The 53,404-nt window shown below is 65.4% G+C and carries 56 protein-coding genes and 4 tRNA genes; 46 read left to right on the top strand and 14 right to left on the bottom strand.

Translation table 11 applies throughout. The annotated features are described in order from the left end of the window. Positions 1-367: 367 nt before the first annotated feature. The 27 genes from tpiA (at position 368) to EKL94_RS12640 (ending at position 28,264) form a co-directional block, all read left to right on the top strand. The gene (tpiA, locus tag EKL94_RS12770) at positions 368-1,123 is read left to right on the top strand and encodes a triose-phosphate isomerase (RefSeq protein ID WP_088026649.1); all 756 of its coding nucleotides are present in this window, start codon (positions 368-370) and stop codon (positions 1,121-1,123) included. Between the two features lie 31 nt (positions 1,124-1,154). Then, positions 1,155-1,592 (top strand): preprotein translocase subunit SecG, encoded by a 438-nt coding sequence (gene secG, locus EKL94_RS12765; protein ID WP_126929378.1) that lies wholly within the window; start codon positions 1,155-1,157, stop codon positions 1,590-1,592. A 51-nt stretch (positions 1,593-1,643) separates the two neighbouring features. After that, positions 1,644-1,728, top strand: a tRNA-Leu gene (locus EKL94_RS12760). Between the two features lie 111 nt (positions 1,729-1,839). Then, a complete protein-coding gene (locus EKL94_RS12755) occupies positions 1,840-2,196 on the top strand; it encodes an NADH-quinone oxidoreductase subunit A (RefSeq protein WP_008265012.1) in 357 nt (118 codons plus the stop codon). Next, positions 2,187-2,741, top strand: coding sequence for a NuoB/complex I 20 kDa subunit family protein (locus EKL94_RS12750; RefSeq protein WP_005410463.1), 555 nt, complete (start codon positions 2,187-2,189; stop codon positions 2,739-2,741). The genes EKL94_RS12755 and EKL94_RS12750 overlap by 10 nt, the downstream gene beginning before the upstream one ends. Positions 2,742-2,774: 33 nt before the next feature. Continuing rightward, positions 2,775-3,524, top strand: coding sequence for an NADH-quinone oxidoreductase subunit C (locus EKL94_RS12745; RefSeq protein ID WP_126929377.1), 750 nt, complete (start codon positions 2,775-2,777; stop codon positions 3,522-3,524). Then, a complete protein-coding gene (locus EKL94_RS12740) occupies positions 3,521-4,828 on the top strand; it encodes an NADH-quinone oxidoreductase subunit D (RefSeq protein WP_126929376.1) in 1,308 nt (435 codons plus the stop codon). Before EKL94_RS12745 ends, EKL94_RS12740 begins: the two co-directional genes overlap by 4 nt. A gap of 97 nt (positions 4,829-4,925) precedes the next feature. After that, positions 4,926-5,453, top strand: coding sequence for an NADH-quinone oxidoreductase subunit NuoE (gene nuoE / locus EKL94_RS12735; protein WP_006381132.1), 528 nt, complete (start codon positions 4,926-4,928; stop codon positions 5,451-5,453). Positions 5,454-5,457: 4 nt separating this feature from the next. Next, positions 5,458-6,798, top strand: a complete 1,341-nt coding sequence (gene nuoF, locus EKL94_RS12730; protein WP_005410459.1) for an NADH-quinone oxidoreductase subunit NuoF — start codon at positions 5,458-5,460, stop codon at positions 6,796-6,798. Continuing rightward, a complete protein-coding gene (nuoG, locus tag EKL94_RS12725) occupies positions 6,795-9,029 on the top strand; it encodes an NADH-quinone oxidoreductase subunit NuoG (RefSeq protein ID WP_126929375.1) in 2,235 nt (744 codons plus the stop codon). Before nuoF ends, nuoG begins: the two co-directional genes overlap by 4 nt. Beyond that, positions 9,026-10,120 (top strand): NADH-quinone oxidoreductase subunit NuoH, encoded by a 1,095-nt coding sequence (nuoH, locus tag EKL94_RS12720; protein ID WP_046983974.1) that lies wholly within the window; start codon positions 9,026-9,028, stop codon positions 10,118-10,120. Before nuoG ends, nuoH begins: the two co-directional genes overlap by 4 nt. Before the next feature lie 3 nt (positions 10,121-10,123). Beyond that, complete coding sequence (gene nuoI, locus EKL94_RS12715) at positions 10,124-10,612, top strand: NADH-quinone oxidoreductase subunit NuoI (RefSeq protein WP_006381128.1); 489 nt, start codon at positions 10,124-10,126, stop codon at positions 10,610-10,612. Positions 10,613-10,621: 9 nt separating this feature from the next. Continuing rightward, a complete protein-coding gene (locus tag EKL94_RS12710) occupies positions 10,622-11,278 on the top strand; it encodes an NADH-quinone oxidoreductase subunit J (protein WP_032128645.1) in 657 nt (218 codons plus the stop codon). Beyond that, positions 11,275-11,580, top strand: a complete 306-nt coding sequence (gene nuoK / locus EKL94_RS12705) for an NADH-quinone oxidoreductase subunit NuoK (protein WP_005417921.1) — start codon at positions 11,275-11,277, stop codon at positions 11,578-11,580. Before EKL94_RS12710 ends, nuoK begins: the two co-directional genes overlap by 4 nt. Positions 11,581-11,587: 7 nt before the next feature. After that, positions 11,588-13,762, top strand: a complete 2,175-nt coding sequence (nuoL, locus tag EKL94_RS12700; protein ID WP_126929374.1) for an NADH-quinone oxidoreductase subunit L — start codon at positions 11,588-11,590, stop codon at positions 13,760-13,762. A gap of 23 nt (positions 13,763-13,785) precedes the next feature. Continuing rightward, positions 13,786-15,294: an NADH-quinone oxidoreductase subunit M gene (locus EKL94_RS12695; RefSeq protein ID WP_032128647.1), complete on the top strand. Its 1,509-nt coding sequence runs from the start codon at positions 13,786-13,788 to the stop codon at positions 15,292-15,294. A 15-nt stretch (positions 15,295-15,309) separates the two neighbouring features. Then, complete coding sequence (gene nuoN / locus EKL94_RS12690; RefSeq protein WP_126929373.1) at positions 15,310-16,770, top strand: NADH-quinone oxidoreductase subunit NuoN; 1,461 nt, start codon at positions 15,310-15,312, stop codon at positions 16,768-16,770. A 127-nt stretch (positions 16,771-16,897) separates the two neighbouring features. Continuing rightward, positions 16,898-16,974 (top strand) — tRNA-Met (locus EKL94_RS12685). A gap of 84 nt (positions 16,975-17,058) precedes the next feature. Next, positions 17,059-17,135 (top strand) — tRNA-Met (locus EKL94_RS12680). A 366-nt stretch (positions 17,136-17,501) separates the two neighbouring features. Further along, on the top strand, positions 17,502-18,092 hold the full coding sequence (gene rimP / locus EKL94_RS12675; RefSeq protein WP_126929372.1) for a ribosome maturation factor RimP: 591 nt from the start codon (positions 17,502-17,504) through the stop codon (positions 18,090-18,092). Between the two features lie 4 nt (positions 18,093-18,096). Then, complete coding sequence (gene nusA / locus EKL94_RS12670; RefSeq protein ID WP_005410449.1) at positions 18,097-19,608, top strand: transcription termination factor NusA; 1,512 nt, start codon at positions 18,097-18,099, stop codon at positions 19,606-19,608. A gap of 92 nt (positions 19,609-19,700) precedes the next feature. After that, a complete protein-coding gene (infB, locus tag EKL94_RS12665; protein ID WP_126929371.1) occupies positions 19,701-22,349 on the top strand; it encodes a translation initiation factor IF-2 in 2,649 nt (882 codons plus the stop codon). 125 nt (positions 22,350-22,474) lie between these two features. Continuing rightward, positions 22,475-22,858 carry a 30S ribosome-binding factor RbfA gene (gene rbfA / locus EKL94_RS12660; protein ID WP_005410447.1) on the top strand — a complete coding sequence of 128 codons (384 nt, stop codon included), beginning with the start codon at positions 22,475-22,477 and terminating at the stop codon, positions 22,856-22,858. 107 nt (positions 22,859-22,965) lie between these two features. Then, a complete protein-coding gene (gene truB / locus EKL94_RS12655) occupies positions 22,966-23,874 on the top strand; it encodes a tRNA pseudouridine(55) synthase TruB (RefSeq protein WP_126929370.1) in 909 nt (302 codons plus the stop codon). 173 nt (positions 23,875-24,047) lie between these two features. Further along, positions 24,048-24,308, top strand: coding sequence for a 30S ribosomal protein S15 (rpsO, locus tag EKL94_RS12650; protein WP_005410445.1), 261 nt, complete (start codon positions 24,048-24,050; stop codon positions 24,306-24,308). Positions 24,309-24,459: 151 nt separating this feature from the next. Next, the gene (gene pnp, locus EKL94_RS12645; RefSeq protein WP_126929369.1) at positions 24,460-26,568 is read left to right on the top strand and encodes a polyribonucleotide nucleotidyltransferase; all 2,109 of its coding nucleotides are present in this window, start codon (positions 24,460-24,462) and stop codon (positions 26,566-26,568) included. Positions 26,569-26,695: 127 nt separating this feature from the next. Beyond that, positions 26,696-28,264, top strand: coding sequence for a winged helix-turn-helix domain-containing protein (locus tag EKL94_RS12640; RefSeq protein WP_126929368.1), 1,569 nt, complete (start codon positions 26,696-26,698; stop codon positions 28,262-28,264). Here EKL94_RS12640 and EKL94_RS12635 read toward each other — a convergent pair. After that, positions 28,233-29,297, bottom strand: a complete 1,065-nt coding sequence (locus EKL94_RS12635; RefSeq protein WP_126929367.1) for a serine hydrolase domain-containing protein — start codon at positions 29,295-29,297, stop codon at positions 28,233-28,235. The genes EKL94_RS12640 and EKL94_RS12635 overlap by 32 nt on opposite strands. A gap of 111 nt (positions 29,298-29,408) precedes the next feature. Continuing rightward, on the bottom strand, positions 29,409-30,395 hold the full coding sequence (locus EKL94_RS12630; RefSeq protein WP_260473424.1) for a tetratricopeptide repeat protein: 987 nt from the start codon (positions 30,393-30,395) through the stop codon (positions 29,409-29,411). A gap of 216 nt (positions 30,396-30,611) precedes the next feature. Between EKL94_RS12630 and EKL94_RS12625 the strand changes: the two genes are divergently transcribed. Both EKL94_RS12625 and EKL94_RS12620 read left to right on the top strand, forming a co-directional pair. Next, positions 30,612-31,802, top strand: a complete 1,191-nt coding sequence (locus EKL94_RS12625) for a glycoside hydrolase family 18 protein (protein WP_126929365.1) — start codon at positions 30,612-30,614, stop codon at positions 31,800-31,802. A gap of 90 nt (positions 31,803-31,892) precedes the next feature. Beyond that, entirely contained in the window at positions 31,893-32,285 is a 393-nt protein-coding gene (locus EKL94_RS12620; RefSeq protein WP_126929364.1) for a VOC family protein, read from the top strand. A 172-nt stretch (positions 32,286-32,457) separates the two neighbouring features. Here the strand turns inward: EKL94_RS12620 and EKL94_RS12615 are convergent, their stop codons facing one another. Genes EKL94_RS12615 through EKL94_RS12605 form a run of 3 tightly spaced genes read right to left on the bottom strand, consistent with a single transcriptional unit; the run spans position 32,458 to position 34,587 of the window. After that, a complete protein-coding gene (locus EKL94_RS12615; RefSeq protein ID WP_126929363.1) occupies positions 32,458-34,017 on the bottom strand; it encodes a PepSY-associated TM helix domain-containing protein in 1,560 nt (519 codons plus the stop codon). Positions 34,018-34,027: 10 nt separating this feature from the next. Then, on the bottom strand, positions 34,028-34,291 hold the full coding sequence (locus EKL94_RS12610; RefSeq protein WP_126929362.1) for a hypothetical protein: 264 nt from the start codon (positions 34,289-34,291) through the stop codon (positions 34,028-34,030). Further along, positions 34,291-34,587: a hypothetical protein gene (locus tag EKL94_RS12605; protein ID WP_005410439.1), complete on the bottom strand. Its 297-nt coding sequence runs from the start codon at positions 34,585-34,587 to the stop codon at positions 34,291-34,293. Before EKL94_RS12605 ends, EKL94_RS12610 begins: the two co-directional genes overlap by 1 nt. A gap of 429 nt (positions 34,588-35,016) precedes the next feature. Here EKL94_RS12605 and thrS point away from each other — a divergent pair, with 429 nt between their 5' ends. The 11 genes from thrS (at position 35,017) to EKL94_RS12555 (ending at position 43,479) form a co-directional block, all read left to right on the top strand. Beyond that, the gene (gene thrS, locus EKL94_RS12600; protein ID WP_126929361.1) at positions 35,017-36,918 is read left to right on the top strand and encodes a threonine--tRNA ligase; all 1,902 of its coding nucleotides are present in this window, start codon (positions 35,017-35,019) and stop codon (positions 36,916-36,918) included. 48 nt (positions 36,919-36,966) lie between these two features. Next, on the top strand, positions 36,967-37,509 hold the full coding sequence (infC, locus tag EKL94_RS12595; protein ID WP_079222586.1) for a translation initiation factor IF-3: 543 nt from the start codon (positions 36,967-36,969) through the stop codon (positions 37,507-37,509). Between the two features lie 266 nt (positions 37,510-37,775). Continuing rightward, positions 37,776-37,973, top strand: coding sequence for a 50S ribosomal protein L35 (gene rpmI, locus EKL94_RS12590; protein WP_005410436.1), 198 nt, complete (start codon positions 37,776-37,778; stop codon positions 37,971-37,973). Positions 37,974-37,984: 11 nt separating this feature from the next. Next, positions 37,985-38,344 (top strand): 50S ribosomal protein L20, encoded by a 360-nt coding sequence (gene rplT, locus EKL94_RS12585; protein WP_006380762.1) that lies wholly within the window; start codon positions 37,985-37,987, stop codon positions 38,342-38,344. Positions 38,345-38,536: 192 nt separating this feature from the next. Next, positions 38,537-39,532, top strand: coding sequence for a phenylalanine--tRNA ligase subunit alpha (locus EKL94_RS12580; protein WP_126929360.1), 996 nt, complete (start codon positions 38,537-38,539; stop codon positions 39,530-39,532). A gap of 85 nt (positions 39,533-39,617) precedes the next feature. After that, positions 39,618-42,014, top strand: coding sequence for a phenylalanine--tRNA ligase subunit beta (gene pheT, locus EKL94_RS12575; RefSeq protein ID WP_126929359.1), 2,397 nt, complete (start codon positions 39,618-39,620; stop codon positions 42,012-42,014). Positions 42,015-42,041: 27 nt separating this feature from the next. Continuing rightward, the gene (locus tag EKL94_RS12570) at positions 42,042-42,341 is read left to right on the top strand and encodes an integration host factor subunit alpha (RefSeq protein ID WP_005410432.1); all 300 of its coding nucleotides are present in this window, start codon (positions 42,042-42,044) and stop codon (positions 42,339-42,341) included. Continuing rightward, positions 42,322-42,678 (top strand): MerR family transcriptional regulator, encoded by a 357-nt coding sequence (locus EKL94_RS12565; protein WP_005410431.1) that lies wholly within the window; start codon positions 42,322-42,324, stop codon positions 42,676-42,678. Before EKL94_RS12570 ends, EKL94_RS12565 begins: the two co-directional genes overlap by 20 nt. Before the next feature lie 68 nt (positions 42,679-42,746). Continuing rightward, a tRNA-Pro gene (locus EKL94_RS12560) sits at positions 42,747-42,823 on the top strand. Between the two features lie 117 nt (positions 42,824-42,940). Then, positions 42,941-43,141, top strand: a complete 201-nt coding sequence (locus EKL94_RS22420) for a hypothetical protein (RefSeq protein ID WP_185830025.1) — start codon at positions 42,941-42,943, stop codon at positions 43,139-43,141. After that, complete coding sequence (locus EKL94_RS12555) at positions 43,138-43,479, top strand: low molecular weight protein tyrosine phosphatase family protein (RefSeq protein WP_185830024.1); 342 nt, start codon at positions 43,138-43,140, stop codon at positions 43,477-43,479. Before EKL94_RS22420 ends, EKL94_RS12555 begins: the two co-directional genes overlap by 4 nt. Here EKL94_RS12555 and EKL94_RS12550 read toward each other — a convergent pair. Then, positions 43,458-43,895, bottom strand: coding sequence for a GNAT family N-acetyltransferase (locus tag EKL94_RS12550; RefSeq protein ID WP_126929358.1), 438 nt, complete (start codon positions 43,893-43,895; stop codon positions 43,458-43,460). The genes EKL94_RS12555 and EKL94_RS12550 overlap by 22 nt on opposite strands. A gap of 85 nt (positions 43,896-43,980) precedes the next feature. Continuing rightward, positions 43,981-44,496 carry a DUF3011 domain-containing protein gene (locus EKL94_RS12545; RefSeq protein ID WP_126929357.1) on the bottom strand — a complete coding sequence of 172 codons (516 nt, stop codon included), beginning with the start codon at positions 44,494-44,496 and terminating at the stop codon, positions 43,981-43,983. Positions 44,497-44,736: 240 nt separating this feature from the next. Between EKL94_RS12545 and EKL94_RS12540 the strand changes: the two genes are divergently transcribed. Beyond that, on the top strand, positions 44,737-45,132 hold the full coding sequence (locus EKL94_RS12540) for a hypothetical protein (RefSeq protein WP_012511691.1): 396 nt from the start codon (positions 44,737-44,739) through the stop codon (positions 45,130-45,132). Positions 45,133-45,156: 24 nt separating this feature from the next. Here EKL94_RS12540 and EKL94_RS12535 read toward each other — a convergent pair whose 3' ends face one another. Next, positions 45,157-45,849 carry an aspartate/glutamate racemase family protein gene (locus EKL94_RS12535; RefSeq protein WP_126929356.1) on the bottom strand — a complete coding sequence of 231 codons (693 nt, stop codon included), beginning with the start codon at positions 45,847-45,849 and terminating at the stop codon, positions 45,157-45,159. 156 nt (positions 45,850-46,005) lie between these two features. On the opposite strand from EKL94_RS12535, the gene EKL94_RS12530 reads away from it, so the two are divergent. Then, positions 46,006-46,647, top strand: coding sequence for a LysE family translocator (locus tag EKL94_RS12530; RefSeq protein WP_126929355.1), 642 nt, complete (start codon positions 46,006-46,008; stop codon positions 46,645-46,647). A 94-nt stretch (positions 46,648-46,741) separates the two neighbouring features. Beyond that, positions 46,742-46,915, top strand: a complete 174-nt coding sequence (locus tag EKL94_RS12525; protein WP_005410424.1) for a DUF1328 domain-containing protein — start codon at positions 46,742-46,744, stop codon at positions 46,913-46,915. 22 nt (positions 46,916-46,937) lie between these two features. Here the strand turns inward: EKL94_RS12525 and EKL94_RS12520 are convergent, their stop codons facing one another. The 4 genes from EKL94_RS12520 to EKL94_RS12505 form a co-directional block, all read right to left on the bottom strand. After that, on the bottom strand, positions 46,938-47,270 hold the full coding sequence (locus EKL94_RS12520) for an SMR family transporter (RefSeq protein ID WP_005410423.1): 333 nt from the start codon (positions 47,268-47,270) through the stop codon (positions 46,938-46,940). Between the two features lie 13 nt (positions 47,271-47,283). Continuing rightward, complete coding sequence (locus tag EKL94_RS12515) at positions 47,284-47,856, bottom strand: TetR/AcrR family transcriptional regulator (protein ID WP_126929354.1); 573 nt, start codon at positions 47,854-47,856, stop codon at positions 47,284-47,286. A gap of 88 nt (positions 47,857-47,944) precedes the next feature. Beyond that, positions 47,945-48,178: a DUF1653 domain-containing protein gene (locus EKL94_RS12510; RefSeq protein ID WP_019660549.1), complete on the bottom strand. Its 234-nt coding sequence runs from the start codon at positions 48,176-48,178 to the stop codon at positions 47,945-47,947. A gap of 12 nt (positions 48,179-48,190) precedes the next feature. Continuing rightward, on the bottom strand, positions 48,191-48,475 hold the full coding sequence (locus tag EKL94_RS12505; RefSeq protein WP_049445791.1) for a hypothetical protein: 285 nt from the start codon (positions 48,473-48,475) through the stop codon (positions 48,191-48,193). Between the two features lie 402 nt (positions 48,476-48,877). Between EKL94_RS12505 and EKL94_RS12500 the strand changes: the two genes are divergently transcribed. The 3 genes from EKL94_RS12500 (at position 48,878) to EKL94_RS12490 (ending at position 50,152) form a co-directional block, all read left to right on the top strand. Further along, the gene (locus EKL94_RS12500) at positions 48,878-49,084 is read left to right on the top strand and encodes a hypothetical protein (protein WP_126929353.1); all 207 of its coding nucleotides are present in this window, start codon (positions 48,878-48,880) and stop codon (positions 49,082-49,084) included. A gap of 133 nt (positions 49,085-49,217) precedes the next feature. After that, positions 49,218-49,781: a DUF3011 domain-containing protein gene (locus tag EKL94_RS12495; RefSeq protein ID WP_010486507.1), complete on the top strand. Its 564-nt coding sequence runs from the start codon at positions 49,218-49,220 to the stop codon at positions 49,779-49,781. Positions 49,782-49,948: 167 nt separating this feature from the next. Then, positions 49,949-50,152 carry a hypothetical protein gene (locus tag EKL94_RS12490; protein ID WP_005417823.1) on the top strand — a complete coding sequence of 68 codons (204 nt, stop codon included), beginning with the start codon at positions 49,949-49,951 and terminating at the stop codon, positions 50,150-50,152. A 152-nt stretch (positions 50,153-50,304) separates the two neighbouring features. Here EKL94_RS12490 and dxs read toward each other — a convergent pair whose 3' ends face one another. Further along, positions 50,305-52,212, bottom strand: a complete 1,908-nt coding sequence (gene dxs / locus EKL94_RS12485; protein ID WP_126929379.1) for a 1-deoxy-D-xylulose-5-phosphate synthase — start codon at positions 52,210-52,212, stop codon at positions 50,305-50,307. A gap of 105 nt (positions 52,213-52,317) precedes the next feature. After that, a complete protein-coding gene (locus tag EKL94_RS12480) occupies positions 52,318-52,983 on the bottom strand; it encodes an HNH endonuclease (protein ID WP_019336875.1) in 666 nt (221 codons plus the stop codon). Positions 52,984-53,404 lie beyond the last annotated feature (421 nt).

Here is a 53,404-nt window from a genome sequence, read left to right as displayed (position 1 = left end):
TTCATTCAAACTTTGAAAAATTTTCAGCCATTTGTTGTTTTTATTAGGGTCATAAAAACATTATAATTTTTACTTAAATTTTGAACAAGATATTTCATTTGTATTATAGTACAACTGCAGCTCTTTTTTTTCAAGTTTATGTACATGGAACACACAAAGATCTACACGCGTAAGATCCTCGGCAGCGTCAGATGGGTATAAGGCACAGCCCCAGATCTAGCCGGGCTCTCCGCGACCAACCCAACCCAACCCCCGCCACGAGGGGCTGTGCCGTTGGCTGAAAATCCATGTAACCGCTTACAAGGAAACGGATTTTTGCCGCAGCGGGTATCATGACCGGCTGACTTCACACAGGAGCCACCCGCTCATGCGCCGCAAGATCGTCGCCGGAAACTGGAAGCTGCATGGCAGCCGTCAATTCGCCAATGAACTGCTGGGGCAGGTCGCCGCCGGGCTGCCGCTGGAGGGGGTGGACGTGGTGATCCTGCCGCCGCTGCCCTACCTGGGTGAGCTGGTCGAGGACTTCGGCGAGACCGGCCTGGCCTTTGGCGCGCAGGACGTAAGCAGCAACGAGAAGGGCGCCTACACCGGCGAGGTCTGCGCGGCCATGCTGGTCGAGGTCGGGGCCCGCTATGGCCTGGTCGGCCATTCCGAGCGCCGCCAGTACCACCACGAAAGCAGCGAGCTGGTCGCGCGCAAGTTCGCCGCCGCCCAGCATGCCGGCCTGGTGCCGGTGCTGTGCGTGGGCGAGACCCTGGAGCAGCGCGAGGCCGGGCAGACCGAAGCGGTCATCGCCAGCCAGCTGGCGCCGGTGCTGGAGCTGGTTGGTGCGGCCGGTTTCGCCAAGGCCGTGGTTGCCTACGAGCCGGTCTGGGCCATCGGTACCGGCCGTACTGCCACCAAGGAGCAGGCGCAGCAGGTGCACGCGTTCATCCGTGGCGAAGTCGCGCGTATCGATGCTAGAATCGCTGATTCACTGCCCATTGTTTACGGCGGTAGCGTGAAGCCCGACAATGCCGGGGAACTGTTCGCGCAGCCGGATGTCGATGGTGGGCTGGTCGGCGGCGCCTCCCTGGTGGCCGCGGACTTCCTGGCCATCGCAAGGGCGGCGGCCGCGAACTAATCCTAGAAGTTTTGTCCGAGGGCGGTTTCCAATGCTGATGTTGATCCTCAATGTCGTCTACGTGCTGGTCGCTGTGGCCATGATCGCGCTGATCCTGATGCAGCGTGGTTCGGGTGCGGCGGCGGGTTCGGGCTTTGGTGCCGGTGCCTCGGGTACGGTGTTCGGTGCGCGCGGCGCCTCGAACTTCCTGTCCAAGTCGACCAAGTGGCTGGCAGTCGTGTTCTTCGGCATCAGCCTCTTCATGGCCTGGTATGCCGGTCATGGCAGCCGCCCGGCGGCCGACCAGGATCTGGGTCTGATGTCCGCCCCGGCGGCAGTCGCTCCGGCGGCTCCGGCGGGCGAACTGCCGGCCGTTCCGAAGGCCGATGCGGTCCCGGCCGCCCCGGTTCCGGTCGCGAATGTGCCGGCTCAGGCGGAATCTTCGGTTTCTGGTGAAGAAAAGCCTTCGGAAGGCTCCCAGAAAGACTGAAGCCGGTTACAATACGCGGCGCATCGGGAAGATAGTCTGATGTGATCGTTTGCCCAGGTGGCGGAATTGGTAGACGCACTACCTTGAGGTGGTAGCGACGCAAGTCGTAGGGGTTCGAGTCCCCTCTTGGGCACCATTTGTAAGTAAAGCGGGTTCGTCTGGCGCGCAAGGCGCCAGGCAGATTCCCGTCCACTCCCCCATGCCAAAGCGCCTGCAGGCGCGGCGGCAGAGGCAAGAGAGAATCGCTGTGCTGGCCGAATATTTGCCGTCTCTGCTGTTTCTGATCGTTGCCACCGGTATCGGCATTACGCTGATGCTGGTTGGTCGATTCCTCGGTCCCCGCCGCCCCGATCTGGAAAAGCTGTCGCCGTACGAGTGCGGCTTCGAGGCCTTCGAAGACGCGCGCATGAAGTTCGACGTGCGCTACTACCTGATCGCGATCCAGTTCATCGTCTTCGACCTGGAAATCATCTTCATCGTGCCGTGGACCCAGGTCTTCATGGAGCTGGGTGCCCGTTCGCTCATCACCATGGGCCTGTTCGTCGGCATGCTGTTCCTCGGTTTCATTTACGTCTGGAAGAAGGGAGCGCTGGAATGGGAGTGATTCAGACTCTCGATGGCCTCATGAACAACCCCACGCCGGAAGGCCGGGTTGATGACATCCTGCGGCCGGAAGGCGACAACCCGCTGCTGGAAAAGGGCTTCGTCACCACCAGCGTCGATGCATTGCTGAACTGGGCGCGCACCGGCTCGATGTGGCCGATGACCTTCGGTCTGGCCTGCTGCGCGGTCGAGATGATGCACGCCGGCGCCGCGCGCCTGGACCTTGATCGCTACGGCGTGGTGTTCCGCCCGTCGCCGCGCCAGTCCGACGTGATGATCGTGGCCGGTACCCTGGTCAACAAGATGGCCCCGGCGCTGCGCAAGGTCTACGACCAGATGCCGGACCCGAAGTGGGTCATCTCGATGGGTAGCTGCGCCAATGGTGGCGGCTATTACCACTACTCCTATTCTGTGGTGCGCGGCTGTGATCGCGTGGTGCCGGTGGACGTCTACGTCCCGGGCTGCCCGCCGACCGCCGAGGCGCTGGTGTACGGGATCCTGCAGCTGCAGAAGAAGATCTGGCGTACACAGACCATCGCCCGCTGACCCCTTCACCTGACAAGAGCGCGCCAAGCCCCCATGGCAGAGCAAGCATCCTTCATCGACCGACTCTCCGCACGTTTCGCAGGTGCGAAGGTCATCGTGGTCGAACCCCGCGGCGAAGTGACGCTGGAAGTGCCTGCCGCCGAGTGGCACGCCACCGCCCTGGCGCTGCGTGACGAGTTTGGTTTCGAGCAGGCCGTGGATCTCTGCGGCGTCGACTACCTCGGTTATGGCTCCGACGAATGGGACACCGCCGACGTGTCCTCGCAGGGCTTCAGCCGTGGCGTCGAAGGCAAGGCCCAGGGCCGCTTCGCGTGGGGTGAGTTCCCCACCGAGGAAAACGGCGCCGACGGTGCCCGCCCGCAGCACATGCCGACCCAGCGCTTCGCCGTGGTCGCCCAGCTGCGTTCGTACCAGCACAACCTGATGATGCACCTGCGCTGCTTCGCCCCTGACGAAGCGCTGCCGGTGGTGTCCTCGCTGACCAGCATCTGGCCGGGCCTGAACTGGTTCGAGCGCGAAGCGTTCGACCTGTACGGCGTGATCTTCGAAGGCCACCCGGACCTGCGCCGGATCCTGACCGACTACGGTTTCGTCGGCCATCCGTTCCGCAAGGACTTCCCGCTGATCGGCAATGTCGAAGTCCGCTACGACGAAGAAAGGAAGCGCGTGATCTACGAACCGGTCACCTCGGTGGAGCCGCGTGTCGGCGTGCCGCGCGTGATCCGCGACGACGCCCGTCTGCAGACCGCAGAAGGTGAGCGCGCGCAGGAGGCAGTGAAGTGAGCCACGTACACCAGGCCGGCGAAGCCTTCGCCAGCAACGCCGCCGAAAGCCGGCAGGAAATCCGCAACTACACCATGAACTTCGGCCCGCAGCATCCGGCCGCTCACGGTGTGCTGCGCCTGATCCTGGAAATGGACGGCGAAACCATCATGCGCGCCGACCCGCACGTGGGTCTGCTGCACCGTGGTACCGAAAAGCTGGCCGAGTCCAAGCCGTTCAACCAGTCGATCGGTTACATGGATCGCCTGGATTACGTGTCGATGATGTGCAACGAGCACGCCTACGTGCGCGCGATCGAGACCCTGATGGGCATCGAGGCGCCGGAGCGTGCGCAGTACATCCGCACCATGTACGACGAAATCACCCGCATCCTCAACCACCTGATGTGGCTGGGCTCCAACGCGCTCGATCTGGGTGCGATGGCGGTGATGCTGTACGCCTTCCGCGAACGCGAAGAGCTGATGGACTGCTACGAAGCGGTTTCCGGCGCGCGCATGCACGCGGCGTACTACCGTCCGGGCGGCGTCTACCGCGACCTGCCGGACCACATGCCGAAGTACAAGGAATCGCGCTGGCACAAGGGCAAGGCGCTGAAGCAGCTCAATGCTTCGCGTGAAGGCTCGCTGCTGGACTTCCTGGAGAACTTCACCAACGAATTCCCGGGTCGCGTCGACGAATACGAAACCCTGCTGACCGACAACCGTATCTGGAAGCAGCGTACCGTCGGCATCGGCGTGGTCACTCCGGAACTGGCCCACCAGTGGGGCATGACCGGCGTGATGCTGCGCGGCTCGGGCATCGCCTGGGACCTGCGCAAGAAGCGTCCGTACGCCAAGTACGATGCCGTCGATTTCGACATCCCGCTGGGCAAGGAAGGCGACTGCTACGACCGCTATCTGGTCCGCATTGCCGAAATGCGCGAGTCCAACCGCATCATCAAGCAGTGCGTGGCATGGCTGAAGGCCAACCCCGGCCCGGTCATGGTCAAGAACTTCAAGGTCGCTCCGCCCAAGCGTGAGGACATGAAGGACGACATGGAAGCGCTGATCCATCACTTCAAGCTGTTCAGTGAAGGCTATTGCGTGCCGGCCGGCGAGACCTATGCGGCGGTGGAAGCGCCCAAGGGCGAGTTCGGCTGCTACCTGGTCTCCGATGGCGCCAACAAGCCTTTCCGCGTGCACCTGCGCGCACCGGGCTTCGCCCACCTGTCCTCGATCGATTCGATCGTGCGCGGCCACATGCTGGCCGACGTGGTGGCGATGATCGGTACCTACGACCTGGTGTTCGGCGAGGTTGACCGGTAATGCCGTCCGCCACGCCAACGCCCGCTGCAGGCAGCCGGCGCAAGCCGGCGCCGCAGTTTCTGGAATTTCACGTTATGCATTTCGCTGAGGTCGGCCGATGAAGGCGACAGGTAATTTCGAGGCGGCGCGCGACGTCGACCCGATGGTGGTGCTGAGCGACAAGACCCGCGCTCACATCGATCACTGGCTGTCCAAGTTCCCGCCGGACCGCAAGCGCTCTGCCGTGCTGCAGGGCCTGCATGCGGCCCAGGAGCAGAACGAGGGTTGGCTGACCGACGAGCTGATCGCCGGCGTGGCCAAGTACCTTGATCTGCCGCCGGTGTGGGCCTACGAGGTCGCCAGCTTCTACTCGATGTTCGAGACCGAGAAGGTGGGCCGCAACAACGTGGCCATCTGCACCAACATCAGCTGCTGGCTCAATGGCGCCGAGGACATCGTCCGCCATTGCGAGAAGAAGCTGGGCATCAAGCACGGTGAATCGACCCCGGACGGCCGCGTCTACCTCAAGCGCGAGGAAGAGTGCCTGGCCGGTTGCGGTGGCGCGCCGATGATGGTCATCAACGGTCACTACCATGAGCGTCTGACCCTGGAAAAGGTCGACGAGCTGCTGGACGGGCTGGAGTAAGGGCATGGCACATCACCACGAATCCAAGGGTCCGGTCGGCCCCGCGCCGCTGCCGCACCAGGTGGTCTATACCACCCTGCATTACGACACCCCGTGGTCGTACGAAAGCTACCTGAAGACCGGTGGCTACGCTGCCCTGCGCAAGATCCTCGAAGAGAAGATCCCGCCGGAGCAGGTCATCGAGATGGTCAAGGCCTCGGGCCTGCGTGGCCGCGGTGGCGCAGGCTTCCCGACCGGCCTGAAGTGGTCCTTCATGCCCAAGGGCAACATGCAGAAGTACATCCTCTGCAACTCGGACGAATCCGAGCCGGGCACCTGCAAGGACCGCGACATCCTGCGCTACAACCCGCATTCGGTGGTGGAAGGCATGGCGATCGCCTGCTACGCCACCGGCTCGACCGTGGGTTACAACTATCTGCGCGGTGAGTTCCACCACGAGCCGTTCGAGCACTTCGAGCAGGCCCTGGCCGATGCCTATGCGAACGGCTGGCTGGGCAAGAACGTGATGGGCTCGGGCGTGGACATCGACATCTACGGTGCGCTGGGCGCCGGGGCGTACATCTGCGGCGAAGAAACCGCACTGATGGAATCGCTGGAGGGCAAGAAGGGCCAGCCGCGCTACAAGCCGCCGTTCCCGGCCAATTTCGGCCTGTATGGCAAGCCGTCGACGATCAACAACACCGAAACCTACGGTTCGGTGCCGGCGATCATCCGCAACGGTCCGGAGTGGTTCAAGGGCCTGAGCCTGACCGCCAACGGCGGTCCGAAGTGCTTCTCGGTGTCCGGCTGCGTGCAGAATGGCGGCAACTTCGAAGTGCCGCTCGGCACCAAATTCCACGACCTGCTGGAAATGGCTGGTGGCCTGCGTCCGGGCCGCACGCTGAAGGGCGCGATCCCGGGCGGCGTGTCGATGCCGGTGCTGACCGCGGCCGAGCTGAAGGACCTGCCGATGGACTACGACACCATCCGTGCACTGGGCTCCGGCCTGGGTTCGGGCGCGATCGTGGTGCTCGACGACAGCGTCTGCTGCGTCAAGTTCGCCTGCCGCATCAGCCAGTTCTTCCACAAGGAATCCTGTGGCCAGTGCACCCCGTGCCGTGAAGGTACCGGCTGGATGCACCGCGTGCTGGAGCGCATCGTCGCCGGCAAGGCCACGATGGAAGACCTGCACCAGCTGAAGGCGGTGGCCGGCCAGATCGAAGGCCACACCATCTGTGCGTTCGGTGAAGCGGCTGCATGGCCCATCCAGGGCTTCCTGCGCCAGTTCTGGGACGAATTCGAGTACTACATCGTCAACGGTCATTCGATGGTTGACGGCAAGAAGGTGGAGGCAGCCGCCGCATGAGCGCGCAACCCGTAAACCCGAACGTGCCACCGGATCACGTGACCATCGAAATCGATGGCAAGTCCCTGGTCGTGCCCAAGGGTTCGATGATCATCCAGGCGGCCGACAAGGCCGGCATTTCGATTCCGCGCTTCTGCTATCACGAGAAGCTGCCGATCGCCGCCAACTGCCGCATGTGCCTGGTGGACGTGGAAAAGTCGCCGAAGCCGGCGCCGGCCTGCGCCACCCCGGTGATGGATGGCATGAAGGTCGCCACCCGCAGCGAAAAGGCACTGAAGTTCCAGCGCTCGGTGATGGAGTTCCTGCTCATCAACCACCCGCTGGACTGCCCGATCTGCGATCAGGGCGGCGAGTGCGAGCTGCAGGACGTGTCGCTGGGCTATGGTCGTTCGGTCAGCCGCTTCAACGAGCGCAAGCGCGTGGTGCCGGACGAGGACATGGGCCCGCTGGTCGCCACCGAGATGACCCGCTGCATCCAGTGCACCCGCTGCGTCCGCTTCACCGCCGATGTTGCCGGTACCTACGAACTGGGTGGCATGTACCGCGGTGAGAACCTGCAGATCGGTACCTTCGACGGCAAGCCGCTGACCACCGAGCTGTCCGGCAACGTCGTCGACGTCTGCCCGGTCGGCGCACTGACCAACAAAGTGTTCCAGTTCCGCGCCCGCCCGTGGGAACTGACCGCGCGCGAGTCGCTGGGCTACCACGACGCGATGGGTTCGAACCTGTTCCTGCACGTGCGTCGCGGCGAAGTGCTGCGCACCGTGCCGCGCGACAACGAAGCGGTGAACGAGTGCTGGCTGTCCGACCGTGACCGCTACTCGCACCAGGGCCTGTACAGCGAAGACCGTGCGGTCAAGCCGCTGCGCAAGGTCAATGGTGAGTGGAAGGAAGTGAGCTGGGCCGAAGGCCTGGCTGCGGCCGCCGAGATCCTCAAGGCCAACCAGGGCGACAACCTGGGTGTACTGGTGCATCCGTCCACCTCGAACGAGGAAGGCGCGCTGCTGGCCCGCCTGGCCAAGGGCCTGGGCTCGAGCAACATCGACCACCGCATCAACAACCGCGATTTCTCCGACGCCGCAACCGCCGAAGTGTTCGGCCTGCCGTTGGCCGAGATCGAAGGCGCCGACCGCATCGTCGTTCTGGGCAGCAACATCCGCCACGAACTGCCGCTGCTGCACGCCCGCCTGCGCAAGGCGCAGACCACCAACGGCGCGAAGATCCACGTCGTCAACCCGGTGGACTTCGACTTCGCCTTCAGTGTCGCCGGCAAGCAGATCGTCGCACCGTCGAAGTTCGTCGACGCGCTGGCCAACGCCGAGCTGCGTTCGGCCGTGCAGGGCGGCAACAACACCGTGCTGATCGTCGGTGGCATCGCCGAAAACCACCCGCAGGCTGCGGCGATCCGCGCCGCCGCGCGTGACTTCGCTGCCGCCACCGGTGCCAAGCTGTGCCGCATCCCGCAGGGCGCCAACGCCGTTGGCCTGACCCGCGCCGGCGTGCTGCCGGCCGGCAAGGACGTCGCCGCGATGCTGGCGCAGCCGCGCCAGGCCTACGTGGTGTACGGACTGGAACCGGGCCTGGACTTCGCCGACGCTCCCGCCGCGCGCAAGGCGCTGGTCGGCGCCAAGGTGGTGGCCTTCAGCCAGTTCGCCTGCGTCTCCACCCGCGACGTTGCCGACGTGATCCTGCCGATCGGCGCGCTGCCGGAAATCGACGCCACCCTGACCAACCTCGATGGTCGCGAGCAGTCGGCCCGTGCCGGCGGCAAGCTGCCGGGCGAGGCCCGTGAGGGCTGGCGCGTGCTGCGCGCCCTGGGCGGCGAGCTGGCGGTTGCCGGTTTCGACTTCACCGACCTGGCCGGCCTGCGCGCCAGCCTGGCCCCGGTGTCGGTCGCCGTTGCCGCTTCGGCACAGCCGGTGGTTGCCGGCGAAGGCCTGGAAGTGGCTTCGACCGCCGCGATCTACCGCACCGATGCGGTGGTCCGTCGTGCGCCGGCGCTGCAGTCGCATCCGCTCAACAACGCCCCGCGCATCGTGCTGAACGCTGAAGATGCCGCTCGCCTGCAGCTGCAGGAAGGGCAGATGGCCAAGGTCGGCACCGATGCCGGCAAGGCCACCCTGCCGGTGGTGGTCGACGCCCGCGTCGCTGCGGGTTCGGTCTGGATTGAATCGGGCCACGGCGCGACCGCGCCGCTGGGTGCCGCTCGCGTAACGGTGGTGGCTGCATGAACGAATTGCTGTTGAACGCGGTCGACCCGCTGCACCAGTGGCTGCTTGGCCTCGGTGACATCGGCGCGCTGATCTGGATCATCCTGAAGATCCTGGTGATCACCGTTCCGGTGATCATCTCGGTGGCCTTCTACGTGGTCTGGGAACGCAAGCTGATCGGCTGGATGCACGTCCGCCACGGCCCGATGTATGTGGGCATGGGCATCTTCCAGGCCTTCGCCGACGTCTTCAAGCTGCTGTTCAAGGAAGTGGTCCAGCCGAGCAGCGCCAACAAGGCGATCTACCTGCTGGCACCGCTGATCACCCTGGCGCCGGCCTTCGCGGCCTGGTCGGTGGTGCCCTTCGATTCGCAGATCGTACTGTCCAATGCCAACGCCGGCCTGCTGTACCTGCTGGCGATGACCTCGCTGGGCATCTACGGCATCATCCTGGCCGGTTGGGCATCCAACTCGAAGTATGCGTTCCTGGGTGCGATGCGCGCCTCGGCGCAGATGATCAGCTACGAAATCGCCATGGGCTTCGCCCTGGTCGGCGTGATGATCGCGTCGGGCAGCCTGAACCTGAGCAACATCGTGATGGCGCAGGCCGGCAATTCCGGTTTCTTCGACTGGTTCCTGCTGCCGCTGTTCCCGCTGTTCGTCATCTACTGGGTGTCGGGCGTTGCCGAAACCAACCGCGCGCCGTTCGACGTGGTGGAAGGTGAATCGGAAATCGTCGCCGGCCACATGGTCGAGTACTCGGGCGGTGCGTTCGCGCTGTTCTTCCTGGCCGAGTACGCCAACATGATCCTGATCAGCTTCCTGATCTCGATCTTCTTCCTTGGTGGCTGGCTGAGCCCGATCCAGGGCTGGGTCAATCCGGGCGATATCTCGCCGCTGGTCGACTGGATCTGGAAGGGCGGTGCACCGTGGCTGTTCGTCAAGGTGTTCTTCTTCGCCAGTGCCTACATCTGGTTCCGTGCCAGCTTCCCGCGCTTCCGCTATGACCAGATCATGCGCCTGGGCTGGAAGGTCTTCATCCCGCTGGCCATTCTGTGGATCGCGGTTACCGCCGTCATGGTGTTCTTCGGCGTGATTCAAAAGGGCGTCTAAGTGATGAACAGGATTACCCATTACTTCAAGAGCCTGCTGCTGCTCGAACTGCTGGGCGGCCTTTGGCTGACGCTGAAGTACAGCTTCAAGCCCAAGTACACGATGATGTACCCGATGGAGAAGTTCCCGCAGTCGCCGCGCTTCCGTGGCCTGCACGCCCTGCGCCGTTACCCCAACGGTGAAGAGCGCTGCATCGCCTGCAAGCTGTGCGAAGCGGTGTGCCCTGCATTGGCCATCACCATCGACTCGGCCAAGCGCGAAGACGGCACCCGCCGTACCACGCGCTATGACATCGATCTGTTCAAGTGCATCTTCTGCGGCTTCTGCGAAGAAAGCTGCCCGGTGGACTCGATCGTCGAAACCCACATCCTCGAGTACCACTTCGAGAATCGTGGCGAAAACATCGTTACCAAGCCGCAGCTGCTGGCCCTGGGCGACCGTCTCGAGTCCGAGATCGCCGAGCGTCGCGCCGCCGATGCCGCTTACCGCTGAGGTCGAGAGATGGATTGGGTAAATATCGCTTTCTGGGTGTTCGCCATCGCGGCAACGGTTTCGGCCGGTGCGGTGATCAGCGTGCGCAACCCGGTTCACGCCGTGCTCTGCCTGGTGCTGACCTTCTTCTCCATCGCCTGCGTCTGGCTGCTGGTCGGCGCCGAGTTCCTCGGCGTGGCACTGGTGCTGGTCTACGTCGGTGCGGTGATGGTGCTGTTCCTGTTCGTGGTGATGATGCTGGACATCGATCCCACCAAACTGCGTGAGGGCTGGGTGCGCTACCTGCCGGTCGGCCTGATCGTGGCCGTGGCGATGCTGGTGCAGATGCTGATCCTGATCGGCGTGAAGGGCAGGGCGGTCAACCCGTTCCCGGCCGACAACGCCGCCGCGGTCGCTGCCGACAGCTCCAACGTCACCTGGCTGGCCCGTACGCTGTTCACCGAGTACCTGCTGCCGTTCGAGTTCGCCGCCGTCATCCTGACCGTGGCCGTGGTTGCCGCCGTGATGCTGACCCTGCGTCGCCGTACCGGCGTCAAGAGCCAGAACCCGGGTGAGCAGACCATGGTCAAGGCCGGCCAGCGCCTGCGCATGGTCAAGATGGGCGCCGAAGCGCCGGTCGTGCACAGCAACAGCAAGCCGGCCGCCGGCGAGGAGACCCAGCCGTGATTACCCTTGGCCACATCCTTGCGCTGGGCGCGGTGCTGTTCGCCATCAGCCTGGCCGGCATCTTCCTCAACCGGAAGAACGTCATCGTCCTGCTGATGTCGATCGAACTGATGCTGCTGTCGGTGAACATCAACTTCGTCGGCTTCTCGCGCCAGCTGGGCGACCCGTCCGGCCAGCTGTTCGTGTTCTTCATCCTGACCGTCGCCGCCGCGGAAGCCGCCATCGGCCTGGCGATCCTGGTGACCCTGTTCCGTACCCGCCGCACGATCAATGTCGGCGAAGTCGATTCGTTGAAGGGCTGATCCACAGATGGAAATCACTCTCTCCAAGAGTCTGTTGATCGCAGTGGTGCTTGCACCGCTGTTCGGCAGCATCATCGCCGGCCTGTTCGGTCGCCAGGTCAAGCGCTTCGGCGCGCAGACCATCACCATCCTCGGCGTCGCGGTTGCCTGCGGCCTGTCGATGTACACGCTCTACCAGCTGCTGTGGGGCGGTGCGCAGCCGTTCAACCAGAACATCTACACGTTCTTCGAAGTCGGCCAGTACTCGGCCCACGTCGGTTTCATGGTCGACAAGCTGACCGCGATGATGATGGTGGTGGTGACCTTCGTGTCGCTGCTGGTCCACATCTACACGATCGGCTACATGCAGGACGATCCGGGCTACCAGCGGTTCTTCAGCTACATCTCGCTGTTCACCTTCTCGATGCTCACCCTGGTGATGAGCAACAACTTCCTGCAGCTGTTCTTCGGCTGGGAAGCGGTGGGCCTGGTGTCGTACCTGCTGATCGGCTTCTGGTTCAAGCGTCCGACCGCGATCTTCGCCAACATGAAGGCGTTCCTGGTCAACCGCGTCGGTGACTTCGGCTTCCTGCTCGGCATCGCCGGCGTGCTGTGGGTGTTCGGCACCCTGGACTACTCGCAGGTGTTCTCGCAGGCCGGCATGCTGGCTGACCCGCGCGCCCAGCTGCAGATCTGGGACGGCACCATGTTCGGCATGCAGCTGCTGAACGAGCCGGTGATCTGGTCGATCGCCACCGTCATCTGCATCTGCCTGTTCATCGGTGCCATGGGCAAGTCGGCCCAGGTCCCGCTGCACGTGTGGCTGCCGGATTCGATGGAAGGCCCGACCCCGATCTCGGCGCTGATCCACGCCGCGACGATGGTGACCGCCGGTATCTTCATGGTCACCCGCATGTCGCCGCTGTTCGAGCTGTCGCAGACCGCGCTGAACTTCATCCTGTTCATCGGTGCCACCACCGCGTTCTTCACTGGCCTGATCGGCATCGTGCAGAACGACATCAAGCGCGTCGTCGCGTACTCCACGCTGTCGCAGCTGGGCTACATGACCGTGGCTTTGGGCGTGTCGGCCTATTCGGCGGCCGTGTTCCACCTGATGACCCACGCTTTCTTCAAGGCGCTGCTGTTCCTGGGGGCCGGCTCGGTCATCATCGCGATGCACCACGAGCAGGACATGCGCAAGATGGGCGGCCTGCGCAAGTACATGCCGATCACCTTCGTCACCATGTGGATCGGTACGCTGGCACTGGTCGGTACGCCGTTCTTCTCCGGCTTCTACTCGAAGGACACCATCATCGAGGCAGCCGAGATCCACGCGCACATGCAGAACAGCTGGGTGGCCACCTATGGCTACTGGGCCGTGCTGGGTGGCGTGCTGGTGACCAGCTTCTACAGCTTCCGCCTGCTGTTCCTGACCTTCCACGGCAAGGAGCGCTTCCGCGACGCACACGACGATCATGGTCATGGCCATGACGATCACCACGCCGCCGACGCCCACCATGCTGATGCCCACCATGGCGATGCCCATGACGACCACGGCCATGGCCACGGTCCGCATGAGCCGCATGAAACCCCGTGGGTGGTGACCCTGCCGCTGATCCTGCTGGCCATCCCGTCGATCGCCATCGGTTTCTTCAGCATCGGTCCGATGCTGCACGGCACCGACTGGGCCGGCAATCACGCCCATGCGGCGATCAAGGGCCAGGTCAACACGTTCTTCACCGGCATCGTCGATTTCTACGATCCGGCCAAGAACACCGTTGCCTTCCTGGGCGAAGAGTTCCACGGGCCGGTGGCGTTCGCGCTGCACGGCATGATGCTGCCGCCGTTCTGGCTGACCCTGGCGGGCTTCCTGCTGGCCGCGCTGTTCTACCTGTGGAAGCCGGACCTGTCGGGCAAGGCGCGCAAGACCTTCGCCCCGCTGGTGTCGGTGCTGGAAAACAAGTACGGCTTCGACAAGCTGTGGATCGATGGCTTTGCCGGTGGCAGCGTCAAGCTGGGCAAGGTCTCGCGCTGGATCGACAGCAACATCGTCGACGGCGTGGTCAATCTCTCGGCACGTGTTGTGGACGTCGCAGCCGGTGTGCTGCGTCGTACCCAATCCGGTTTCCTCTATCACTACGCCTTCGCGATGATCATCGGCCTGATTGCCCTTCTGGGCGTGCTGATGCATTACCTGCGTTGATGACCTGTACGGAATAAGAAGACGTGTCGAACTGGCCTCTACTCAGTGTCCTCATCTGGCTGCCGATCATCGGTGGTGCTCTGATCCTTGCAATCCGTGATGCACAGACCGCCCGCTGGGCGTCGCTGGGCGTAGCGGTACTGACGTTCGTGGCGAGCCTCTCGCTGCTGAGCGGCTACAACGCGGGCATCGACGGTCTGCAGTTCGTCGAGACCCATGCCTGGATCCCGGCGTACAAGATCGGCTACAACCTGGGCGTGGACGGCATCGCCGTGGCGCTGATCCTGCTGACCACCCTGGTCAGCGTGCTTGCCCTGATCGGCGCCTGGAGCGCCATCGACAAGCGCGTCAACCAGTACGTGGCCGCCTTCCTGATCCTGGAAGGCGTCACGGTCGGTATCTTCTCGGCCACGGACGCGATGCTGTTCTACGTGTTCTTCGAGGCGATGCTGATCCCGATGTTCCTGATCATCGGTGTCTGGGGCGGCCCGCGCCGCATCTACGCCGCGCTGAAGTTCTTCCTGTACACCTTCCTCGGCTCGGTGCTGATGCTGGTGGCGCTGATCTACCTGTACATGAAGGGTGGCAGCTTCCAGCTGGCTGACCTGTACGCGCTGCCGCTGTCGGCCAAGGAACAGACCTGGATCTTCTTCGCCTTCCTGATCGCCTTCGCGGTCAAGGTGCCGATGTTCCCGGTCCACACCTGGCTGCCGGACGCCCACGTGGAAGCGCCGACCGCCGGTTCGGTGATCCTGGCTGCCATCGCGCTGAAGATCGGTGGCTACGGCTTCCTGCGCTTCAACCTGCCGATCGTCCCGGATGCGTCGCAGGAATGGGCGTGGCTGGTGATCGCGCTGTCGCTGATCGCGGTGATCTACGTCGGCCTGGTCGCCCTGGTGCAGGACGACATGAAGAAGCTGATCGCCTATTCGTCGATCGCGCACATGGGCTTCGTCACCCTGGGCACCTTCATCGCGCTGTGGCTGGTGCGTGAAGCCGGCAACGCCGATGCGGCCCGCCTGGGCCTGCAGGGCGCCATGGTGCAGATGATCTCGCACGGCTTCGTGTCCGGCGCGATGTTCTCCAGCGTGGGCGTGCTGTACGACCGCATGCACAGCCGCCGCATCGCCGATTACGGCGGCGTGGTCAACGTGATGCCCTGGTTCGCGACCTTCGCCATGCTGTTCTTCATGGCCAATGCGGGCCTGCCGGGCACCAGCGGTTTCGTCGGCGAGTTCATGGTCATCCTCGCGGCCTTCCAGCGCAATCCGTGGATCGCGCTGGGCGCGGCCACCACCCTGATCATCGGCGCCGCCTACACCCTGTGGCTGTACAAGCGCATCTTCTTCGGTGAAGTGGCCAACAGCCACGTTGCCGAACTGAAGGACATCAACGGTCGCGAATGGCTGGTGCTGGGCGTGTTCGCCATCGGCGTGCTGGCCCTGGGCATCTACCCCAAGCCGCTGACCGACCTGATGGAGCCCTCGATCGCGAAGCTGGCGATGCAGATCGCATCCAGCAAGCTGCTGTAATTCCAGGATTTGATGATGACCACCTCGCCGCTGCTGCCATTGACCGCCGCTGACCTGCCACCGCTCGCTCCCGAGCTGGTGCTGATCGGCAGCGCTTTCGCCCTGATGATCCTCGACCTGTTCGTCAGCAACCGGAACAAGATCGTCACCCACCTGTTCTCGCTCGCTGCGCTGGCCGTGGTGCTGTTCATGCTGGCCACCGGCGTGGGCGGGCAGGGGGAGGTCTTCCATGGCATGTTCGTGCGCGATACCGCCGCGGACGTGATGAAGACCGGGATCGTGCTGCTCAGCGGCCTGACCCTGGTCTACGGCTGGCGTTACCTGCGTGACCGCAACCTGTTCCAGGGCGAGATCCCGGTGCTGATCCTGTTCGGCACCGCCGGCATGATGATCCTGGTCTCGGCCGGCAGCCTGCTGATGGTCTACCTGGGCCTGGAACTGCTGGCGTTGTGCTCCTACGCACTGGTTGCCAGCAACCGTGAGAACGGCCTGGCCTCGGAAGCGGCGATGAAGTACATCGTGCTGGGTTCGCTGGCCTCGGGCCTGCTGCTGTACGGCATGTCGCTGATCTACGGCGCCACCGGCAGCCTGCACCTGGACGTCATCCGTGAGGCCATCCCGCACTCGGAAGAGCGCGTGCTGCTGATCACCGGTGCGGTGTTCATGATCGCCGGCGTCGCCTTCAAGCTGGGTGCCGCGCCGTTCCACATGTGGCTGCCGGACGTGTACCAGGGTGCCCCGGCACCGATCGCACTGTTCATCAGCTCGGCGCCGAAGCTGGCCGCGTTCGGCATGGCCTACCGCCTGCTGGAAATGGGCGTGGGCCCGCTGTCGACCGAACTGCAGCTGCTGATTGCCGGCCTGGCCGCGGTCTCGCTGGTCATTGGCAACCTGATGGCCATCGCGCAGAGCAACCTCAAGCGCATGCTGGCGTTCTCCACCGTCTCCCACATCGGCTTCCTGCTGATGGGCATCGCCGGTGGCGGTTCGCAGGGTTATGCCGCCGCGCTGTTCTACGCACTGGCCTACGCCATCATGTCCACCGCCGCCTTCGGCGCGATCATCGCGCTGTCGCGTGCCGGTTTCGAGGCCGAGAACATCGAAGACTTCAAGGGCCTGAATGCCCGCAACCCGTGGATGGCCGGCCTGGTGCTGTGCATCATGGCGTCGCTGGCCGGCATCCCGCCGTTCCTGGGCTTCTGGACCAAGCTGGCGGTGCTGGGCGCGGCCATCAACGGTGGCCTGCTGTGGCTGGCCATCCTCGGCGTGCTGTGTGCCGTGGTCGGCTGCTTCTACTACCTGCGGGTCATCAAGGTCATGTACTTCGATGAGCCGGTGGGCGAGGCCATGCCGCGCAGCAACGACCGCGTGCTGGGCCTGGTGCTGGGCGTGAACGCGCTGGCACTGCTGGCGCTGGGCCTGGCCTGGAACCCGATCATGGTCTGGTGCCAGCAGGCATTTGCGCATCTTGCATAAAAGTTGACACAAAGCTGCGCGATTCGTGTAATATGCGCAGCCTGAGTTGTCACTGCAGCGGTTCAGCCAGAACATCGTTGCGGTAGCCCTCCTCGAAAGAGCAGGGCAGCAGTTCAAACACTTCCGGTGCGGGGTGGAGCAGTCTGGCAGCTCGTCGGGCTCATAACCCGAAGGTCGCAGGTTCAAATCCTGCCCCCGCTACCAATACATCGAATCGGCGCCAACCAGTTCGATGAATGAGGAAAAGCTTGCAGGTTTTGAAGTTATGCCTCATAATTCCGCTTCTGATGCGGGGTGGAGCAGTCTGGCAGCTCGTCGGGCTCATAACCCGAAGGTCGCAGGTTCAAATCCTGCCCCCGCTACCAAGTAAAGAGATCGCCTTCGAAGTCCTGCTTCGAAGGCGTTTTTCTTTGGGGTTTGTGTCCTTTCCGCGTGCTTGGGGTCAGATCCCTTTCCCCGCGGAAAAGGGATCTGACCCCGGGTCCGCACCTTGCACCAGCGCGGTGCAGTCGCTATCATCAGCGGCCTAGCAATACCCCTGAAGGCGGGCTCCCAGCGGGAGTCCGGACCCGGAAGGAGGGCCGCAACCGGCAGGCACTGCAGGTTGCAACCGGAATCCAGTCACCGGAGTCTTTCCGGAAAAGGGGCCCAGCGGGCCCTTTGTCGTTTCCGGGGCGTCATGTTTCCATGCCGGCCAAGGCCGGCACCCAACCAAGAGATCAAGGCAGGCTGTGAGCGACAAGGCAACCGACATCGCGAATCTGCTCGCCCCGACCGTTGTGTCGCTGGGCCTGGAGCTGCTGGGCGTTGAGTATCTGCCGGCCCCCGGCGGTGCGACCCTGCGCCTTTACATCGACGTGCCGCTGGCGGAACAGCCCGAGCGCATCATCAATGTCGACGACTGCGAGCGGGTCAGCCGCGAAGTGTCGGCGCAGATGGACGTCGAAGACCCGATCAGCGGCAACTACACGCTGGAAGTGTCTTCGCCGGGCGTCGATCGTCCGCTGTTCAACCTGGAGCAGTTCGGCCGTCACCTCGGCGAAATGGCCAAGGTCACGCTGAAGCTGCCGCAGGACAACCGTCGTCGCCTGCAGGGCCGCATCGAAGCCATCGACGAGACCGCAGGTGCCATCACCTTCGTCGTCGACAAGGCCGAAGTGGTCGTGTCGGCCGACAACATCGACAAGGCACGGATCATGCCCGACTGGGTGGCGCTGGGGCTGGCCCCGAGCAAGCCGACTGGTCCGGCACCGAAGCGTCCGAAGCCGAACACGAATTCTTCTTCCAACGAGCCGGCGGCAAAAAAGCCGCGCGCGGAGTGAGCCAATGAGCAAGGAACTGTTGCTGGTAGTCGACGCGGTCGCCAACGAGAAGGGCGTGCCGCGTGAAGTGATCTTCGATGCGATCGAGGCCGCCCTGGCCTCGGCAGCGAAGAAGCGCTATCCCGACGAGGAAGTGCTGACCCGCGTGGTCATCGACCACAAGGATGGCAGCTACGAAACCTTCCGCCGCTGGGAAGTGGTGGCCGATGACGTGGTCATGGAATCGCCGGATCGCCAGATCCGCCTGATGGATGCCGTCGATGAAGCCGAAGGCGTGGACGTCGGCGACTACATCGAAGAGCAGATCGAGAACCCGGATTTCGGCCGCATTGCCGCCCAGGCCGCCAAGCAGGTCATCGTCCAGCGCGTGCGCGAAGCCGAGCGCCAGCAGGTCGTGGATGCGTGGAAGGATCGCGTCGGCGAGCTGATCACCGGTGTGGTCAAGCGCGCCGAGCGCGGCAACATCTATGTCGACCTCGGTGGCAACGCCGAAGGCTTCATCCCGAAGGACAAGGGCATTCCGCGCGACGTGCTGCGCGCCGGTGACCGCGTGCGCGGCTACCTGGCTGAAGTCCGTTCGGAACCGCGTGGCCCGCAGCTGTTCATCAGCCGCGCCGCCCCGGAATTCATGATCGAGCTGTTCAAGCTGGAAGTGCCGGAAGTCGGCCAGGGCCTGGTGGAAATCAAGGCCTGCGCCCGCGATCCGGGCGACCGCGCCAAGATCGCCGTGCTGGCCCACGACCAGCGCACCGATCCGATCGGTGCCTGCATCGGCATGCGCGGTTCGCGCGTGCAGGCCGTGTCCAACGAGCTCAATGGCGAGCGCGTGGACATCGTGCTGTGGAACGACAACCCGGCCAACTTCGTCATCAACGCGATGGCGCCGGCCGAAGTGCAGTCGATCATCGTCGATGAAGACAAGCACTCGATGGACCTGGCCGTTGCCGAAGACCGCCTGGCCCAGGCGATCGGCAAGGGCGGCCAGAACGTGCGCCTGGCCAGCCGCCTGACCGGCTGGCAGCTCAACGTGATGACCCAGGACCAGGTCACCGCCAAGTCGGAGGCCGAGCAGGCTTCGGCCCGCCAGCTGTTCATGGACAAGCTGGAAGTGGACGAGGAAATCGCCGGCATCCTGGTCAGCGAAGGCTTCGGCACCGTCGAGGAAATCGCATATGTCCCGGTCGGCGAACTGCTGGCCGTGGAAGGTTTCGACGAAGACATCGTCGAAGAGCTGCGCGCTCGTGCCCGCGATGCGCTGCTCAATGAGGCCCTGGCAGTCGAGGAAGGCCTTGAAGACGGCCAGCCGGCGCAGGACCTGCTGTCCCTGAAGGGCATGGACGAAGCCACCGCGTATGCGCTGGCCGGCCACGGCGTGCGCACCAGTGAGGACCTGTCCGATCTGGCCGCCGACGAGGTCATGGACTTCGGCATCGAAGGGCTGGATCAGGCGCGCGCCGCTGCGCTGATCCTGGCCGCGCGTGCCGAGGAGATCGCCCGACTGGAACGCGGCGAATGAGCCGGCAATGAACAGGGCCCTGAGCCGCTCAGGGCGTAGAATCCGCGCCACCTCCAGATGCGGGGGGGCGCCCACAAGATCATAGGATCCGAATGTCGCAGCAAACCACCATCCGCAAGCTTGCCGAACTGGTCAACACGCCGGTCGAAAAACTGCTGGAACAGCTGGCCGGTGCCGGCATGAAGTTCAGCGGTCCCGACCAGGTCGTGACCAGCACCGAGAAGGTGAAGCTCCTGGGCTTCCTTCGTCGTTCGCACGGCAAGCCCGAGCAGGCCCCGGAAGAGACGGATCAGTCTGCAAAGAAGATCACGCTCAACCGCCGGAAACAGCAGGAAGTGACGGTCAGTTCCGGTCGCAGCAAGACGACCGTGAATGTCGAGGTGCGCCAGAAGCGTACCTACGTCAAGGATGGTGCTCGCGCCATGACGCCGGACGAAGAGCGCGCCGACATCCTGCGCAAGCTGGAAGAGTCGCGCGCGCGCAACCTCGCCGAACAGCAGGCCCTGGCCGAGAAGGATCGTCTGCGCGACGAGGCCATCGTCCGTGCCCGTGAGGAAGAGGTCGCCGCAAAGGAACGCGCAGAGGCCGAGAAGAAGGCCGCCGAGGAAGCCGCCGCTGCCGCCAAGGCTGCCGAGGCGCTGGCTGCCAGCAAGCCGAAGGTGCGCGCTCCGATCGACGAAACCGCGCCGCGCCCGCCGCGCGCCCCGGCCGCAGCCCCGGCTGCGCCGCGTGGTGCACCGCCGCCGCCGCGCAGCGACGACCGCAACAACCGCAGCGCGCCGCGCAGCGAGCGTGGCCCGGGTGATCGCTTTGCCGGCCAGATGCACCTGTCGGCGGCCGATCGTGCCCGTCGTGGCAACAGCAACAACAGCAACAACCGTGGCCGTCCGGGTGGCCGCAACCAGAGTGGCGGCCGTCGCGACATGTCGCGTGGTGGCAACAACGCGGGTCCGCACGCCTTCGAGCGTCCGACCGCGCCGGTCGTGCGTGAAGTGGCGATCGGCGAAACCATCACCGTGGCCGACCTGGCGCAGAAGCTCGCGCTGAAGGGCGGCGAGGTGGTGAAGGCGCTGTTCAAGATGGGCGTGATGGCCACCATCACCCAGTCCATCGACCACGACACCGCTGCGCTGGTGACCGAAGAACTCGGCCACAAGGCGATCCGCGCCAATGACAACGACGCCGAAGACGCACTGCTGGCATCGACCGGTGAAAACCAGGGCGAAGCCGTACAGCGTCCGCCGGTGGTCACCATCATGGGCCACGTCGACCACGGTAAGACCTCGCTGCTGGATTACATCCGCCGCACCAAGGTCGCCACCGGCGAAGCTGGTGGCATCACCCAGCACATCGGTGCCTACCACGTTGATACGCCGAAGGGCGTCATCAGCTTCCTGGATACCCCGGGCCACGCCGCATTCACCTCGATGCGTGCGCGCGGCGCCAAGCTGACCGACATCGTGGTGCTGGTGGTGGCTGCCGATGACGGCGTCATGCCGCAGACCAAGGAAGCGATCCAGCACGCGCGTTCGGCGGGTGTACCGCTGATCGTGGCCATCAACAAGATCGACAAGTCCGGTGCCGACCCGATGCGGGTCAAGAACGAGCTGCTCTCCGAGCAGGTCGTGGCCGAAGACTTCGGCGGTGACATCCAGATGGTGGAGATCTCGGCCAAGACCGGCCTGGGCATCGACGACCTGCTGGACGCCGTTTCGGTGCAGGCCGAACTGCTGGAACTGAAGGCCGTCGATGAAGGCCGCGCCTCGGGCGTGGTGATCGAATCGTCGCTGGACAAGGGCCGCGGCCCGGTCGCTACCGTGCTGGTGCAGCAGGGCCGCCTGAAGAAGGGCGATTACCTGGTGTGCGGCATCCAGTACGGCCGCGTGCGTGCGCTGTTCGACGAAACCGGCAAGCAGCCGGAATTCGCCGGCCCGTCCATTCCGGTGCAGGTCCTGGGCCTGTCCGGCGTGCCGGAAGCCGGTGACGACTTCGTGGTCGTCGAGGACGAGCGCCTGGCCAAGGACGTTGCCCAGCAGCGTGAGACCAAGCGCCGTGAATCGCGCCTGGTCGCCACCGCCGGCAGTCGCATGGAAGACATCATGGCAACCCTGGGCAAGGGCGAGGGCCAGCAGGTCCTCAACCTGGTCATCAAGGCCGACGTGCAGGGTTCGGTGCAGGCTCTGAGCCAGGCACTGGTCGCGCTGTCCAACGAAGACATCCGCATCAACGTCATCCACTCCGGCGTGGGCGGCATCACCGAGTCGGACGCCAACTCGGCGGCCGCTTCGAAGGCCACCGTCATCGGCTTCAACGTGCGTGCGGATGCTTCGGCCCGTCGCATCATCGAATCCAACGGCGTCGACCTGCGTTACTTCTCGATCATCTATGACGTGATCGACCAGGTGAAGCAGGTGGCTTCCGGTCTGCTGGGCGTGGAGATCCGCGAAGAGATCATCGGTATCGCCGAGGTCCGCGACGTCTTCCGCAGCTCCAAGCTGGGTGCCGTCGCCGGTTCGATGGTCATCGAGGGCGTGGTCAAGCGCAACAAGCCGATCCGCGTCCTGCGCGACAGCGTGGTGATCTTCGAGGGCGAGCTGGAATCGCTGCGCCGCTTCAAGGAGAACGTCGAGGAAGTCCGCAACGGTACCGAATGCGGTATCGCGGTGAAGGCCTACAACGACGTCAAGCCGGGTGACCAGATCGAGTGCTTCGAGCGTATCGAAGTGCCGCGCACCCTGTAATGCTGTACTGGACCGGCCCTCAGGGGCCGGTCCGCCCCCCTGGTGGGGCCCGACCTTGGTCGGGCCGCTCCTCCTGGTAGGACCCGACCTTGGTCGGGTCACATTCAAATCGAGAGCCCGACCGCGTGCCCAAGACTTTCCATCGAACCGACCGTGTCTCCGCCCAGCTGCGCCGTGAACTCGGCACCCTGGTGCACAACGCCGTGCGCGAGCACGGGTTGCCCTCGGTGAGCGTGTCCGACGTGGAAATCACCCGCGACATGGCCCATGCCAAGGTGTTCGTCACCGCGCTGATGCCGGAACGTTCGGCCGAAGCCGTGGCCGGCCTGAAGGAGCTGGGCTACCGCCTGCGCATGGACCTGGCCCGCGCGATGAAGCTGCGCCACGTGCCGGAGCTGCATTTCCACTACGACGACTCGGTCGACCGTGGTGAGCACATCGACAACATCCTGCGCGACCTGCCCGATACGCTGGCCGCCGAGAAGCGTCGCGAGAGCGACGAAGAATAACCGCGCGACGCCGGGCATGCCCGGCGTTGTTGCATTCCGGCTGCGCGATGTCTGATGCAGACCGCGCTGCGGCAGCCGAGCATGGCTCGGCTCAACACTTTCCTGTCATGACCCGAATTCAGTTCCGCCGCCTGGATGGCATCCTGCTGCTCGACAAGTCGACCGGCATGAGCTCCAACGCCGCCCTGCAGGTGGCGCGCCGCCTGTTCCGTGCCGAGAAGGGTGGCCACACCGGCAGCCTCGACCCGTTGGCCACCGGCCTGCTGCCGCTGTGCTTCGGCGAGGCGACCAAGATCGCCGGCCTGCTGTTGGGTTCGGCCAAGGCCTACGATGCCGAGATCGTGCTTGGCCAGACCACGGATACCGATGATGCCGAAGGCCAGGTGCTGCTGCAGCGCCCGGTGCCGGCGATCAGCGCCGAAGCCCTGCAGGCTGCGCTGGCGCCACTGACCGGCAGCATCCTCCAGCGTGCCCCGATCTATTCGGCGCTGAAGCAAGGCGGTGAACCGCTGTATGTGAAGGCTCGTCGCGGTGATGCCATCGAGGCGCCCGAGCGCGAGGTCCAGGTGCAGGCCATCGAGGTGCTGGAGCAGCAGCCGGAGCGGTTGCGGCTGCGCGTGACCTGCGGCTCCGGCACCTACATCCGCAGCCTGGCCCGCGACCTGGGCGAAAGCCTGGGCTGCGGCGCTCACATCACTGCGCTGCGCCGGCTCTGGGTCGAGCCGTTCCGTGAACCGGCGATGGTCACCCTGGATCAGCTGCGGGCGATGGTCGAGGCAGGTGACGAGGCCGGCATGGACGCGCTGCTGCTGCCGCTGGCGGCCGGCCTGGCTGAATACCCGCGGGTCGACCTGGATGCCGACCAGACCCACCGCTTCTGCGTCGGCCAGCGCCAGCGTGACCTGTCCTGGCCGCATGGCCTGGTGGCTGTGTTCGGTCCGGACGATGTTGTCCAGGGCTTGGGCCAGGTCGATGACAGTGGCCTGCTGGCGCCGCAGCGTCGTTTCAACCTCTGACCGGGCCCGGGCGGTTCAGCCCCGGTCCTTGTCCCGGAAGCCCCTGACCGTTACAATTTCGCGGCCGTTTTCCGGCAGCCTGCCTCGCGCAGGTTTCATCCTCGTAGTCCACGGCGAGCCTGGCGGTGCGCGAAGCGCGTTCCTGCCGGCCACGCATCACAGAGAAAAAAGAAATGTCGATCGACACCCAGAAGGTCATTGAAGACAACAAGCGCAGCTCGGCTGACACCGGCTCCCCGGAAGTCCAGGTTGCACTGCTGACCGCCCGCATCGAACTGCTGACCGGCCACTTCAAGACCCACAAGAAGGACCACCACAGCCGCCGCGGCCTGCTGCAGATGGTCAACCGCCGTCGCAGCCTGCTCGACTACCTGAAGAAGAAGGACGTCGAGCGTTACAAGGCCCTGATCGAGAAGCTTGGCCTGCGTCGCTAAGCAACGAATCCCCCGCGGCGCAGCGATGCGCCGCGGTTTTGTTTTGTAGCACCGCAATCCCCGATTCAGGCCGGAACGATCCGGCCACCCGCTGGCGGCAAGGGTCGCCGACGGTCCAAATTCGCAGACAGCATCCCCAAGGACACCCTCCGTGGCAAAAATCACCAAAACCTTCCAGTACGGCAAGCACACCGTCACGCTCGAGACCGGCGAAGTCGCCCGTCAGGCCAGCGGTGCCGTCATCGTCAAGATGGACGACACCGTACTGCTGGTCACCGCCGTCGCCGCCAAGAGCGCGCGCGAAGGCCAGGACTTCTTCCCGCTGACCGTCGATTATCAGGAAAAGTTCTACGCCGGCGGCCGTATCCCGGGTGGTTTCTTCAAGCGTGAAGGCCGTGCGACCGAGAAGGAAACCCTGATCTCGCGTCTGATCGACCGCCCGATCCGTCCGCTGTTCCCGGAAGACTACAAGAACGAAGTGCAGATCATCGCCACGGTCATGTCGTTGAACCCGGACGTGGACGGCGACATTGCTGCCCTGATCGGTGCCTCGGCTGCCCTGTCCCTGGCCGGCACCCCGTTCATGGGCCCGATCGGCGCTGCCAAGGTCGGCTACAAGAACGGCGAGTACATCCTGAACCCGACCGTCAGCGAACTGGCTGACTCGCAGCTGGAACTGGTCGTCGCCGGTACCTCCAACGCCGTGCTGATGGTTGAATCCGAAGCCGCGCTGCTGTCCGAAGAAGTGATGCTGGGCGCCGTGACCTTCGGTCACCGCGAGATGCAGAAGGTCATCAACGCGATCAACGAGCTGACCGTCGAAGCCGGCACCAAGCCGTCGACCTGGGAAGCCCCGGCCAAGAACGACGTGCTGATCTCCGCCCTGAAGGAAGCCATCGGCCCGCGCCTGGGCGAAGCCTTCCAGGTGCGTGACAAGCTGCAGCGCCGTGACGCCATCTCGGCGATCAAGAAGGACGTGGTCGAAAGCCTGGCTGGCCGTGTGGCCGCTGAAGGCTGGAACCCGGCCGAGCTGTCGAAGGAATTCGGCGAGCTGGAATACCGCACCATGCGTGACTCGGTGCTGGACACCAAGGTCCGCATCGACGGCCGTGCGCTGGACACCGTCCGCCCGATCGCCGTGAAGACCGGCGTGCTGCCGCGTACCCACGGTTCCTCGCTGTTCACCCGCGGCGAAACCCAGGCCATCGTGACCATCACCCTGGGCACCGCCCGTGACGGCCAGGTCATCGACGCCGTTGCCGGTGAGTACAAGGAAAACTTCCTGTTCCACTACAACTTCCCTCCGTTCTCGGTGGGTGAGTGCGGCCGCATGATGGGTCCGAAGCGCCGCGAAATCGGCCACGGTCGCCTGGCCAAGCGCGGCGTGCTGGCTGTCATGCCGTCGCTGGAAGCCTTCCCGTACACCATCCGCGTCGTCTCGGAAATCACCGAGTCGAACGGTTCCTCGTCGATGGCCTCGGTCTGCGGTTCCTCGCTGGCCCTGATGGACGCCGGCGTGCCGGTGAAGGCACCTGTTGCCGGTATCGCCATGGGCCTGGTCAAGGAAGGCGAGCGCTTCGTCGTCCTGTCCGACATCCTGGGTGACGAAGATCACCTGGGCGACATGGACTTCAAGGTGGCCGGTACCGCTGAGGGCATTTCCGCCCTGCAGATGGACATCAAGATCGAAGGCATCACCGAAGAGATCATGAAGCAGGCTCTGCAGCAGGCCAAGGCTGGCCGTCTGCACATCCTGGGCGAAATGGCCCACGGCCTGACCGCTCCGCGTGAAGAGCTGTCGGACTACGCGCCGCGCCTGCTGACCATCAAGATTCACCCGGACAAGATCCGCGAAGTGATCGGCAAGGGTGGCTCGACCATCCAGGCCATCACCAAGGAAACCGGCACCCAGATCGACATCCAGGATGACGGCACCATCGTCATTGCTTCGGTCAACGCCATCGCTGCCCAGGCTGCCAAGGCCCGCATCGAGCAGATCACCTCGGACGTCGAGCCGGGCCGCATCTACGAAGGCAAGGTCGCCAAGATCATGGACTTCGGTGCGTTCGTCACCATCCTGCCGGGCAAGGACGGCCTGGTCCACGTGTCGCAGATCTCCAGCGATCGCGTCGAGAAGGTCGGCGACGTGCTGAAGGAAGGCGATGTGGTCAAGGTCAAGGTGCTGGAAGTCGACAAGCAGGGCCGTATCCGCCTGTCGATGAAGGCCGTGGAAGAAGGCGACGCCGTCAGCGCCGAATAATCGGTACTGCCGATTGTGCGGTGGGTGAGGACCGTTGGTCCTCACACCTTCGCAGATGAAAAAGCGGGCTTCGGCCCGCTTTTTCTTTGCCTGTCATCCAGTGCGCTCCAGCCGCTATGCTTCGGCCATGGACACCCTGCGCCTGCTCGACCTGGACATTGATCGCCCGGCGCAGCGCGTCAGTCGCAACGGTGAGGTATTGCCGGTCAGCGGCCTCAGCTGGACCCTGCTGGATGTGCTTCTCACGCAAGGCACCGACGTTGTGGATTTCGACACGCTGGCCGCACGGGTCTGGGCCCCTGCGGTGGTCGGCGAAGACGCGGTCAGCCAGCGGGTGAAGCTGCTGCGCCAGGCCCTCGGCGATGACAGCCGGCATCCGCGCTACATCCGCTCGGTACGTGGTCGCGGCTACCAGCTGTGCGTGCCGCCACAGCCGGCCAGCGCGTCACCCACGCCATCATCGCGTGCCCGCAGGCTCGGTTGGGGTGTGGTGGCTGTCGCGGTGCTGGGCATGGCCGCCACACTGTTGCTGTTGCCCCGGTCGGCGCCGCAGGGCGCAGGGCAGTCGCTGTTGCAGCGCGCCGATTACTACGCGGGCATCGGCCAGGCCAACAACAACAGCGTGGCCATCACCCTGTACCGGCAGGCCCTGCAGGCGGATCCGGAATCCGTGGCGGCCCGGCGTGGCCTGTCCCGTGCGCTGGCGGCAGAGGGCTGTCTGTTCAACGGCACGCCCGAGCAGTTGCACGAAGCACTGGCATTGGCCGAGCAGGAGCGTCAGCGCGCGCCTCGCGATGCCGCTGCGCACGCCTTGTGGGGGTATGCGCAGGACTGCCTGGGCGATATGCGGCAGGCGATCACCGGCTACAGCCGCGCCATCGAACTCGAGCCGGGCGACGAGCGTAGTCGCGCATCGCTGGCCTACCTGCAGCAGGAGCGTGGCCAGCTCGCCACAGCGCTGCAGGCGAATCTGTCCTTGAAGGCCCCAGAGCGCATCCGCTTCCGTGATGTGCAGGTCGCGCGCGAGCTGGAACTGCTGGGCTTCACCCACGTGGCCGCAGTTCGCCACGCGCGCAATTTCCAGCTGTACCCGGACAACGTCTTTTCCAACATCGCCTGGCCGCGCAGCCTGTACCTGGCCGGCGCGCCGCAGCAGGCCAGGCAGGCGCTGGACGAGGCGCTGAGGCGTAGCACGCCGCATCCGCAGCTGCTGCGCCTGCAGGGAGAGCTGGCGTTGCTGGCCGGCGACGCCGCAGGTGCCGCCGACGCGTTCGAGCGTGGTCGCCAGCTGCGGCCGCAGCAGTCGCTGGGCCAGACCCTGGCGATGTTGCACGGCGCGGGGGCGGCAGACGGCGCGTGGATCGACCAACGCCTGCAGCAGCTCGCTGCCAACGCAGGCGCCGGCGACGGCTGGCCCGATGCGGCGCTGGAACGGGCGCTGCTGTTGCAGGCCCGGGGCCATGCAGATGACGCTGTGGCTGCACTGCAGCAGGCGGTAGATGACGGTTTCCGCGACGTAGCGTGGCTGCGTGCCACGCCTCTGTTCGTCCCCCTGCGCAGCACGCCCGGCTGGCCGGCCCTGCTGCAGCGGCTGGATGCCGACATCGCCCGGCAACGTGCGCAGGTGCTGGCCGCCAGCTGGCGGCCGGACGACCTGGCCGCGCTCAGTGCAGCGCCGGCAGCAGGAACTCGGTGAGGATCCGTCGCGACTGTGGATGGGCGAAGCTGCGGTTGAACGCCTGGCTGGTGACCACCGCGACCACGCGTTGCTCCGGCACCACGAACACATAGTTGCCGCCATTGCCGGACATCGCCCACACCGTGCGCGGTGAACCCTGCACTCCCAGCTTCAGGCCCCACCACTGGTAGCCGTAGTCGCTGCCATCGGAAGTGGTTGCCTGTGCCCGCACCATCGCCTCGATGTAGTCCTTGGGGACCAGCTGGCGGCCCTGCCATCGGCCACCATCGAGCACGAGCTGGCCGAAGCGGGCCAGATCACGCGTGCGGTAGCGGGTGCCTCCGCCGCCCATGCCGATACCCTCCGGCGAACGGTTCCACCGGCTGTGGATGATGCCCAGCGGCCGCTCCAGCACCCGTGCAGCGTAATCGGCCAACGGCTGCCCACTGGCCTGCTCAAGCACCGCGCCCAGCACGAACGGGTTGGCGGTGCAGTAGGCGAACGTGCGCCCGTAGGGGCTGTCCTGCGGCCGCTGCATCCACGGCGCGAAGCCCTTCACCGGCAAGCTCAGTGCAAAGTCCAGCCACTTCTCCGTTACGTACATGCGTTCCTCGTGGCCGGCCGAGAACGGGTTCTCGTCATCGCACTCCCACAGGCTGCTCATGGTCAGCAGGTCCTGCACGGTGGTGGCGCGCAGGCGCGGGTCGACCGCGTGCCGGGCAGTGAAGGCAGGGAAGTAGTCGTAGACCGGGGCCTGTACGCCGGGCAGCGTGCCCTCGCCAATGGCGGCGCCCACCAGCAGTGCGGTCACGCCCTTGCTGGCCGATCGCACGTCGTGCAGGGTCTGCGCGTCGGCGCCGTTGAAGTAGCCCTCGTAGACTACCTTCCCATCGACCTGCAGCAGCACGCTGCGGATCTGTTTCAGTTCGTCGCTGGCGATGGCCTGCCGCAGGGACTGCAGACGGGCGGGATCGGGGGGCGTGGCGCGGGCCGCAAAGGGCAGGGTACAGACCGCGCAGAGCAGGGTGAGGGCAGACAGTATCGAACGCATCGTCGGACTCCATCGAAAGGGAGCCCGATTGAGCCCGCGCTGCGTCTGAAGTGCTGGAAACCGGCCTGAAGAATTCTGAAGGCCTTGTGCCACAAGGCCCGGTGCTCGACCCTACTCGGCCTCTTCGTCCTCCCCCAGCCACCAGACCTGGCCTGGCTCCGGGGCGCTCATCGGGTGCTCGCGCTGTTCGATGGCCTCCAGCACCCGGCCGGGGGCTGCAGCGACCCACACCGCCATGAGCTTTTCCACCGCAGCCCGGCCCTGTGCGGCCACGCCGAGGTCACGTTCGCGTCTCCATTGGTCTTCATCTGGCGCCTCCTCACCATGCTGGTGCGGCGTGCCGTAGCTGCAGCGGCGGCACAGCCGGCGCACGGTGGCCGTCCAGTCCTCGACCATGCCGATGCCTGGCAGCGTGATGGCCTCCAGGGCAGCGATGTCATCGGCCGAATCACACTGCACGAACACGGTGAAGGTCGTCATGTCCGATGCCTGCAGGCGCTGCATCGCGTTGAACACCGGCACCTGGCGCTCCCCGTAGGTGCGATGGCCGGTTGATGCGCCGTCGTGCAGCACGATGTCGCCGAAGCGGAAGCCGCTTTCGGGCAGCGGTACGTTGTCGATGCGTGCACGCACCGGATCAATGCGGCTCATATACACCACTTCGGCATCGGACCACGGTGCCAAGCGCACACAGGCCACGCCGAAGTTGCCCTCGATCGGACCTTCGCCCTCGGGCAGGGTGATGCCACAGCGGGCCCATTGGCGGCGCGCTTCGGCCCAGTCACCGGCGCCGGTGGCGGCGATACCGGCATTCCACGCGGTGGCTTCATCGAACTCGCCGCGTAGCTGTCCCGATTGCAGGTTGTCCCGCAGCGAGGCAGTCCAGTCGCGCAGGTATTTGTGCGCCAATCCGCGCATGTAATGCAGATACGGCACTTCCGGAGCGAGTGCGATCAGCTCGCCGAACAGCGCCACTGCCTGCTGCAGGTCGCCCTCGCGGAAGACGGCGTAGGCGCGTGCCTCCAGTGCCTGGTGTTCGTCGAGGATTTCGTCGTCCAGCAGGTCGCCGTCGTCAATGTCGTTGTGGTCGGTGCTCATGTCCATGCGCGGTTGGAGGTCCGCGGCTACCTTAGCCGATGCATGGGAGACCGGCGTCGGTGTGTGTCCTGCTGCAGTGCATGACGGCAATCGCATGTCTGCCCCGATGTCGTCATGGGATGCGGCGCGCCTGTCCACTGGACGACATGCCGCGACAACCGTCCCACAGCCCCATCCGTTTGCTAACGTGGCTGCGCCTTCGAACCGGGAGATCCCATGTTCCGCCAGACCGTGGCTGTCCTTGCCGTGCTGATTGCCGGTGCCTTGCCCATTGCCGTGCATGCGGCGCCCGCGCAGCCACCGATCTTCGGTGCCTACTACCCCGGTGGCTCGGCCGAGCGCTACCCGGTGTCGAGCATTCCGGCCGAGCGCCTCACCCACCTGTTCTACGCGTTCTCCACCATCGAGGACGGGCGCTGCACGATCGGTGCCGAAGCGCCGAAGCATTTCGCTGCGCTGGCTGAGCTGAAGAAGGCGCACCCGCATCTGCGCACGCTGATCTCAATTGGCGGATGGGGCGCAGGTGGATTCTCCGATGCAGCGCTGACCGAGGCCAGCCGCAAGCGCCTGGTCGACTCGTGCATGGCGCTGTTCTTCAACCGCCATGCCGGCAGCTTCGACGGCGTGGACATTGACTGGGAGTTCCCGGTCAGTGGCGGACCGAAGGAGCTGGCGCACCGCCCGCAGGATCGCGCCAATCTGACCAGGCTCGCACAGGCGTTCCGCGTGGCACTCGACGCGCACGGGCGCAAGGAGCGACAACCGATGCTGCTGACCGCCGCGCTGGCCGCCGGTCGCCTGCAGACCGATGGCCCCTACGATCCAGCAGTGAGCTATGACCTGCCGGCACTGGCCAAGGTGTTCGATTTCATCAACCTGATGAGCTACGACATGGGCACCGGTTTCTCGGCGGTGTCGACCTTCAATGCGCCGCTGCATGAAGTGCCGGCCGATCCGCTGGCGCCGGAGTTACGGCGCTGGAACAACGTGGCCGGCGCGGTGCAGTACTACCGCGAGCACGGTGTGCCGGCCGACAAGCTGGTGCTGGGCGTGCCGTTCTACGGGCGCGGCTTCAAGGTCACCGGCGATGCCCCGGATGGCCTGTACCAGTCCTACAGTGCGCCGGCTGATGCCGGCGACTGGCGGGTGATCAAAGCGCGCTATCTCGACCAGCCAGGTTGGACGAAACACTGGCAGCCGCAGGCGCAGAGCCCGTGGCTGTACAACGCCGGGCAGAAGATCTTCATCAGCTACGAAGACCCGCGCTCGATCGGCCTGCGTGCGCAGTTCGCCCGTGAGCAGGGCCTGGCCGGGGTGTTCATGTGGGAGCTGACCGGCGACGACGAACAGGCCAGCCTGCTCAACGCCATGCTGGGCCCCTGGCAGAAGGCGCGCATCGGCGATTGAGCTGCATCAGGCAATGTCCGGCGCAATGCTGCAATGCCATCGGCCCGACCTCGCACAGCACGTCCACGCCCGCAGCGTTACGCTGCGGGCATGATCCACCTCGAACGACTGGACCACCTGGTCCTCACCGTCGCTGACATCGACCGCAGCTGCGACTTCTACCAGCGCGTGCTCGGCATGCAGGTTGTGCGCTTCGGCGCGGGCCGTACCGCGCTGCAGTTCGGCCAGCAGAAGATCAATCTGCATCCGGCCAGTGCCCCGCTGCAGCCGCATGCGTTGCGACCCACGCCGGGCAGTGCCGACCTGTGTCTGGTCACGCGTACGGCCACAGTCGATGTGCTGGCCCACCTGCAGGCGCAGTCCGTTGCGGTGGAGGAGGGGCCGGTTGCACGCACCGGCGCGCTGGGGCCGATCGAATCGGTGTACTTCCGCGACCCGGATGGCAACCTGATCGAAGTGAGTCGTTACCCCGGCGAGGCATGATCCTGCTTGGGTAGCGTCGAGCTTGCTCGACGGGGGCTTGGCGCGAAATCAACACCAGTCGAGCAAGCTCGACTCTACATTGGCGCGAAATCAACAGCTGTCGAGCAAGCTCGACGCTACAGGGGCGTTGCGCGCAACGGTAGGTAGCGCCGGGGCCATGCCCGGCGAAGGTTCAGTTGGCCCAGACGCTGTTGGGATCGCCGTTGCGGGCGCGGCGTTGACTGGCCACGGCCAGGCGGGCGAAGCCGAAGGCCATGGCCAGCGCGATGGCATCGACCCAGAACAGCGGCCAGTGGCCACGCGCGGCAGCACGCCACAGCCAGTCACCATTGAGTGCGCCGTGCAGGATCGGCACCAGCGCGGTGCTGATCGCCGCCGCCCACAGCAGTTCACGTGCCGCCTGCGCCGGGCGTCGCAGCGCGGCCCACAGCGCACAGGCCGCCCAGCTGCCGAAGCAGGCCCAGCGAATGCCGTGGTCGACCGCCGACGGTGCCAGCCGCTCCAGCACGAGTGCGGTGACGAAGGCGACCGAGATCGCCACGCACAGGCCGATGCACACGCCGACCGTGGCCCGCGCCATGTTCACACCGGCACGCGGCTGCTGCGGCTGGCGGCGCTTGCGCCGCGACTCGATCCACAACAGGTTGCCGGAGTAGAACAGGAAGGCACCGCCGAGGCCGAGCAGGAAGTACAGCCAGACCACCACGCCGTTGCCGAATTCGCCGAAGTGCAGCGCGTAGGCGGCGCTGAGCGTGGCGTGGTTGGCGTCGCGCTGGCCCGGCAGCTGCGAGGCCAGAACGTTGCCTGTGGCGACGTCCAGCGCCACCGCGCCAAGCGGGCCGAGCGTGCCGGTGGATTCGCCGGTGATCTCGATGGTGGCATTGGCATCGCCGGCATTGGCCAGCTTCAGGTAGGCCGGCTCGAAGTTGGCCACGCCCTGTGCGCGGGCGACTTCAAGCGCGCGAGCATGCAGCACGCGCAGGCTGCCCGGCGGTGCCGGAATGCCACTGGCGTCGCGCACGGGCGCGGTGTCCATCGCCGTCGGCACCGCCTGCAGCGCCTTGCCGTCGTAGATCAACGGGTTGAGCAGGGCCATCTGCACGAACACCAGGCAGAGCAGGGCGCCGGTCACCGCGAACATCAGGTGGAAGGGCAGGCTGAGCACGCCGATCACGTTGTGCGCGTCCTGCCACAGCTGCTTCAGGTTGCGGCCCGGACGCAGCGCGAACAGATCGCCGAACAGCTTCGGCAGGTGGATCACCAGGCCGCTCAGCAGCGCCATGCCATACAGCAGGCTGACGATGCCCATCACGTAGATGCCGGCCACCGGCAGGCCGAGGCTGTAATGCAGCTCGTTGACCAGTTCGGCCAGTCCGGTCTGTGGCGGTGTGGGGCTGCCGGCGATCTGGCCGGGCCAGGCATAGCGCCAGCTGCCATCACCGGCCTGCCAGTACGCAAGTGGCTGCGGATGTTCGGCGCCGGGGAAGGTCATGCCGATGTGGCGGCGGGCTTCCGGGTGTGTCGCCAGTACGTCTTCCAGCAGGTACTGCGCGTCGTCCAGGCCCGCCGGCAGTGCGGTGGCTGCGCCCGGGGTCTGCCACAGCGGCAGGTCGTGATGGAACAGGGTCAGCGCACCCGCGTAGAAGGCCACGAACAGGCCGAAGCCGGCGACCAGGCCGACCCAGGTGTGCAGGGTGGTGAACGTGCGCAGCGTCTGCGAACTGAACTTCATGGGAGAGGTCTCATTGCACCGCGCCGGTCAGGCGCAGCAGCCCGAGCACGGCGAAGCCGGCGGCGGCGCTGCCGGCCAGCACCAGCCAGGCGCGCAGCGCGCTGCGGAAACTGAACGCCCACAGGGCGGCCAGCATCCACAGCGGGATGAAGGCGATCAGGGTCGGCACCAGCGCCCGCTGCCACGGACCGGGCGGCAGCCACGCCAGCAGGCCGGTGGCGGCTGTGGCGAGGAGGAAGCCGGCGATGATGCCGGCAAGGGCACGCGGCCACATCAGGGCGACTCCGTGCCAGGGCGGTGCCAGGCGGCCAGCGCCGGTAGCAGCATCGCCGCCAGCATCCAGGTGCACAGCATCGCCACCAGGCCTGCGGCAAAGCCGAGCTCGGCCATCCACAGCCACAGCGCGGCGGCAGCGGCGACCAGGCCGATCTGGCGGCCAAGGCGGCCGGCGCGGCGCAGGCGCGGCCAGCGGCAGTGCGGCGAGGCGGCATAGAAGGCCAGCGCCGAGAACATCGCTGCCAGCATGCCCAGGCTGCAGAAGCCGAGCGTGGAAAGGCCGACGGTGATCATCGCGGGCGGCCAGCGTGGCAGCGGGCCGGCGAACGCGGGGCACGGGCGGGGCCGGCGGGAGCCGGTCGGAGCGGGTGGCGCATCACAGGGTCCTGGGGGAAAGCGGGCAGGCTGGCACGGGGCAGCCTGCGGCGACATGGTAATCATTGCAATTTCACGCCGCCAGCGAGACCCATTCAGCGGACCGTACGGTAGGCCTTGGGCTTTCCCGTGCGCTGGTTTAAGATCACCGTAGAACCCTGACTGGAACAAGGTGGCCCGCGCCCAGCGCCGGCCGAGCGTGTGACATGAGCACTACGACCGCCCACTGTTGACCTGCCCCCGAAGGCCCTGTGTTCCAGGCGCCCTCGCGGCGCTTTTTTATTGCCCGGGCGCCGCCCCGGGAACGCTTTCCAGCCCGCCCCGCGGGCCCCGCACGAAGCCACTGCGATGATCAACATTACTCTTCCCGACGGCAGCCGCCGCGAATTCGAAAACCCCGTCAGCGTCATGGACGTCGCCCAGTCGATCGGCGCCGGCCTGGCCAAGGCCACCATCGCCGGTGCCGTGGATGGCGTGCTGGTCGATGCCAGCGACGTCATCGACCACGATGCCAGCCTGCGCATCATCACCGCCAAGGACGAGGAGGGCGTGGAAATCATCCGCCACTCCTGCGCCCACCTGGTCGGCCACGCCGTCAAGCAGCTGTACCCGGACGTGAAGATGGTGATCGGCCCGGTGATCGCCGAGGGCTTCTACTACGACATCTACTCCGAGCGCCCGTTCACCCCGGACGACATGGCCGCGATCGAGAAGCGCATGGGTGAACTGATCGCCCAGGACTACGACGTCATCAAGAAGGTGACGCCGCGCGCCGAAGTGATCGAGATCTTCAAGTCCCGCGGCGAGGACTACAAGCTGCGCCTGATCGAGGACATGTCCGACGACATCCAGGCGATGGGCATGTACTACCACCAGGAATACGTGGACATGTGCCGCGGCCCGCACGTGCCGAACACGCGCTTCCTGAAGGCCTTCAAGCTGACCCGCATCTCCGGCGCCTACTGGCGCGGCGACGCGCAGAACGAGCAGTTGCAGCGCATCTACGGCACCGCCTGGGCCGACAAGAAGCAGCTCGAGGCGTACATCAAGCGCATCGAAGAAGCTGAAATGCGCGACCACCGTCGCATCGGCAAGCAGCAGGACCTGTTCCACCTGCAGGAAGAAGCGCCGGGCCTGGTGTTCTGGCACCCGAAGGGCTGGGCGCTGTGGCAGGTGGTCGAGCAGTACATGCGCAAGGTGTACCGCAAGACCGGCTACGGCGAAGTGCGCTGCCCGCAGATCCTGGACGTGAGCCTGTGGCAGAAGTCCGGCCACTGGGACAACTACCAGGACGCGATGTTCTTCACCGAATCGGAGAAGCGCACCTACGCGCTCAAGCCGATGAACTGCCCGGGCCACGTGCAGGTGTTCAACCAGGGCCTGCACAGCTACCGCGACCTGCCGATCCGCTATGGTGAGTTCGGTGCCTGCCATCGCAACGAGCCGTCCGGCGCGCTGCACGGCATCCTGCGCGTGCGTGGTTTCACCCAGGACGACGGCCACGTGTTCTGCACGGAAAACCAGGTCGAGGCGGAAGTGACCGCATTCCACCAGCAGGCGCTGGCGGTCTACCAGCACTTCGGCTTCGATGAGATCCAGGTCAAGATCGCGCTGCGTCCGGAATCGCGCCTGGGCGATGACGCCACCTGGGACAAGGCCGAGGGCGCGCTGCGCTCGGCACTGTCCAGCAATGGGGTGGAATGGCAGGAGCTGCCGGGCGAGGGCGCCTTCTACGGCCCGAAGATCGAGTACCACCTGAAGGACGCCATCGGCCGTACCTGGCAGCTGGGCACGATGCAGGTCGACTTCATGATGCCGGGCCGTCTGGGCGCCGAGTACGTGGACGAGAACAGCCAGAAGAAGCACCCGGTCATGCTGCACCGCGCCATTGTTGGCTCGATGGAGCGCTTCCTGGGCATCCTGATCGAGCACCATGCCGGCCAGTTCCCGGCCTGGCTGGCGCCGACCCAGGTGGTGGTGGCCAACATCACCGACGCCCAGGCCGACTACGTCTCGGGCGTGACCAAAACCCTTGCGGAGCAAGGCTTCCGCGTCAGCTCGGATTTGCGTAACGAGAAGATCGGCTATAAAATCCGCGAGCATACGTTGCAGCGCGTGCCCTACCTGCTGGTCATTGGTGACCGCGAGAAGGAAAATGGGGCTGTGGCGGTGCGTACGCGTTCTGGCGAAGACCTGGGCAGCATGAGCCTGCAGGCCTTCATCGAGCGGCTCCACGCCGAGGGCGCGTAAGCAAAGGTCCGGTCCGGGCGCACAGGCACCCGGACCGGTTCGATACCCTTGGGAGAACGTAATATCAGCACCCCTGACAACAAACAGAACCGCAAGAATCAGGAAATCCGTGTGCCGCGCGTCCGCGTGATCGGCAGTGACGGAGAAATGATCGGCGTGTTGTCGCGCGACGAAGCGCTGTCCATGGCCGAAGATGAAGGCCTGGACCTGGTCGAAATCCAGCCGCAGGCCGATCCGCCGGTCTGCAAGATCATGGACTTCGGCAAGTTCAAGTTCGAAGCGCAGAAGAAGGCCAGCGAGGCCAAGAAGAAGACCAAGCAGGTCGAGATCAAGGAAGTGAAGTTCCGTCCGGTCACGGACGAGGGCGACTACCAGATCAAGCTGCGCAAGATGCGCGGGTTCCTCGAAGAAGGCGACAAGATCAAGGTCAACATCCGTTTCCGTGGCCGTGAAATGAGCCACCAGGAACTGGGTCGCGAAATGGCCAACCGGATCGAGACCGATCTGGGCGAGGACATCGTCATTGAATCCCGTCCGCGCCTGGAAGGGCGTCAGATGGTCATGATGATCGCGCCGAAGAAGAAGACCTGAGGCCTGACGGGCCGCCTTCCGGGGCGCCTGGCTGAATGGTTCAGGGCAAAGGGGCGCCAGTGGCGTCCCTTTGCTTTTGCTGGAAGCCGGTGAATTGCCGGCGAAAGGGTTGCAGGGGCTGGTGGCAGGGCGGTTTTGCCTGTATCATGCCCGGCTCGACCCACCCAGGACGGGTCGTACGCCGATCATGGCAGGACGGAAAGAGCGGCCCAGGCCGCCGCCAGATCAGTCAGAAACCAGGGTCATATCCCATCAAGGACATTGCAATGCCCAAGATCAAGACCAACCGGGCAGCGGCCAAGCGTTTCCGCAAGACCGCCTCGGGCAAGTACAAGTGCGGCCACGCCAACCGTAGCCACATCCTCACGAAGAAAGCGACCAAGCGTAAGCGTAATCTGCGTCAGACGGGCCATGTCCGTGCAGAAGACGCAGGCCGTCTGGACCGCATGCTCCCTTACCTCTGAGGAACTGAAAAATGGCACGAGTTAAGCGTGGCGTACAGGCGCGTCGCCGCCACAAGAAAATTCTGGATCTCGCCAAGGGCTATTACAACGCCCGTCGCAAGGTCTTCCGCGTCGCCAAGCAGGCGGTCATCAAGGCTCAGCAGTACGCCTACATCGGCCGTAAGCAGAAGAAGCGCAACTTCCGTTCGCTGTGGATCACCCGTATCAATGCGGCTGCCCGCATCAACGGCCTGAGCTACAGCCGCTTCATGAACGGTCTGCTGAAGGCCGGCATCACCCTGGATCGCAAGGTCCTGGCTGACATCGCCGTGCACGACGCAGCGGGCTTTACCGCGCTGGCCGAAAAGGCCAAGGGCGCGCTGGCGGCATAAGTCCTTCCCGATGCCGTAACCGTTCACTCGGACGGTGTCAGGTCAAGGCAATGCATGGGGAAGGGCGCAAGTCCTTCCCCATTCTTTTTTGGGTCCCGGCGAGGCCACAGCGGCAGCGCGGGGACGGCGGTGGCGACAGGGGTCGGCCCTTCGCGCATCGCGATGGCAGATCGACTGGAGTTCCGGCCCCCCATGAGCGACATCCAATCCCTCACCACCCAGGCGCTGGCCGATGTGGCCGCCGCACAGAGCCCCGACGTGCTGGAACAGCTGCGCGTGGCCCTGCTTGGCAAGAGTGGCAGCATCACCTCGCAGCTCAAGCAGCTCGGCGCCCTGCCGGCCGACGAGCGCAAGGCCGCCGGTGAAGCGATCAACCAGGCCCGCGACGCGCTGACCCGCGCGCTGGGCGAGCGCAAGGCGCTGCTGGAAGACGCGGCACTCGATGCGCGCCTGGCCGCCGAATCCATCGACATCACCCTGCCGGGCCGCAATGGCGACCGTGCCGGCCTGCATCCGATCACCCGCACCCTGGAGCGCATCACCGGCATCTTCGGCCGGCTGGGCTATGAGCTGTCGGAAGGGCCGGAGATCGAGGATGACTGGCACAACTTCGAGGCGCTGAACTTCCCGCCGCACCACCCGGCGCGCGCCATGCACGACACCTTCTACTTCGGTGACGGCCGCCTGCTGCGCACGCATACCTCCGGTGTGCAGGTGCGCTACATGGGCGACCACGCGCCGCCGCTGCGCATGATCGCCGCCGGCAAGGTGTACCGCAGCGACAGCGACCAGACCCATTCGCCGATGTTCCATCAGGTCGAAGGTCTGCTGGTGGACGAGCATTCGACCTTCGCCGACCTGAAGGGCACGCTGGCCGAGTTCGTGCGCGCGTTCTTCGAGCGCGACTTCGAGATGCGTTTCCGTCCCAGCTACTTCCCGTTCGTTGAACCGGGTGCGGAAGTGGACATCGCCTGGCAGCAGCCCGATGGCAGCACCCGCTGGCTGGAAGTGCTCGGTTGCGGCATGGTCCATCCGAACGTGCTGCGCAACGTCGGCATCGATCCGGAGCGCTACACCGGCTTCGCCTTCGGCATGGGCGTGGAGCGTTTTGCGATGCTGCGCTACGGCGTCAACGACCTGCGCGCGTTCTTCGAGAACGACGTGCGGTTCCTGAAACAGTTCGCGTAAGCGCCAGTCCGTAGCGTCGAGCTTGCTCGACTGCTTCTAAATTCGCAGGCCCAGGCGCATGCGCCGGGCCCACCAGGGTGACACCATGAAATTCTCCGAAAACTGGCTGCGCAGCCACGTCCCGACCTCCGCCTCGCGCGATGAACTGAGCGCGGTGCTGACCGCCATCGGCCTGGAAGTGGAAGAAGTGACCGCGCTGGGCGAAGGCCTCGATCACGTGGTCGTGGCACGCATCGTTGAAGCCGTGCGCCATCCGGAAGCCGACCGCCTGCAGGTGTGCAGGGTCGATGCCGGGCAGGGCGAGCTGCTGCAGATCGTCTGCGGTGCGCCGAACGCGCGCCCGGGCCTGGTCGCGCCGCTGGCGATGGTCGGTGCGCAGATCGGCGAGCTGAAAATCAAGCCGGCCAAGCTGCGCGGCGTCGAGTCCAACGGCATGCTGTGCTCGGCCAAGGAGCTGGGCCTGGACAACGATGCTTCCGGCCTGCTGGAACTGCCGGACGACGCTCCGGTCGGCCAGACCCTGGTCGAGTACCTGGGCCTGCCGGACGCCAGCATCGAGATCAAGCTGACCCCGAACCGCGCCGACTGCTTCAGCCTGCGCGGCATCGCCTACGACGTCGCCGCCGCCACCCGCAGCGAAGTGCTGGACTTCGCGGCCGACGCCATTGCGGCCGTCGGCAGCCGTGAGCTGGCCATCCAGCTCGACGCTGGCGCTGAAGCGCCGCGTTACCTGGGCCGCGTCATCGAAGGCGTCAACGCCGCTGCCAAGACCCCGCTGTGGATGGCCGAGCGCCTGCGCCGCAGCGGTGTGCGTCCGGTCTCGCTGCTGGTCGACATCACCCAGTACGTGATGCTGGAACTGGGCCAGCCGATGCACGCCTACGATCTCGGCACCCTGCAGGGCAGCATCGCCGTGCGCCGTTCGCGCGCGGGCGAGACGCTGAAGCTGCTGGACGGCCGCGATGCTGCGCTGGACGACAGCTTCCTGGTGATCACCGACGCCGATCGTGCGGTCGGCCTGGCCGGCCTGATGGGCGGCTTCGACACCCGTGTCACCGACGCCACCACCGCCGTGTTCCTGGAAGCCGCGCACTTTGCGCCGGCCGCGATCATGGGCCGTGGCCGCAAGCTGGGCCTGCACACCGATGCCGGCCACCGCTTCGAGCGCGGTGTCGATCCGGCGCTGCCGCGCACCGCCATCGAGTACGCCACCCGCCTGGTGCTGGACCTGGCCGGCGGTACCCCGGCGCCGGTCACCGAGGCCGTGCGTGAAGCCGATCTGCCGCAGTCGGCAACCATCGTGCTGCGCCGCGCCCGCATCACCCGCGTGCTCGGCATTACCATCGACGATGCTGAAGTCGAGCGCATCCTGCGCGCGCTGGGCATGGACGTGGTCGCCACCACCGACGGCTGGCAGGTGGTCGCGCCGAGCCGGCGCTTCGACATCGCCATCGAAGAGGACCTGATCGAGGAACTGGCCCGTATCCACGGTTACGAGCAGATCCCGACCACGCTGCCGGGCGGTGCCTCGCGCGTGGCGATGCCGAGCGAGACGCAGCTGGATGCACTGAGCGTGCGCCGCCAGCTGATCGCCCGTGACCAGCAGGAAACCGTCAATTTCGCCTTCGTCGACGACGCGCTGCTGAGCCAGTGGCAGCTGCGCGACGGCCTGGTGCCGCTGGCCAACCCACTGTCGGCCGAACTGGCGGTGATGCGCCCGTCGCTGCTGCCGGGCCTGGTCGCCACGCTGGGCCGCAACGCGGCCCGCCAGTTGGGCCGCGTGCGCCTGTTCGAGCTCGGCCGCGTGTTCGCCCAGCAGGCCGGAGACGCGTCGCCCGGCGAAAGCCGGCCGGCACCGCTGGAAACCCCGCGCGTGGCCGCTGCGGTGTGCGGCGATGCGCAGGCGGTGCAGTGGGGCCTGCCGACCCGCAAGGTCGATTTCCATGACCTGAAGGGCGATCTGGAATCGCTGGCGGCCGCCAGTGGCGCGCAGCTGGAGTTCCGTCCGTCGGCCCGCGCCTACGGCCACCCGGCGCGTTCGGCCGAGGTGTTCCGCGATGGCGTGTCGATCGGCTGGATCGGCCAGATCCACCCGCGCCTGACCAGGGCGATGGACATTGAAGCCGACGTCTACGCCTTCGAGCTGGACCTGGAGCCGCTGACCGCCCGTCGCCTGCCGCGTGCCGGTGAGCTGTCGCGCTTCCCGGCGGTGCGTCGTGACCTGGCGTTCCTGGTGCCTGAACAGGTGGCCTGGGCCGATCTGGCGGCCACCGTCCGCCAGGCCGCCGGCCCGCTGCTGCGCGACCTGAACCTGTTCGACCGCTATGTCGGCCAGGGCGTCGAGCCGGGATTCAAGAGTCTCGCTATGGGCTTGATTTTGCAGGACAAGTCGCGCACTCTGACGGACCGCGACGTGGATGCGGTGGTGGCCGAGGCGGTCACTGCCATCGAGCGTGAACACCACGCCCGGATCCGCGGCTGAGCGGGCAGCACTTGGGGGTAGCAGGCAATGGCATTGACCAAGGCGGAGATGGCGGAAAAGCTGTTCGACGAAGTCGGTCTGAACAAGCGGGAAGCCAAGGAATTCGTCGACGCGTTTTTCGATGTGCTGCGTGAAGCATTGGAACAGGGACGTCAGGTGAAGCTGTCGGGCTTCGGTAATTTCGATCTGCGGCGCAAGAACCAGCGCCCGGGTCGCAACCCCAAGACCGGCGAGGAAATTCCGATTTCCGCCCGTACGGTGGTCACCTTCCGTCCGGGCCAGAAGCTCAAGGAGAGGGTGGAAGCTTATGCTGGATCCGGGCAGTAACCGCGAACTACCGCCGATCCCGGCCAAGCGCTACTTCACCATCGGTGAAGTCAGCGAGCTGTGCGACGTCAAGCCGCACGTCCTGCGCTACTGGGAAACCGAGTTTCCCAGCCTTGAGCCGGCCAAGCGCAGAGGCAACCGCCGCTACTACCAGCGCCATGACGTGCTGATGGTGCGGCAGATCCGCAGCCTGCTGTACGAACAGGGCTACACCATCGGTGGTGCACGCCTGCGTCTGGACGGTCCCGATGCCCGCGAGGAATCGGCGCTGAGCAACCAGATCATCAAGCAGGTGCGCATGGAGCTGGAAGAAGTGCTGCAGTTGTTGCGCCGCTGATCCCATTTCCATCGTAATCCGCTATACTTCACGGCCCGCCGCACTGGCGGGCACATCGCAGCATCAGTCGGGGCGTAGCGCAGCCTGGTAGCGCATCTGCCTGGGGGGCAGAGGGTCGTCGGTTCGAATCCGGCCGTCCCGACCACTGTGATGAATCAAGAAGCCTGCGCAGCAATGCGTGGGCTTTTTTGTGCGTGCGGTGTATGCTGCGCGCACCTCGTATTACCGCGGCTGCTGAACCCGGTACTCACGAGAACACATCATGGAATCTGCAAGAAACCGTGGCTGGCGTCGCAGCCAGGCACGTAACCGCGGTGGCGACCGTGCCACGACCGCCTACAGCTACAAGCCCGAGAAGAACTGGAAGCTGCTGTATACGCGCGATGCCAAGCTCGCGCGCGCACGCCAGCTGGGTTTCACCTATCCGGTCCTCAGTGCCCGCCAACTGCAGGAACAGGAATGATCAACCTGCTGTTCGTCTGCAGCCGCAACCAGCTGCGCAGCCCGACCGCCGAAGCCATGTGGCGACGGCGGCCCGGCTTCACTGCACGGTCGGCCGGCACCAGCCCGCATGCGCGACGCCCCATCGACCCGGCGGACATCCGCTGGGCCGATGTCATCTTCGTGATGGAGGCCAAGCACCAGCATCGACTGCAGGCCGTGTACGCGCGGCTGCTGGAACACAAGCGCCTGCATTGCCTGGACATCCCCGACGACTACCGCTGCATGGATCCGGTGTTGATGGACCTGCTGGACGCCAAGGTGGCCACGTATCTCGATCAGCTGCCGGCAAAGCGGTAGATCAGCTCCGGATCGCCTTCGTCCAGGCCATGCACGATGCCGCTGTCGATGAAGCCCGAGGTGGCCAGCAGGCGCTGCATGCCGGTATTGGAGGCATTGGTCGAAGTGAACAGCCTGCCTTGCCCCTGCAGCGCGATGGCATGGCGCAGCAGGGTGGCACCGATACCCTGGCTGCGCTTTTCGCGCGCCACCATCAGCATTTCGACGAAGGCTTCGCCGAAGAAGTGGTGATGGATGACCATGTAGCCGACGACTTCGCCGCTGCCCTCGGCAATCTGCACGTTGCCCTTCGCCAACCATTCGCCAATCTGATCTGCCCGTCGAGGGTCGCTTGCCGCGACGCTGTCGAGTGCGATCAGCGCAGGGGCATCGGTTGGCGTCGCGTCGCGGACGCGCAGTGCGGTCGCAGCGGGCATGGTCGGACTCCTGACAGGAGGGCCCAGTCTATCGGCTCTGCCGCAGGCGCAGTCGCACCCGGCGCAGCCAGCGCGTGCTCGGCAGTCAATACACCCGGAACTCGGCCCGGCAGCCGTCGCTGACCCACACGCCACGGCGGTCCCAGCCCCAGTTGCGGTCCTCGATGCAGGTCGTCACCGATTTCTGCTTGACCAGCCGTACCTCATGGCGCACGCGAACGCGGCACTCCTTGTCCTTGTTCTCGTAGGACTCGCAGACCAGGCGTTCACCCTCGTTGTCGCGATCACGGCCGCGACCACGGCCATGCCCCGGCCAGCGGCCATGTTCGTCGGCGACGAACTCGGCGCGGCAGCCGTCGGTCACCCACAGCATGCGCCGGCTCTGGCCCCAGTTCTGGTCTTCCACGCAACGGGTCACCGACAGCTGCCTGGCCAGGTGCATGGGGCCTTCGATCGGGCATTGCGCGGTCTTGTTGAACTGCGATTCGCAGCGCAGCGCCGGAATGTGATCGGTGTCGTAGTCCTGGGCGGCCACGGTGGTGGCGGCCAGCAGCAGGGCAAGGGAGGTGCCGGTGATCGTCAGCAGCAGGCGATGGGTCATGTGCAGGCTCGGGTTGGGGCGGGCGGCAAGAATGGCCCAGTCCGAGGCTGCCGGAACGCTTCGTTCCGGAGATGGCTCAGTGGCGGTTTAGTAGTACGCGCGGGCCCATGCAGAGGCTTACATCCCGTATCATCGCTGCACATCCGATCGCATCGGTTTACACCCTCTTACATGTCTCCCACGCCGGTCGGCACAGCCTGTGGCTGTTGTCACTGGCATGCGGCCGGCGCGTGGAGGAGGATGCGCGGACCACGACGACCACAGGGGGTTGCGTTGATCAGCAGTACCGTCATTCATCGCTCGGCCGACGCAGGTGGCGCCGAGGTGCGGGTCCTGGACACTACGTTCAAGGGCAAGCATGTGTTCATTGCCTGGGGTCTGCGCGGGCCGGAACTGACCCGCAGCGCGGACCCGGCTGCCACCGTGGCTGCGCGCAAGGCATTGCATGCCGTGGCCGGGCACAGCGAAGGGCCGCGCAGCCCGGAAGTGTTCATCGCCAACCAGTCGGCGGTGGCGATCACGGTCTATCGCCTGCTTACCGAAGCGCGCTCCGGCGATGCCATCTTCTTCCTGTGCGATTCACAGGCGGTGGTCGAGTGGCTGATCACCGCGCTGGAAGTGCAGGGCGCGGATTGATTCCGCGTTCCGGCGCGCATTGATTCACGCCAGCGCCGCGTCCACGGCGGCCCGCGCATGCAGTGCAGTGGTATCGAACAGCGGCACTGCGCTGTCCTCCGGCCGTACCAGCAGCATGATCTCGGTACAGCCGAGGATGATGGCCTCGGCGCCGCGCGCCACCAGGCGCGCGATCACGCCGGCGTAAACCTGTCGTGAGTGCTCGCTGACCACACCGGCGATCAGTTCCTGGTAGATGATGTCGTGCACGCTGCGACGATCATCGGCTTCGGGTACCAGTACCTCCAGCCCGAAGCGATCCTGCAGCCGGCCGCGGTAGAAGTCCTGCTCCATGGTGAAGGCGGTGCCGAGCAGGCCCACCTTGCGTGCGCCTGCCTGCACGATGGCCTGGGCGGTGGGGTCGGCGATATGCAGCAGCGGCAGTGGGCAGGCCGCCTCGATGCGGTCGACCAGTGTGTGCATGGTGTTGGTGCAGACCAGCAGCAGATCGGCACCACCGGCCTGCAGGCGTCGTGCGGCCTCAACCATGTGGTCGCCCAGTGCATCCCAGTCGCCGTCGTGCTGCAGCTGCTTGATCGGGGCGAAGTCGACCGACCACAGCAGCAGCTGCGCCGAATGTGCGCCACCGAGGCGCTGCCGCACGTCCTCGTTGATGAGCCGGTAGTACTGGGCCGAGCTTTCCCAGCTCATGCCACCGATCAGGCCAAGGGTCTTCATGCGCAGCTCCATGCCGGGGAGCCGTCATTGCAGCACAGATGGTGCCCGGTTGCCGATGGCGGCGATCTGTAACCACCACATCCACGCTGTGCTGTATGTGCCGCGCGTTGCAGGCGCGCTCTATGCTGGTTGAGTCTTCTGAAGTGGATGTGCGCTATGGCCCTGCATACCTGGTGGTGGTTCCTCGCCACGGTGTTCGTTCTGTGTGGCACGCCGGGGCCGAACATGCTGCATATCCTCGGCCGCAGCGTCGGGCTCGGTTTCCGCGGCAGTGTGCCGGCGATGGCCGGCTGCCTGCTGGCGATGCTGCTGGTGCTGGCGGCCTCCGCAGCCGGCCTGAGTGCGCTGCTGCATTCCTCGCCGATGCTGTTCGAGGTGCTGCGTTATCTGGGCGTGGCCTATCTGGCCTGGTTGGGCCTGAAGGCATGGCGTGACAGTTGCCGGCCGGCACCACCGGTGACAGTCGATGCCGCGCTGCCGGCTGCGGCGTCGCTGGGCGCGTGGAAGGTATTCCGTGGCGGTCTTCTGGTGGGCCTGAGCAATCCCAAGCTGCTGCTGTTCGCGGCGGCGTTCCTGCCGCAGTTCGTCGACCCGTCACGCGGCCAGGCGCTGCAGTACAGCGTGCTGGTGGCGACCTTCGCCGCGTGCGAACTGTTCTGGTATGTGATGTATGCGGCCGGTGGCCATGGCCTGCGCCGCTGGTTGGCCAAGCCGTTTGCGCGACGTTGGTTCGAGCGGTTGGTGGGCAGCGTGTTCCTGGCGTTTGCCGTCGCGCTGCTGCGCTTCCGTCCGCGCTGATTCACGCCGCGCACGCGGCCTGTTCACGATTGCCGCATCGGCCACGGCCTAGCCTGATCATCCAGTACGCAGTCCCCGCGGGGAAAGGTTTGACATGATCAAGTGGGCCATCATCTTCGCCGTCATCGGTGTGATCGCAGGCGTGCTCGGCTTCGGCGGTATTGCCGGTGCCGCGGTCGGCATCGCCAAGTTCCTGTTCTGGGCCGGCATCATCATCGCGGTGGTGCTGTTCCTGCTCGGCATGACCGTAGCGAAGAAGGTCAGCTAGCGTTGATCGCGCAGCAGCGTGCTCAGTGCGCGCTGCTGCGCGAGAACAGGTTGATCACCAGTACGCCGGCGCAGATCAGGCCGATGCCGATCAACGCCGGTGCATCCAGGCGCTGCTTGAACACCACCAGCCCGATCAGCGAGATCAGCACGATGCCGACGCCGGACCAGATTGCGTAGGCGATGCCGGTCGGGATCGACTTCATGGTCATCGACAGCAGGTAGAAGCACAGCCCGTAGCCAACCAGTGCGCCCAGTGTCGGCGCCAGCCGGCTCATGCCGTCGGACGCCTTCAGCAGTGATGTGGCAATCACTTCCAGCACGATGGCAGCGGCAAGGTAGAGGTAGGGATTCATCGAGCGCTCCAGCTCACTGCGGGTCGCACAGTTTCAGGGCCTGTTCGGCCATGGCCAATGCGTTGGCACGTTCTTCCTCGTCCAGCGGACGTCCATAGGCCGTGGCCCAGTAGCCATCGGCAGCGCAGCGCGCCGCATACAGTCGGGGATCGTTGGCTTCGCCGGCGAATTCGGCCAGCATCGCGCGCTTCCAGGTACGCCAATGCGCGAGCAGGGCCGGTTCCATCAGGTTGCCCAGGGTCAGGCCGATGTCGTTGTCCTGTTCCTGCTGCAGCAGATGCTCGAAATTGGCCTGCACATAGGCGCGGCTGAAACGGCCATGGCCTTCGGGGTTTTCCTGCAGCAGGGCACGTACCCGCGTTTCGAACTCGCCGATGAGTGCGCCGATGGCTTCATCCACCAGTACCTGCTTGCTGCTGAAATGATGGAACAGCGCACCCTTGCTGACACCGGCGGCCTGCGCGACGTCCTGCACGGTCAGCGCGGCCAGGCCATTACGACCGATCACTTCAATGGTGGCCTGCAGCAGTGACTGGCGCACGCTGTCGGGCGCCTTGCGGCGCGAACGGGAGGGGGATGCGGACATGGCGGGAAGAAACCGACTGGACGGTACGATTGTAACGCAGGCCCGCCGCGTTACCGCGCGCTGCCGGCCAGGGCCGGCAGCGGAACCGTCATGCGTCGATGCGGGCGAAACGCGGTTGCGGTCCGTGCTCGCCGGGCACCTGCTCGACGAACATGGCGTACGGGCGTACCCACAGGCCACCTTCGCCATACAGCGCGCGGTACAGCACCATCGGCTGCAGGGTCTCGCTGCTGCGGACGATGTCGAGCACTTCGTACTCGCCGCCCTTGAAGTGGCGGTAGCGGCCCGGAGCCAGGGTGGGTAGCGGACTCAGCTCAGCCATGGTGGGCGCGACTCACTTGCGCGCCGGGCTGGCCGGCTTTGCGCAGTAGGCATCGATGGCCTCGGCGGTATTGGCCAGGCCCTGTGCCTGCGCCAGTTCCCACGGGCGCTCGCAACGCTGGCTGTGTTCGCACCACTGATAGCCGGCCGAACCGATGCAGCCATGCGCATCGCGATCACCGCCGACCACCGGCGTGGCCGGCGACGTGGCTGCCGCTTCGGCGTGCGTGGGTGCCTTGTCCGGGCTGGCACAGGCGGCCAGGACCAGCAGCGCGGGAATCAGAAGAAGGGATTTCATCGGCGAAGCTCCGTGCCTAAAGCAACAGTGTCGGCCGCAGGAAAAACGGCAGCAAGTGCTCAGTGCAGGGCGGCGCGGATCAGTTCCTCGATCAGCACCAGATAGCTGGCCACGAAATAGAACTTCAGCAGCGTCCAACGCTGCTGCGAGAAGAAGGTGCGCATGTGGAAGGGGCCCCTGTTGATGACGGTAGTGTGAAGCTCTGCCAACTCCGTGACAAGGGTCACGAAAGGGATTCACTAAACGGCCTCAGGGATGTGAGGGCGGCGCGGTCTGACAGTGTGGCGCGGCATTTTCGTACAAATCTGATGGGCCATCCCGGAGGCGCTCGCTAGCCTGATGGTGTACCGGCACTCAGGGCCTTCCGCTGCCGGCGTGCCTTCATTCCGCAGGAGTCTTCCAATGGTCATTACCGTTCAATGCAACGCCCGGCACTGGTCCGTGCTGGATCCGCAGGCACATGACGCCACCCGTTATGCACGGGGCGCCGAGGCCTTCGATGTCGCCACGGCGCGGGCCCTGGAGCACCATCGCCGTACCGGCCAGCGCAGCACGGTACGGGTCGAGGCGCTCGGCAATTCCGTGGACGCACTCCACGTCGGAGGTTGACGCCATCGGCCGGGGCCGCAGTCAGCCACGGTTGAGTTGTTTGAATGGGGAAAAAACCGCCGTGGGGCGCCCCCCTGTGCGCCGCGCCACGAATCCCGGATGCTTGCGCCATCGTATTCATCCGGAGATTCCGATGGGCAAGGCACTCACCTGGCGCACCCTGGCCTGCACGCTGCTGCCGATGCTGGCCGCCGCAGGCGGCGCGCAGGCGCAGAGCTATGGCTACGGTTATGACGATGATCGCTATGGCGGTCGTGATGGCGGCGGCATCGTACGCTGCGAATCGATCAAGAACCGCAGCAATGAATGCCGCCTGGAAGGCCGTGCCCGGATGATCCGCCAGTTGTCGGGTTCGCCGTGTGTCGAGGGTGAAACCTGGGGGCAATCCCGCTATGGGGTCTGGGTGACCCAGGGCTGCCGGGCTGAGTTCGTTGGCGAGTACCGCCGTGGCGGTGGCTGGGGTGGTGGCCATGGCAACGGCTGGGGCAATGGCGGCAATGGCTGGGGTGGGGGTGAGGTGATCACCTGCCATTCCAACGGCCACCGCCAGGAGTACTGCGATGCCCGCATCCGTCGTGGAGTGCGTCTGGTCCGCCAGGATTCGCGCAGTGCCTGCATCGAAGGCCAGACCTGGGGCTGGGACCGCCGTGGCATCTGGGTCAGCGACGGCTGCCGGGCGCAGTTCCAGGTGAATTGAGCGCGCCACTCGAAAATCAGAATAATCTGATACAGCTCACATTTTGAACGTCGTATCTTCTGCGATCAGGGCACCCCTGTGTGCCCCTGATCCGTCGCGATGAAGTCTGCCGTAACCGGCACGCCCGTCCCGCCACCGTCGATACGCTGCCTCAAGGAGTGAGCTGCATGTTGATCCGCCTGCAATGCGAGCAACGCCAATGGCGCGTGCTGCACCCGGACCGGCCGGAACCGATTGAGTTCCGCGATGGTGCCCGGGCCTATGATTTCGCTGAAACCCTTGCACGCCTCCACTTCGTCGACACCGGGCAGCGCGCCGCGGTGCGGGTGGAAGCCAGCGGCGCGTTCGTGGAAGCGGTCAGCTACGGCTGAGGGCTGGGCTCCCGGTCAGAGCCTGTTTCCGGAGCCGGCTATCCACGCATGGCGTGGATCTACTTTGTGTCTGCTTCCACGCATGGCGTGGATCGCCCCCTGTTCCGCAGTAGATCCACGCCATGCGTGGATCCACGGAGTGGTGATCGGCCTCAGCCTGCCGCGCTGAGCGGGGGAGTGCCGGCGGCCAGCTGCGGCCAGCGCTTGAGTACCGCTGCGCGGATGCCCGCGGCATCGATACCGGCTTCGGCCAGAAGGTCCTCACGGCTGGCGTGATGCTGGTAACTGTCGGGCAGGCCCAGGTGCAGGATCGGGCGCAGCACGCCTTCGGCATTGAGCAGCTCACCGACGCCGGAGCCGGCGCCACCGGCCACCACGTTGTCTTCGATCGTCACCAGGCCTTCGTGCTGGGCGGCGACAGCCAGCACCAGTTCGCGGTCCAGCGGCTTGATGAAGCGCATGTTGACCACGCTCAGGCCCAGTTCGCGGCCAACCTGTTCGGCGGCGGCCACGGTGCTGCCGAAGGCGAGCAGGGCGATACGACTGCCCTGCAGGCGCAGCTCGCCCTTGCCGATCGGCAGGGTGGATAGGTCGGTGCCGGCAGCCACGCCGGTGCCGGTACCACGCGGGTAGCGCACGGCGGCCGGACCCGGGTGCTGCAGGCCGGTGCTGAGCATCTGCCGGCACTCGGCTTCGTTGGACGGTGCCATCACCACCAGGTTCGGCACGCAGCGCAGGAAGCTCAGGTCGAGGTTGCCGGCATGGGTCGCACCGTCCGGGCCGACCACGCCGGCGCGGTCAATGGCGAACAGCACGTCCAGGTCCTGGATGGCCACGTCATGTACCAGCTGGTCGTACGCGCGCTGCAGGAAGGTCGAGTAGATCGCCACCACCGGCTTGCCACCTTGGGTAGCCATGCCGGCGGCGAGGGTGACCGCATGCTGCTCGGCAATCGCCACGTCGAAATAGCGCTGCGGGTATTCCTTGCTGAAGCGCACCAGGCCGGAGCCTTCGCGCATCGCCGGGGTGATGCCGTACAGGCGTGGCTCGGCGGCGGCGGCATCGCACAGCCAGTCGCTGAACACATCGGTATAGGTCGGCTTCTTGGCACCGGCCTTGGCCACCAGGCCCTTGTCCGGATCGAACGGGCCGACGGCGTGGTAACCGATCTGGTCGCCTTCGGCCGGCTCGTAGCCCTTGCCCTTGGTGGTCATCACGTGCAGCAGCTTCGGGCCCTTGGAAGCGCGCAGTGTCTTCAGCGTGGACAGCAGGGCGGGCATGTCGTGGCCGTCGATCGGGCCGGTGTAGTGGAAGCCCATTTCCTCGAACATGGTGGAGGGCACGAACATGCCCTTCCAGTGTTCTTCCCAGCGCTTCACGAAGCGCGCCGGGTTGTTCTTCTTGTCGCCGAGGATCTTCTTGCCGCCTTCGCGCAGTGCATTGAGCGTGCGGCTGCCGGTGGCACGGCCGAGCATCTTGGTCAGGCCGCCGACCGCCTCGGAAATCGACATGTTGTTGTCGTTGAGGATCACCAGCAGGTTCGGCTCCGGCTCCATGCCGCCGGCGTGCATCAGCGCTTCAAACGCCATGCCGGCAGTCATCGCGCCGTCACCGATCACCGCCACGACCTTGCGGTCGTCGCCTTCGGACTGGCGGGCGATGGCCATGCCGAGTGCCGCCGAGATCGAGGTGGAGGAGTGGCCGACGCCGAAGGTGTCGTATTCGCTCTCCTCGCGCTTCGGGAACGGCGCGACACCGTCCTTCTGCTTGACGGTGTGGATCTCGTCGCGGCGCCCGGTCAGGATCTTGTGCGGGTAGGTCTGGTGACCGACGTCCCAGACCAGCTGATCGACCGGAGTCTGGTACAGGTAGTGCAGGGCCACGGTGAGTTCGATCACGCCCAGGCCGGCGGCGAAGTGGCCACCGCTCTTGCCCACCGATTCGATGAGGTAGGCGCGCAGTTCGTCGGCAACCGCCGTCAACTCGGATTCGTCGAACGTGCGCAGGTCATCCGGTGTCTGGATGCGCGCGAGGCGGGGATAGCGGGCAGAGTCGATCATCATGTTCGCACTTTTTCTGAACGCCCATTTTCGCCCTCAAACGGGGGTGGGGCAAGCAAACGCCGCCGCCCGTGACAGGACGGTGAGGGTTGCATTTTCGGCCGTTCAGGTGCTCAGTTTTGAACGCTTGGGCAATTGCGCCTTCAGGAAGGCCATCTGGTCGGCCAGGATGTTGCGGTTGGACAGGATCAGATGCTCGATCCAGCTGGGCCGGTAGGGCACGGCCAGCAGCGGCATTCCTGCCTGCTGCGGGGTGCGGTCGCTCTTGCGCGAGTTGCAGTGGAAGCAGGCGGTGACCACGTTTTCCCAGCAGTCCAGGCCGCCCTTGGACAGTGGCATGACGTGGTCGCGGGTGAGCGTAGGCCGGTTGAACTGCTGGCCGCAGTACATGCACAGGTGGGCGTCGCGGGCGAACAGGGCCGGGTTGGTCAGGTTCGGCGTGGGGTCGATCGCGCGGGAGCGGGCATGGCCGCGCGCGGCGATGATCGGGTGCAGGTCCATGCCGCTCTGCAGGCCGCTGAAGCGGTTGGTGCCGCCGTGGATGTGCAGGCAGGGATCGCCCAGCGTCCAGGCCACCGCTTCGCGGGCGTAGAGGCACGCCGCGTCCTGCCAGGTGATCCAGTCCAGTACGCGTCCGTGGGCATCAAGCGAGAGCAGCCGGACCGAACCGGGGCGATGCAGCGTCGTGGCGTTGGGCGATGCTTCGGCGCCCGGAGCAGAAAACGGAGCTCCGGCTTCGATCAGACCCAAGCGTGTAGTGTCTGTCTCCATCGGGAGAACAGCTTATACCTGAATGTTGACGATTTGTGTATCGCCTGTCGGCGATACGCAAATCGTCAACATTCAGGTCCGCGCATTCGGCATCCCAGCCCGCCGTCGGCGGGCTGGGATGCCCACGCATTCTTCCTATTCCCCACACCTGTCGGCGCGCCCCCTTTAACAAAAGGGGGCTTTTCTCCAGAGAGGTGATCGAGGCTGTCAGGCCGGGGTCGGATCCCTTTCCGCAGGAAAGGGCTCTGACCCCTCATCCACGCCTGTCTCTTTTGCACACCTGACCCTGCCGACGACGTTACGCGTTTGGTTTTGGGGGTGGACCGCGTCTACTAGTCCATGATCGCCTGTGTCGACGTCATACCTCAGTGCACACTACACACGAAGACGGATGCCTGCAACCATCTTCGTCTGATGCATC

Origin of the sequence: Stenotrophomonas maltophilia, assembly GCF_003970865.1 — a bacterium.
In the GTDB taxonomy this organism is placed as follows: domain Bacteria; phylum Pseudomonadota; class Gammaproteobacteria; order Xanthomonadales; family Xanthomonadaceae; genus Stenotrophomonas; species Stenotrophomonas maltophilia_AR.
Note: the sequence above shows the minus strand (reverse complement) of the source record. Positions and strands in the feature narration are given on the sequence as shown.

Excerpts from the sequence above, each read along its gene's own strand:
- tpiA (WP_088026649.1), top strand. The coding sequence starts at position 368 with ATGCGCCGCAAGATCGTCGCCGGAAACTGGAAGCTGCATGGCAGCCGT.
- secG (WP_126929378.1), top strand. The coding sequence starts at position 1,155 with ATGCTGATGTTGATCCTCAATGTCGTCTACGTGCTGGTCGCTGTGGCC.
- EKL94_RS12750 (WP_005410463.1), top strand. The coding sequence starts at position 2,187 with ATGGGAGTGATTCAGACTCTCGATGGCCTCATGAACAACCCCACGCCG.
- EKL94_RS12745 (WP_126929377.1), top strand. The coding sequence starts at position 2,775 with ATGGCAGAGCAAGCATCCTTCATCGACCGACTCTCCGCACGTTTCGCA.
- nuoE (WP_006381132.1), top strand. The coding sequence starts at position 4,926 with ATGAAGGCGACAGGTAATTTCGAGGCGGCGCGCGACGTCGACCCGATG.
- nuoF (WP_005410459.1), top strand. The coding sequence starts at position 5,458 with ATGGCACATCACCACGAATCCAAGGGTCCGGTCGGCCCCGCGCCGCTG.
- nuoG (WP_126929375.1), top strand. The coding sequence starts at position 6,795 with ATGAGCGCGCAACCCGTAAACCCGAACGTGCCACCGGATCACGTGACC.
- nuoH (WP_046983974.1), top strand. The coding sequence starts at position 9,026 with ATGAACGAATTGCTGTTGAACGCGGTCGACCCGCTGCACCAGTGGCTG.
- nuoI (WP_006381128.1), top strand. The coding sequence starts at position 10,124 with ATGAACAGGATTACCCATTACTTCAAGAGCCTGCTGCTGCTCGAACTG.
- EKL94_RS12710 (WP_032128645.1), top strand. The coding sequence starts at position 10,622 with ATGGATTGGGTAAATATCGCTTTCTGGGTGTTCGCCATCGCGGCAACG.
- nuoL (WP_126929374.1), top strand. The coding sequence starts at position 11,588 with ATGGAAATCACTCTCTCCAAGAGTCTGTTGATCGCAGTGGTGCTTGCA.
- nuoN (WP_126929373.1), top strand. The coding sequence starts at position 15,310 with ATGACCACCTCGCCGCTGCTGCCATTGACCGCCGCTGACCTGCCACCG.
- nusA (WP_005410449.1), top strand. The coding sequence starts at position 18,097 with ATGAGCAAGGAACTGTTGCTGGTAGTCGACGCGGTCGCCAACGAGAAG.
- infB (WP_126929371.1), top strand. The coding sequence starts at position 19,701 with ATGTCGCAGCAAACCACCATCCGCAAGCTTGCCGAACTGGTCAACACG.
- truB (WP_126929370.1), top strand. The coding sequence starts at position 22,966 with ATGACCCGAATTCAGTTCCGCCGCCTGGATGGCATCCTGCTGCTCGAC.
- rpsO (WP_005410445.1), top strand. The coding sequence starts at position 24,048 with ATGTCGATCGACACCCAGAAGGTCATTGAAGACAACAAGCGCAGCTCG.
- EKL94_RS12640 (WP_126929368.1), top strand. The coding sequence starts at position 26,696 with ATGGACACCCTGCGCCTGCTCGACCTGGACATTGATCGCCCGGCGCAG.
- EKL94_RS12635 (WP_126929367.1), bottom strand. The coding sequence starts at position 29,297 with ATGCGTTCGATACTGTCTGCCCTCACCCTGCTCTGCGCGGTCTGTACC.
- EKL94_RS12630 (WP_260473424.1), bottom strand. The coding sequence starts at position 30,395 with ATGAGCACCGACCACAACGACATTGACGACGGCGACCTGCTGGACGAC.
- EKL94_RS12625 (WP_126929365.1), top strand. The coding sequence starts at position 30,612 with ATGTTCCGCCAGACCGTGGCTGTCCTTGCCGTGCTGATTGCCGGTGCC.
- EKL94_RS12620 (WP_126929364.1), top strand. The coding sequence starts at position 31,893 with ATGATCCACCTCGAACGACTGGACCACCTGGTCCTCACCGTCGCTGAC.
- EKL94_RS12615 (WP_126929363.1), bottom strand. The coding sequence starts at position 34,017 with ATGAAGTTCAGTTCGCAGACGCTGCGCACGTTCACCACCCTGCACACC.
- EKL94_RS12610 (WP_126929362.1), bottom strand. The coding sequence starts at position 34,291 with ATGTGGCCGCGTGCCCTTGCCGGCATCATCGCCGGCTTCCTCCTCGCC.
- EKL94_RS12605 (WP_005410439.1), bottom strand. The coding sequence starts at position 34,587 with ATGATCACCGTCGGCCTTTCCACGCTCGGCTTCTGCAGCCTGGGCATG.
- thrS (WP_126929361.1), top strand. The coding sequence starts at position 35,017 with ATGATCAACATTACTCTTCCCGACGGCAGCCGCCGCGAATTCGAAAAC.
- rpmI (WP_005410436.1), top strand. The coding sequence starts at position 37,776 with ATGCCCAAGATCAAGACCAACCGGGCAGCGGCCAAGCGTTTCCGCAAG.
- rplT (WP_006380762.1), top strand. The coding sequence starts at position 37,985 with ATGGCACGAGTTAAGCGTGGCGTACAGGCGCGTCGCCGCCACAAGAAA.
- EKL94_RS12580 (WP_126929360.1), top strand. The coding sequence starts at position 38,537 with ATGAGCGACATCCAATCCCTCACCACCCAGGCGCTGGCCGATGTGGCC.
- pheT (WP_126929359.1), top strand. The coding sequence starts at position 39,618 with ATGAAATTCTCCGAAAACTGGCTGCGCAGCCACGTCCCGACCTCCGCC.
- EKL94_RS12570 (WP_005410432.1), top strand. The coding sequence starts at position 42,042 with ATGGCATTGACCAAGGCGGAGATGGCGGAAAAGCTGTTCGACGAAGTC.
- EKL94_RS12565 (WP_005410431.1), top strand. The coding sequence starts at position 42,322 with ATGCTGGATCCGGGCAGTAACCGCGAACTACCGCCGATCCCGGCCAAG.
- EKL94_RS22420 (WP_185830025.1), top strand. The coding sequence starts at position 42,941 with ATGGAATCTGCAAGAAACCGTGGCTGGCGTCGCAGCCAGGCACGTAAC.
- EKL94_RS12555 (WP_185830024.1), top strand. The coding sequence starts at position 43,138 with ATGATCAACCTGCTGTTCGTCTGCAGCCGCAACCAGCTGCGCAGCCCG.
- EKL94_RS12550 (WP_126929358.1), bottom strand. The coding sequence starts at position 43,895 with ATGCCCGCTGCGACCGCACTGCGCGTCCGCGACGCGACGCCAACCGAT.
- EKL94_RS12545 (WP_126929357.1), bottom strand. The coding sequence starts at position 44,496 with ATGACCCATCGCCTGCTGCTGACGATCACCGGCACCTCCCTTGCCCTG.
- EKL94_RS12540 (WP_012511691.1), top strand. The coding sequence starts at position 44,737 with ATGCGCGGACCACGACGACCACAGGGGGTTGCGTTGATCAGCAGTACC.
- EKL94_RS12535 (WP_126929356.1), bottom strand. The coding sequence starts at position 45,849 with ATGAAGACCCTTGGCCTGATCGGTGGCATGAGCTGGGAAAGCTCGGCC.
- EKL94_RS12530 (WP_126929355.1), top strand. The coding sequence starts at position 46,006 with ATGGCCCTGCATACCTGGTGGTGGTTCCTCGCCACGGTGTTCGTTCTG.
- EKL94_RS12525 (WP_005410424.1), top strand. The coding sequence starts at position 46,742 with ATGATCAAGTGGGCCATCATCTTCGCCGTCATCGGTGTGATCGCAGGC.
- EKL94_RS12520 (WP_005410423.1), bottom strand. The coding sequence starts at position 47,270 with ATGAATCCCTACCTCTACCTTGCCGCTGCCATCGTGCTGGAAGTGATT.
- EKL94_RS12515 (WP_126929354.1), bottom strand. The coding sequence starts at position 47,856 with ATGTCCGCATCCCCCTCCCGTTCGCGCCGCAAGGCGCCCGACAGCGTG.
- EKL94_RS12510 (WP_019660549.1), bottom strand. The coding sequence starts at position 48,178 with ATGGCTGAGCTGAGTCCGCTACCCACCCTGGCTCCGGGCCGCTACCGC.
- EKL94_RS12505 (WP_049445791.1), bottom strand. The coding sequence starts at position 48,475 with ATGAAATCCCTTCTTCTGATTCCCGCGCTGCTGGTCCTGGCCGCCTGT.
- EKL94_RS12500 (WP_126929353.1), top strand. The coding sequence starts at position 48,878 with ATGGTCATTACCGTTCAATGCAACGCCCGGCACTGGTCCGTGCTGGAT.
- EKL94_RS12495 (WP_010486507.1), top strand. The coding sequence starts at position 49,218 with ATGGGCAAGGCACTCACCTGGCGCACCCTGGCCTGCACGCTGCTGCCG.
- EKL94_RS12490 (WP_005417823.1), top strand. The coding sequence starts at position 49,949 with ATGTTGATCCGCCTGCAATGCGAGCAACGCCAATGGCGCGTGCTGCAC.
- dxs (WP_126929379.1), bottom strand. The coding sequence starts at position 52,212 with ATGATCGACTCTGCCCGCTATCCCCGCCTCGCGCGCATCCAGACACCG.
- EKL94_RS12480 (WP_019336875.1), bottom strand. The coding sequence starts at position 52,983 with ATGGAGACAGACACTACACGCTTGGGTCTGATCGAAGCCGGAGCTCCG.